58 protein-coding genes (2 of these 58 only partly in view) are annotated in these 55,000 nt (G+C 70.4%); 35 read left to right on the forward strand and 23 right to left on the reverse strand.

The features are described 5' to 3' along the window. Window positions 1-510 carry the 5' portion of an AMP-dependent synthetase/ligase gene (locus tag ACWDSJ_RS00250; protein ID WP_450029005.1) on the reverse strand. It extends 1,287 nt beyond the left edge of the window, so the window shows 510 of its 1,797 coding nt (coding positions 1-510); the start codon lies at window positions 508-510; its stop codon lies off the left edge, out of view. A gap of 232 nt (window positions 511-742) precedes the next feature. Between ACWDSJ_RS00250 and ACWDSJ_RS00255 the strand changes: the two genes are divergently transcribed. Both ACWDSJ_RS00255 and ACWDSJ_RS00260 read left to right on the forward strand, forming a co-directional pair. Next, window positions 743-1,120: an arsenate reductase family protein gene (locus ACWDSJ_RS00255; protein ID WP_450028514.1), complete on the forward strand. Its 378-nt coding sequence runs from the start codon at window positions 743-745 to the stop codon at window positions 1,118-1,120. A gap of 35 nt (window positions 1,121-1,155) precedes the next feature. Then, window positions 1,156-1,512, forward strand: coding sequence for a nuclear transport factor 2 family protein (locus ACWDSJ_RS00260; RefSeq protein ID WP_450028515.1), 357 nt, complete (start codon window positions 1,156-1,158; stop codon window positions 1,510-1,512). Window positions 1,513-1,639: 127 nt separating this feature from the next. On the opposite strand, the gene ACWDSJ_RS00265 is transcribed toward ACWDSJ_RS00260, so the two are convergent. Both ACWDSJ_RS00265 and ACWDSJ_RS00270 read right to left on the reverse strand, forming a co-directional pair. Further along, the gene (locus ACWDSJ_RS00265; RefSeq protein WP_450028516.1) at window positions 1,640-2,653 is read right to left on the reverse strand and encodes a DUF4873 domain-containing protein; all 1,014 of its coding nucleotides are present in this window, start codon (window positions 2,651-2,653) and stop codon (window positions 1,640-1,642) included. Next, window positions 2,650-3,570, reverse strand: coding sequence for an AurF N-oxygenase family protein (locus ACWDSJ_RS00270; RefSeq protein ID WP_450028517.1), 921 nt, complete (start codon window positions 3,568-3,570; stop codon window positions 2,650-2,652). The genes ACWDSJ_RS00265 and ACWDSJ_RS00270 overlap by 4 nt, the downstream gene beginning before the upstream one ends. A 78-nt stretch (window positions 3,571-3,648) precedes the next feature. Between ACWDSJ_RS00270 and ACWDSJ_RS00275 the strand changes: the two genes are divergently transcribed. Beyond that, window positions 3,649-4,380 carry a TetR/AcrR family transcriptional regulator gene (locus tag ACWDSJ_RS00275; RefSeq protein WP_387357232.1) on the forward strand — a complete coding sequence of 244 codons (732 nt, stop codon included), beginning with the start codon at window positions 3,649-3,651 and terminating at the stop codon, window positions 4,378-4,380. A 64-nt stretch (window positions 4,381-4,444) separates the two neighbouring features. Here ACWDSJ_RS00275 and ACWDSJ_RS00280 read toward each other — a convergent pair whose 3' ends face one another. Beyond that, a complete protein-coding gene (locus ACWDSJ_RS00280) occupies window positions 4,445-5,191 on the reverse strand; it encodes an AraC family transcriptional regulator (RefSeq protein WP_450028518.1) in 747 nt (248 codons plus the stop codon). A gap of 82 nt (window positions 5,192-5,273) precedes the next feature. Here ACWDSJ_RS00280 and ACWDSJ_RS00285 point away from each other — a divergent pair, with 82 nt between their 5' ends. Beyond that, on the forward strand, window positions 5,274-6,467 hold the full coding sequence (locus ACWDSJ_RS00285; RefSeq protein ID WP_450028519.1) for an MFS transporter: 1,194 nt from the start codon (window positions 5,274-5,276) through the stop codon (window positions 6,465-6,467). A 49-nt stretch (window positions 6,468-6,516) separates the two neighbouring features. Further along, window positions 6,517-7,638, forward strand: coding sequence for an alpha/beta hydrolase family protein (locus tag ACWDSJ_RS00290; RefSeq protein ID WP_450028520.1), 1,122 nt, complete (start codon window positions 6,517-6,519; stop codon window positions 7,636-7,638). A 3-nt stretch (window positions 7,639-7,641) separates the two neighbouring features. Here the strand turns inward: ACWDSJ_RS00290 and ACWDSJ_RS00295 are convergent, their stop codons facing one another. From ACWDSJ_RS00295 to ACWDSJ_RS00305, 3 genes are all read right to left on the reverse strand, one after another. Continuing rightward, window positions 7,642-8,337 (reverse strand): TIGR03943 family putative permease subunit, encoded by a 696-nt coding sequence (locus tag ACWDSJ_RS00295; RefSeq protein ID WP_450028521.1) that lies wholly within the window; start codon window positions 8,335-8,337, stop codon window positions 7,642-7,644. Further along, window positions 8,334-9,383, reverse strand: a complete 1,050-nt coding sequence (locus ACWDSJ_RS00300; protein ID WP_450028522.1) for a permease — start codon at window positions 9,381-9,383, stop codon at window positions 8,334-8,336. Before ACWDSJ_RS00300 ends, ACWDSJ_RS00295 begins: the two co-directional genes overlap by 4 nt. 128 nt (window positions 9,384-9,511) lie before the next feature. Beyond that, a complete protein-coding gene (locus ACWDSJ_RS00305) occupies window positions 9,512-10,735 on the reverse strand; it encodes a DUF418 domain-containing protein (protein ID WP_450028523.1) in 1,224 nt (407 codons plus the stop codon). A gap of 144 nt (window positions 10,736-10,879) precedes the next feature. On the opposite strand from ACWDSJ_RS00305, the gene dop reads away from it, so the two are divergent. From dop to ACWDSJ_RS00375, 14 genes are all read left to right on the forward strand, one after another. Then, window positions 10,880-12,379, forward strand: coding sequence for a depupylase/deamidase Dop (gene dop / locus ACWDSJ_RS00310; protein WP_450028524.1), 1,500 nt, complete (start codon window positions 10,880-10,882; stop codon window positions 12,377-12,379). Window positions 12,380-12,518: 139 nt separating this feature from the next. After that, the gene (locus ACWDSJ_RS00315; protein ID WP_387357275.1) at window positions 12,519-12,713 is read left to right on the forward strand and encodes a ubiquitin-like protein Pup; all 195 of its coding nucleotides are present in this window, start codon (window positions 12,519-12,521) and stop codon (window positions 12,711-12,713) included. After that, window positions 12,710-13,564: a proteasome subunit beta gene (prcB, locus tag ACWDSJ_RS00320; RefSeq protein WP_387357277.1), complete on the forward strand. Its 855-nt coding sequence runs from the start codon at window positions 12,710-12,712 to the stop codon at window positions 13,562-13,564. Before ACWDSJ_RS00315 ends, prcB begins: the two co-directional genes overlap by 4 nt. Beyond that, entirely contained in the window at window positions 13,561-14,322 is a 762-nt protein-coding gene (prcA, locus tag ACWDSJ_RS00325; protein ID WP_450028525.1) for a proteasome subunit alpha, read from the forward strand. The genes prcB and prcA overlap by 4 nt, the downstream gene beginning before the upstream one ends. Before the next feature lie 179 nt (window positions 14,323-14,501). Next, window positions 14,502-15,860, forward strand: a complete 1,359-nt coding sequence (pafA, locus tag ACWDSJ_RS00330; protein ID WP_387357281.1) for a Pup--protein ligase — start codon at window positions 14,502-14,504, stop codon at window positions 15,858-15,860. A gap of 41 nt (window positions 15,861-15,901) precedes the next feature. After that, window positions 15,902-16,141, forward strand: a complete 240-nt coding sequence (locus tag ACWDSJ_RS00335) for a FitA-like ribbon-helix-helix domain-containing protein (RefSeq protein ID WP_450028526.1) — start codon at window positions 15,902-15,904, stop codon at window positions 16,139-16,141. Next, a complete protein-coding gene (locus tag ACWDSJ_RS00340) occupies window positions 16,131-16,538 on the forward strand; it encodes a type II toxin-antitoxin system VapC family toxin (RefSeq protein WP_450028527.1) in 408 nt (135 codons plus the stop codon). The genes ACWDSJ_RS00335 and ACWDSJ_RS00340 overlap by 11 nt, the downstream gene beginning before the upstream one ends. A gap of 64 nt (window positions 16,539-16,602) precedes the next feature. Beyond that, window positions 16,603-17,598, forward strand: a complete 996-nt coding sequence (locus ACWDSJ_RS00345) for a helix-turn-helix transcriptional regulator (protein WP_387357286.1) — start codon at window positions 16,603-16,605, stop codon at window positions 17,596-17,598. Continuing rightward, complete coding sequence (locus tag ACWDSJ_RS00350) at window positions 17,595-18,590, forward strand: helix-turn-helix transcriptional regulator (protein WP_450028528.1); 996 nt, start codon at window positions 17,595-17,597, stop codon at window positions 18,588-18,590. Before ACWDSJ_RS00345 ends, ACWDSJ_RS00350 begins: the two co-directional genes overlap by 4 nt. Next, on the forward strand, window positions 18,587-19,603 hold the full coding sequence (locus ACWDSJ_RS00355; RefSeq protein ID WP_450028529.1) for a 2-dehydropantoate 2-reductase: 1,017 nt from the start codon (window positions 18,587-18,589) through the stop codon (window positions 19,601-19,603). The genes ACWDSJ_RS00350 and ACWDSJ_RS00355 overlap by 4 nt, the downstream gene beginning before the upstream one ends. A 64-nt stretch (window positions 19,604-19,667) precedes the next feature. Further along, window positions 19,668-19,931 carry a Sec-independent protein translocase subunit TatA gene (gene tatA, locus ACWDSJ_RS00360; RefSeq protein ID WP_387357292.1) on the forward strand — a complete coding sequence of 88 codons (264 nt, stop codon included), beginning with the start codon at window positions 19,668-19,670 and terminating at the stop codon, window positions 19,929-19,931. Between the two features lie 88 nt (window positions 19,932-20,019). After that, complete coding sequence (tatC, locus tag ACWDSJ_RS00365) at window positions 20,020-20,997, forward strand: twin-arginine translocase subunit TatC (RefSeq protein WP_450028530.1); 978 nt, start codon at window positions 20,020-20,022, stop codon at window positions 20,995-20,997. Window positions 20,998-21,000: 3 nt separating this feature from the next. Beyond that, window positions 21,001-23,694 carry a DEAD/DEAH box helicase gene (locus ACWDSJ_RS00370; protein ID WP_387357294.1) on the forward strand — a complete coding sequence of 898 codons (2,694 nt, stop codon included), beginning with the start codon at window positions 21,001-21,003 and terminating at the stop codon, window positions 23,692-23,694. Between the two features lie 137 nt (window positions 23,695-23,831). Further along, window positions 23,832-24,518, forward strand: a complete 687-nt coding sequence (locus ACWDSJ_RS00375) for a DUF4333 domain-containing protein (protein ID WP_450028531.1) — start codon at window positions 23,832-23,834, stop codon at window positions 24,516-24,518. Between the two features lie 55 nt (window positions 24,519-24,573). Here the strand turns inward: ACWDSJ_RS00375 and ACWDSJ_RS00380 are convergent, their stop codons facing one another. Beyond that, a complete protein-coding gene (locus ACWDSJ_RS00380; protein WP_450028532.1) occupies window positions 24,574-25,539 on the reverse strand; it encodes a 5'-3' exonuclease in 966 nt (321 codons plus the stop codon). 62 nt (window positions 25,540-25,601) lie between these two features. Between ACWDSJ_RS00380 and ACWDSJ_RS00385 the strand changes: the two genes are divergently transcribed. After that, window positions 25,602-26,729 carry a M24 family metallopeptidase gene (locus ACWDSJ_RS00385; RefSeq protein WP_450028533.1) on the forward strand — a complete coding sequence of 376 codons (1,128 nt, stop codon included), beginning with the start codon at window positions 25,602-25,604 and terminating at the stop codon, window positions 26,727-26,729. Between the two features lie 5 nt (window positions 26,730-26,734). Here the strand turns inward: ACWDSJ_RS00385 and ACWDSJ_RS00390 are convergent, their stop codons facing one another. Next, window positions 26,735-27,139 carry a PPOX class F420-dependent oxidoreductase gene (locus tag ACWDSJ_RS00390; RefSeq protein ID WP_450028534.1) on the reverse strand — a complete coding sequence of 135 codons (405 nt, stop codon included), beginning with the start codon at window positions 27,137-27,139 and terminating at the stop codon, window positions 26,735-26,737. A 52-nt stretch (window positions 27,140-27,191) separates the two neighbouring features. On the opposite strand from ACWDSJ_RS00390, the gene ACWDSJ_RS00395 reads away from it, so the two are divergent. Genes ACWDSJ_RS00395 through ACWDSJ_RS00410 form a run of 4 tightly spaced genes read left to right on the forward strand, consistent with a single transcriptional unit; the run spans window position 27,192 to window position 30,635 of the window. Next, window positions 27,192-27,953, forward strand: a complete 762-nt coding sequence (locus ACWDSJ_RS00395) for an SDR family NAD(P)-dependent oxidoreductase (RefSeq protein WP_450028535.1) — start codon at window positions 27,192-27,194, stop codon at window positions 27,951-27,953. Beyond that, window positions 27,950-29,185, forward strand: coding sequence for a precorrin-6y C5,15-methyltransferase (decarboxylating) subunit CbiE (gene cbiE / locus ACWDSJ_RS00400; protein ID WP_450028536.1), 1,236 nt, complete (start codon window positions 27,950-27,952; stop codon window positions 29,183-29,185). Before ACWDSJ_RS00395 ends, cbiE begins: the two co-directional genes overlap by 4 nt. A gap of 44 nt (window positions 29,186-29,229) precedes the next feature. Next, window positions 29,230-29,835, forward strand: a complete 606-nt coding sequence (locus tag ACWDSJ_RS00405) for a hypothetical protein (protein ID WP_450028537.1) — start codon at window positions 29,230-29,232, stop codon at window positions 29,833-29,835. Next, window positions 29,832-30,635: a cobalt-precorrin-6A reductase gene (locus ACWDSJ_RS00410; protein WP_450029006.1), complete on the forward strand. Its 804-nt coding sequence runs from the start codon at window positions 29,832-29,834 to the stop codon at window positions 30,633-30,635. Before ACWDSJ_RS00405 ends, ACWDSJ_RS00410 begins: the two co-directional genes overlap by 4 nt. Here the strand turns inward: ACWDSJ_RS00410 and ACWDSJ_RS00415 are convergent. The 4 genes from ACWDSJ_RS00415 to ACWDSJ_RS00430 form a co-directional block, all read right to left on the reverse strand. Beyond that, the gene (locus tag ACWDSJ_RS00415; protein WP_387357302.1) at window positions 30,560-31,105 is read right to left on the reverse strand and encodes a PadR family transcriptional regulator; all 546 of its coding nucleotides are present in this window, start codon (window positions 31,103-31,105) and stop codon (window positions 30,560-30,562) included. The genes ACWDSJ_RS00410 and ACWDSJ_RS00415 overlap by 76 nt on opposite strands. Before the next feature lie 105 nt (window positions 31,106-31,210). After that, window positions 31,211-32,893: a precorrin-2 C(20)-methyltransferase gene (locus ACWDSJ_RS00420; protein ID WP_450028538.1), complete on the reverse strand. Its 1,683-nt coding sequence runs from the start codon at window positions 32,891-32,893 to the stop codon at window positions 31,211-31,213. Further along, window positions 32,890-33,525: a precorrin-8X methylmutase gene (locus ACWDSJ_RS00425; RefSeq protein WP_450028539.1), complete on the reverse strand. Its 636-nt coding sequence runs from the start codon at window positions 33,523-33,525 to the stop codon at window positions 32,890-32,892. Before ACWDSJ_RS00425 ends, ACWDSJ_RS00420 begins: the two co-directional genes overlap by 4 nt. Before the next feature lie 38 nt (window positions 33,526-33,563). Further along, window positions 33,564-34,001, reverse strand: a complete 438-nt coding sequence (locus ACWDSJ_RS00430) for an Lrp/AsnC family transcriptional regulator (protein ID WP_387357305.1) — start codon at window positions 33,999-34,001, stop codon at window positions 33,564-33,566. A 151-nt stretch (window positions 34,002-34,152) separates the two neighbouring features. Between ACWDSJ_RS00430 and ddaH the strand changes: the two genes are divergently transcribed. Beyond that, a complete protein-coding gene (ddaH, locus tag ACWDSJ_RS00435; protein ID WP_450029007.1) occupies window positions 34,153-35,052 on the forward strand; it encodes a dimethylargininase in 900 nt (299 codons plus the stop codon). Here the strand turns inward: ddaH and ACWDSJ_RS00440 are convergent. The 3 genes from ACWDSJ_RS00440 to ACWDSJ_RS00450 form a co-directional block, all read right to left on the reverse strand. Beyond that, the gene (locus tag ACWDSJ_RS00440) at window positions 34,997-35,431 is read right to left on the reverse strand and encodes an SRPBCC family protein (RefSeq protein ID WP_450028540.1); all 435 of its coding nucleotides are present in this window, start codon (window positions 35,429-35,431) and stop codon (window positions 34,997-34,999) included. The genes ddaH and ACWDSJ_RS00440 overlap by 56 nt on opposite strands. A 54-nt stretch (window positions 35,432-35,485) precedes the next feature. After that, window positions 35,486-36,610, reverse strand: coding sequence for a precorrin-3B synthase (gene cobG / locus ACWDSJ_RS00445; protein ID WP_450028541.1), 1,125 nt, complete (start codon window positions 36,608-36,610; stop codon window positions 35,486-35,488). A gap of 73 nt (window positions 36,611-36,683) precedes the next feature. Next, window positions 36,684-36,920, reverse strand: a complete 237-nt coding sequence (locus ACWDSJ_RS00450) for a hypothetical protein (RefSeq protein ID WP_387357308.1) — start codon at window positions 36,918-36,920, stop codon at window positions 36,684-36,686. 670 nt (window positions 36,921-37,590) lie between these two features. On the opposite strand from ACWDSJ_RS00450, the gene ACWDSJ_RS00455 reads away from it, so the two are divergent. The 5 genes from ACWDSJ_RS00455 (at window position 37,591) to ACWDSJ_RS00475 (ending at window position 44,266) form a co-directional block, all read left to right on the forward strand. Then, window positions 37,591-41,235, forward strand: coding sequence for a cobaltochelatase subunit CobN (locus ACWDSJ_RS00455; RefSeq protein WP_450029008.1), 3,645 nt, complete (start codon window positions 37,591-37,593; stop codon window positions 41,233-41,235). A gap of 122 nt (window positions 41,236-41,357) precedes the next feature. Beyond that, complete coding sequence (locus ACWDSJ_RS00460; RefSeq protein WP_450028542.1) at window positions 41,358-41,855, forward strand: pyridoxamine 5'-phosphate oxidase family protein; 498 nt, start codon at window positions 41,358-41,360, stop codon at window positions 41,853-41,855. A 46-nt stretch (window positions 41,856-41,901) separates the two neighbouring features. Next, the gene (locus ACWDSJ_RS00465) at window positions 41,902-42,309 is read left to right on the forward strand and encodes a YciI family protein (protein ID WP_387357311.1); all 408 of its coding nucleotides are present in this window, start codon (window positions 41,902-41,904) and stop codon (window positions 42,307-42,309) included. Beyond that, window positions 42,306-43,448: an RNA polymerase sigma factor gene (locus tag ACWDSJ_RS00470; RefSeq protein ID WP_450028543.1), complete on the forward strand. Its 1,143-nt coding sequence runs from the start codon at window positions 42,306-42,308 to the stop codon at window positions 43,446-43,448. The genes ACWDSJ_RS00465 and ACWDSJ_RS00470 overlap by 4 nt, the downstream gene beginning before the upstream one ends. A 287-nt stretch (window positions 43,449-43,735) precedes the next feature. After that, a complete protein-coding gene (locus tag ACWDSJ_RS00475; RefSeq protein WP_450028544.1) occupies window positions 43,736-44,266 on the forward strand; it encodes a hypothetical protein in 531 nt (176 codons plus the stop codon). On the opposite strand, the gene ACWDSJ_RS00480 is transcribed toward ACWDSJ_RS00475, so the two are convergent. Beyond that, window positions 44,263-45,231: a helix-turn-helix transcriptional regulator gene (locus ACWDSJ_RS00480; RefSeq protein ID WP_450028545.1), complete on the reverse strand. Its 969-nt coding sequence runs from the start codon at window positions 45,229-45,231 to the stop codon at window positions 44,263-44,265. The two genes, ACWDSJ_RS00475 and ACWDSJ_RS00480, sit on opposite strands and share 4 nt — an antisense overlap. Window positions 45,232-45,293: 62 nt before the next feature. On the opposite strand from ACWDSJ_RS00480, the gene ACWDSJ_RS00485 reads away from it, so the two are divergent. Continuing rightward, the gene (locus ACWDSJ_RS00485) at window positions 45,294-46,448 is read left to right on the forward strand and encodes an epoxide hydrolase family protein (RefSeq protein WP_450028546.1); all 1,155 of its coding nucleotides are present in this window, start codon (window positions 45,294-45,296) and stop codon (window positions 46,446-46,448) included. Window positions 46,449-46,470: 22 nt separating this feature from the next. Here the strand turns inward: ACWDSJ_RS00485 and ACWDSJ_RS00490 are convergent, their stop codons facing one another. Beyond that, entirely contained in the window at window positions 46,471-46,851 is a 381-nt protein-coding gene (locus ACWDSJ_RS00490; RefSeq protein ID WP_387357316.1) for a PPOX class F420-dependent oxidoreductase, read from the reverse strand. Between the two features lie 40 nt (window positions 46,852-46,891). Then, complete coding sequence (gene map, locus ACWDSJ_RS00495; RefSeq protein ID WP_450028547.1) at window positions 46,892-47,659, reverse strand: type I methionyl aminopeptidase; 768 nt, start codon at window positions 47,657-47,659, stop codon at window positions 46,892-46,894. A 78-nt stretch (window positions 47,660-47,737) separates the two neighbouring features. On the opposite strand from map, the gene ACWDSJ_RS00500 reads away from it, so the two are divergent. After that, window positions 47,738-48,001, forward strand: a complete 264-nt coding sequence (locus tag ACWDSJ_RS00500; RefSeq protein WP_387357318.1) for a helix-turn-helix transcriptional regulator — start codon at window positions 47,738-47,740, stop codon at window positions 47,999-48,001. Between the two features lie 4 nt (window positions 48,002-48,005). Here ACWDSJ_RS00500 and ACWDSJ_RS00505 read toward each other — a convergent pair whose 3' ends face one another. Together ACWDSJ_RS00505 and ACWDSJ_RS00510 are read right to left on the reverse strand one after the other, a co-directional pair. Beyond that, the gene (locus ACWDSJ_RS00505) at window positions 48,006-48,965 is read right to left on the reverse strand and encodes a S1C family serine protease (protein WP_450028548.1); all 960 of its coding nucleotides are present in this window, start codon (window positions 48,963-48,965) and stop codon (window positions 48,006-48,008) included. 77 nt (window positions 48,966-49,042) lie between these two features. Beyond that, on the reverse strand, window positions 49,043-49,894 hold the full coding sequence (locus ACWDSJ_RS00510) for a helix-turn-helix transcriptional regulator (RefSeq protein ID WP_450028549.1): 852 nt from the start codon (window positions 49,892-49,894) through the stop codon (window positions 49,043-49,045). Between the two features lie 86 nt (window positions 49,895-49,980). Between ACWDSJ_RS00510 and ACWDSJ_RS00515 the strand changes: the two genes are divergently transcribed. Continuing rightward, complete coding sequence (locus ACWDSJ_RS00515) at window positions 49,981-50,886, forward strand: SDR family NAD(P)-dependent oxidoreductase (protein WP_450028550.1); 906 nt, start codon at window positions 49,981-49,983, stop codon at window positions 50,884-50,886. After that, entirely contained in the window at window positions 50,873-52,081 is a 1,209-nt protein-coding gene (locus ACWDSJ_RS00520) for a hypothetical protein (RefSeq protein WP_450028551.1), read from the forward strand. Before ACWDSJ_RS00515 ends, ACWDSJ_RS00520 begins: the two co-directional genes overlap by 14 nt. 1 nt (window position 52,082) lies before the next feature. On the opposite strand, the gene ACWDSJ_RS00525 is transcribed toward ACWDSJ_RS00520, so the two are convergent. Further along, on the reverse strand, window positions 52,083-52,892 hold the full coding sequence (locus ACWDSJ_RS00525; RefSeq protein WP_450028552.1) for an ESX secretion-associated protein EspG: 810 nt from the start codon (window positions 52,890-52,892) through the stop codon (window positions 52,083-52,085). A gap of 2 nt (window positions 52,893-52,894) precedes the next feature. Then, window positions 52,895-53,140 (reverse strand): hypothetical protein, encoded by a 246-nt coding sequence (locus ACWDSJ_RS00530; RefSeq protein WP_450028553.1) that lies wholly within the window; start codon window positions 53,138-53,140, stop codon window positions 52,895-52,897. A gap of 1,702 nt (window positions 53,141-54,842) precedes the next feature. Here ACWDSJ_RS00530 and ACWDSJ_RS00535 point away from each other — a divergent pair. Further along, window positions 54,843-55,000 carry the 5' portion of a hypothetical protein gene (locus ACWDSJ_RS00535; RefSeq protein WP_450028554.1) on the forward strand. Its footprint extends 64 nt past the window's final position, so only the first 158 of its 222 coding nucleotides appear in the window; its start codon is at window positions 54,843-54,845; its stop codon lies beyond the right edge, outside the window.

The following is a 55,000-nucleotide window of genomic DNA, read 5'->3' on the forward strand; positions in this document are numbered from 1 at the left end:
GATCGTCAGCACGTCGTCGGGATCGACCGCGCGCCAAGCGGATTCGAAATCGAAACCGGGGGCGTCGGCGGCCTCGATCTGGGCCAGCGGCACGGTGCCCGCGGGCGCGTCGTCGACACACACCACGCGCTCGACCCGATACCCCCGCGCCGCAGCCTCGTCCACCGCGGCGAGAACCTGTGCGGCGAAACGCTTTTCGCAGATCACCACGCGCGGTCGGGCATTGCCGAACTGGTAGGCCAGCAGCTCCACCGGATTGGTGTTGTAGACCGAGAACGGTGTCGCGCCGACGTGCAGGACCGCGGTGTCGCAGAGATGGAACTCGGGCCGGTTGGTGAGCATGAGCGCGACGGTGTCGCCGCGTCGCACGCCGTGCGCGGCGAGCCCGATCGCGATGGCGCGCACCCGATTTCCGTACTCGCGCCAGGTGATGCGCACGGAGTCGTCGCGGGTGCGCAGCGCGACGAGATCGGGACGACGGGCGACCGTGCGCTGGAATGCCTCGCACATGGTGCGCGGACGGGCCGCCGCCGTCGAAGAACTCACAACCTACCCCTGCGTGGCCGGGCCGAGTGCCCGCGGCGACCTCGGCGTCCCCTCCAGCAGACCCTGTCACGACCGTGATCACCAGATGCAATCGTGCGAACCGCACCGCTGCGAATTGTGCACACTGCCCAAACGACCGGCGCGACGGCCCGGCCCGAGTCGCGTTTGCCGCGGCCGCGCAGTGTAGCTTGCGGACATGACGTCGGAGCAGATGGAGATCTGGCACAACCCGCGCTGTTCCAAGAGCCGCGCGGCCAAGGCGGCCCTCGACGAGGCGGGCATCGCCTACACGGAGCGCCGCTACCTGGACAATCCGCCCAGTGTCGCGGAACTGCGCACGATCCTCGAACGGCTCGGGCTCGAACCGTGGGACATCACCCGCACCGCGGAGGACGAGGCGAAGGAACTGGGCGTGGCCGACTGGCCGCGCACCCCCGCCGAGCGGGACCGGTGGATCGAGGCGCTCGCCGCGCATCCCAAGCTGATCCAGCGCCCGATCGTGGCCACCGCCGCGGGCCGCGCCGTGCTCGCGCGCGACGAGCAGACGTTGCGCTCGGTGTTACCTCCCGCGTAATCGACTCCGCCCGCCGCGGCGAACATGCTTGTGCCATGAGCGAATACGAGAACATTGCCCAGCGGTACATCGACTCCTGGAACGAGCACGACGCCGACAAGCGCACGGCGCTGATTGCGGAGGTCTTCACCCCGGAGGCCACCTACACCGACCCGCTGGCCCAGGTCGCGGGGACGGCGGCCATCGATCGCGTGATCGCGGGCGCGCAGGAACAGTTCGCGGGCCTGGAGTTCCGGCTCGGACCGGTCGATGGGCACAACGACATCGCCCGCCTCACCTGGTTCCTCGGCGCGCCCGACGCCGAACCCCTGGTGATCGGGTTCGACGTGGTCACCCTGGCGGACGGCCGGATCGAGCGGGTCCTCGGCTTCCTGGACAAGGTGCCCGCCTGACCCTCGGCCGCCATCGGGACGGCGGGGCGGGATCGGCCCACGGGATGCCGGAATCCGGTGTCCCGGAGGGCGTCCGTACCCGAGCCGTACGCCCTCCGCCGTCCCGGCAGCGGCCGGGAAATTCGTCTCAGTGGCCGTGCGCCGCCGCGGGGAAGGGCGGTTCGCCCACCCCGACGATCCGCAGCTGGCCCCACGGATCGCGTTCCTGCAACCGCCCTTCGGTCGGGCTGCCGCCCGGCACCGTCAGGAACACCTGGGCGCGACCGGGATCCGGCAGGTCGCTATCCCCATCCACCCGTCCGTACCAGTGATACCGGCCGTCGATGGGATCGGCGTGGCCATTGAGGGTGACGGTCACCGGGATCTCTCCCCCCGGCACGTCGAGCAGCGCTGGGCCCGAATACTCGTGGGGCGCTTCACGATCCGCTGCGACCGTCAGATCGAAATGGTGTGGACGCGCCTGTCGCGGCGGCCGATGCCTGCCCCCGCGCACCAGCCGCGCGTACTCGTGCTGGCAGGCCGCGCGGGCCTCGATGCGAGTACTCGCGGTGTGCCGCAGCATCTCCACGGACGCGCGCACCGCCTCGGCCCGTTCCGCGATCGGCGGCCGGAAATTGCTTGCTCCGGGGGGTTCCGTGAAGAACAGATTCGGAAACCCGTGCAAGGCGATCCCGAGGAAAGCCAGTGCGCTCGAATCCCTTTCGAGCACCCGCCTGCCGACCCCTGTGACGCTGATCTCCGGCGACGGCGTGAGGACCAGCAGCCTCGTCCGAAGCACCCCGCCCTCGGCCGTGTGCACCATCCAGCGATCGGCATCCGCGTCGAACTCCGCCGAGATCACCCGCTCGGCAGCGGCGTGGACGCTCTCACTGGCGAGCCGGGATCCAGTGCGGGGATCGCCATCCGCTGGGGATGTCGGTCCCGCGGAGGTGTGGACGTCCCCACTCGATATCCGAGATCGCCTGCTGAAGCGGCGTTCCGCGAGCGTCTCGATTACCCGGGCTGCCCGGGACCGCCCGTGCGGGCCTGGTTCCGCGTCGGTGCCCAAAGTGGTGACGGTGAATCCCGCGCGGCACAGCTCGGCGCGGATCCGAAGGGCATCGGGATTCGTTGTGCTGATGAGGATTTCGCAGTCGGTCATGCCAGCAGCCCCCGGCGACGCCAGAGCCACTTTCCGGCCGGGCCGATGAGACCCTGCTTGTCGAGGAACGCACCAAGGTTCTCCGCGCCCGTGGCGAGGGCGCGGCGGGCGTGCGGATTGGCGCGGGCGGCGCGTTTGGCGGCGTGACCATCCAGACCGGCGCGGTCGTACATGTGCCGGTTGGTCATCAGGTGCACGAACAGCGGGGCGGCGACCGCGACACACAGTCGGGTGTAGGCCAATTCGGCCCTCGACATGGTGGGCACCCGGCGGGCGAGGGCGTCGCGGGCGAAGCCGATGTGGCGGGCCTCCTCGGTGACGTGGATGCGCATGGCGCGCGAGACCAGGGGCTGCAACTCGGGATCGTCGAGGGTCCTGCGTTGCAGGGCGTCGAAGATCTCCTCGCCCACCAGCGCGCCCACCCAGACCATGGAGCCGCGCAGCAGCAGTTGCAGCGACGAGATGACCAGGCGGCCAACGGGTTCGGGCCAGTACGGGCGGGCCTCGATGCGGTCGATGAGCTTGCCGAACATCATCATGTGGCGGCACTCGTCGCCCATCTCGGTGAGCGTGTAGTGCGAACGGCGGCTGGTCGGATCGCCGTTCATCAACTCCCGCAACAACAATCGGTTCAGCAGGTTCTCGAACCAGATTCCCACCGACAGCACGTTCGCCAGCTCCTGGCGCGACAGCTCGCGTCGTTGCCCGGGTGTCATCGACTCCCACAGCTCGGTGCCGTAGAGCGAGACGATCTCGGCGGGCAGGAACAGTTTGCCGGGATCCAGCGGCGCGTCCCAGTCCATGTCCACGATCGGGTCGTAGGACTTCTTCACCGATCCGTTCAGTAGCCGCTGCGCGAAGGATTCCTCGGCGAGCAGTGCGGCGTCGTTGCCCATGACGGCTCTCCTGATGCTCAAGTATGCGATACAAGCTGTAACAGTCAGATTAGTGAGACATGGTGTAACGGTCAATACCGGGCCGGGTATCGTTGCGAGGTGACCAAATCCAGCGACGATCCCGGCTCGCGGCTCGACGGCCGGAGCACGCGCTGGCACGGGCACAAGCAGCAGCGCCGCGCCGAGGTGATCGACGCCGCCGTGGCGGTGATCGAGGAGAACGGCGTCGAGGTGTCGGTGCAGCAGATCGCCGACCGCCTGCGGCTGCCGCGCCCGGTGGTGTACCGGCATTTCGACGGCCGCCCGGATCTGGACGAGCAGATCCGCCGCCGGATCCTGGACTCGTTGCTGTCGGAGCTGATGCCGACCCTGCGCGCGGACGGCACGCTCAAGGACGCGGTGCGCGGCGCGGTCGGCACCTATGTCGGCTGGGTGGATCGGCATCCGAACCTGCACCGCTTCCTCGCCGGGGCCGCGCCGGGCGGGGACGCGCTCGCCGGGGCGCGCGACCGGATCGGCGGACGACTGGCCGACCTGTTCGCGAAGTCGTTGGCGCGCTTCGGCATCGATCCCAACCGGGCCCGCCCCATGGCCTTCGGCATCATCGGCTTCGTGGACGGGGTCGTGAACAGCTGGCGCTCCGACCCCGCGACCGCCCTGTCCTCCGACCAGGTCGAGGGCATCCTGTCCTCGTCCGTACTGGCCCTGTTCGAGGGCAACGCCCGCAGCCTCGGCGTGCCCTTGCAACGCGACACACTGGTGGCGGACCTGCTGGCACACTCGGAAGCCGCTCGCCCGCAAGAGGTTTCGGGAACCGCCGGGACGTTGTGAGGCCGGGGCGCGCCCGAATCTCAGGAGCCACCGGGATGCTGTGAGGCCGGGGCGCGTTCGAATCTCAAGAGCCACCGGACCGTTGTGCGCCCGGGGTGTGGCCGAAGAAGCGGCGGTAGACGTCGATGAAGGCGCTGGGGGAGGACCAGCCGCAGGCGTGGGCGGTGGTGGTGACGGGGTGGCCCTCGGCGAGGAGTCGGGTGGCGTGATGGAGGCGTAGCTGGGTGCGCCAGCGGGGGTAGGTCATGCCGAGTTCGGTGCGGAACAGGCGGGTCAGGGTGCGCTCGGAGGCGCCGATCGCGCGGCCGAGGTCGGCGAGGGTCCAGGGGGTGGTGAGGTCGGCGTCGACGAGGGCGCAGGCGTCGCGCAGGCGGGGGTCGCGGGGAGCGGGCAGGCGCAGTGGTTGTTCGGGGCAGCGGCGGAGACGGTCGAGGAGGACCGCGCGCAGGCGGTCGAGTTCCGGGGTGGGGAGTGCGTCGGCGGTCGTGCAGGCGATGATCAGCTCTCGGACGAGCGGGGTGGCGGTCAGGACGAGCGGGGTGTCGCGGCCGGGGATCAGGGGCGCGGTGAAGCCGACGGTGTGGAATCGGGTGGGGCCGTGGAATTCGTGTTCGTGCCAGCATCCGGCCGGGATCCAGATGGCGCGGTCGCCGGGGGCGATCCAGCTGCCCGCGGCCGTGCGGACCTCGGTCGCGCCGGTGCTGGGGAAGATCACTTGGTGGTCGTCGTGCCGGTGCCGATCGATGCGGCCCGGTCCCGGCACCGTGCGGGTGTGGGTGGGCGCGATCGGTTCGTGGCGGGTTGTCGACACAATCTGGCATCTTATCGAAAGCCCGACAAGCGGTTCTCGCCTAGCGTGGGACGCGAAACACGCTGTGCGGGAAGGGAGTCCGATGATCGGGGTGGAGGCGGCCGCGCCGGTGACGCCGGTGTGGCGGCGGATGCGGTACTGGGTGGCGGCGCACGCCGTCGACGACTTCTATCAGGGACTCGTCTCGGCGAGCATCCCGTTCTTCGTGCTCGAACGCGGGTACAGCTATGTCGCCGCCTCGGGGCTCGCGCTGGCGGCCACACTGGGAAGCTCACTGCCGCAACCGTTTCTGGGCGTTCTCGCCGATCGATGGCGGCTGCTGTGGCTGGCCCCGGCGGGACTGGCGGTGGCGGGGATCGGCGCGGGACTCGCGGGGCTCGCGCCGGGGTACGCGGTGGTGTGGCTGCTGTTGCTGATCTCCGGGATCGGCGTGGCCGCCTTCCATCCCGCCGCCGGGCGGGACGCGCGCCGGGACGCGGGGGACAGCGCGACCGGGATGAGCCTGTTCGCGGCGGGCGGCAGCGTCGGCTTCTTCCTCGCCCCCGCGCTGGCCACGCCCGCGCTGGTGTCGTTCGGGGTGGGCGCGACCGCGATCTTCGTGCCCCCGGCCGTGCTCATGGGAATTCTGTTGTGGCGGTATCAGATTCGTCGGGGAGCCGGGGACGCCGGGACGCGGGTGCGGGCGGGGCGGGATCGGTGGTGGGCGTTCACGGCCTTGACGGCGGTGTCGGTGGTCCGGTCGATCGTGGCATTCGGGATGAATACGTTCATCGCCCTGTACTGGATCGATCACCTGGGCGCGTCGAGCACGCTCGGCAACGCCGCGCTGACGGCGTTCCTGGTCGGCGGGGTCGCGGGCACCCTGCTGGGCGGGCGGATCGCGGATCGAGCGGGGATGTTGCGCACGATCCGGCTGGGTTGCCTGGCGGCGGTGCCCGCGTTGGTGCTGCTGCGGGTGACGCCGGAGCCGCGGCTGGCCCTGCTGTCGGCGGCGATCGCCGGTGCGGCCGTGAACATTCCGTTCGCGGTCCTGGTCAAGCTGGGACAGGACTATCTGCCGGGGCGTCCCGGCACCGCGTCCGGCGTCACCCTCGGCCTGGCGGTGAGCGCGGGCGGATTGTCGGCCCCGCTGCTGGGTGTGCTGGCCGATCGGCACGGCCCGCAGGCGGTGCTCACGGTGTTGTGTCTCGTTCCGGTCGCGGCGATCGTGTTCGGTTCGTTGCTACCGGCCCCGCGCGAGCCGGGGGAGAATGAACGGGCGGTCGATCGATCGTGAGGCCATGATTGAGCGGGTCGGCGGGCCCCGGATCGGTCGGATGGTTGTCATGAGCGGGCAGTGGCTCCGGGCAGTGTGTGTCGCGGCGGGCGTCGTGCTCGCGACGACCGCGGTGGGTTCGGCCGAGCCGCCGGGCACGAACCCGGGCGAACCACTGCGCGTGGAACCACTGCCCGCGAGCGGGGACAGCGCCGAGCGCGGCTACGTGATCACCTACGCCACACCGGCATTGGACGGCCGGGCCACGACCGCGACGGGACTGCTGTACCTCCCGGAGGGCACCCCGCCCGCCGGGGGCTGGCCGATCATCGCCTGGGATCACGGGACAAGCGGGCTGTCGGCGCGCTGCGGGCCGCGCTCGCCGACCGGCGGCCCGGCCGATACGTCCGCGCTGCTGCGGCTCAACCGCGCGGGCTTCGCGGCGGTCGCGCCGGACTATCTGGGTCTGAGCCCGGAGTCGCCGGGCGTGCACCCGTATCTGAACGGCCGCACCGAGGCGACCGCGACGATCGATCTGGTGCGCGCGGCCCGGAACGCGTTCGGGGAGTTGTCGTCTCGCTGGGCGGTGCTCGGGGTGTCCCAGGGCGGCCACGCGGCCTTGAGCACCGGACATCTCGCCTCCGAGTACGCGCCCGAACTGGATTTCCGGGCCACCGCGGCATTGTCGCCGCCGTCCAATGTCGACAAGCTGCTCCCGATCGCGCGACCCGGCCTGCCCTCGCCGGAGATCTCGAATGGGCTGACCGGAACCGTCACCGCCCTGCTCGCCGCGATCGGGGCGAATCAGCCGGGGTTCGACATCCAGCCCTACCTCAGCGCCGAGGGGCGGCGGCTGGTGAGCGACATCGTCTCGTACTGTGTGCTGGATTGGCCTGCGGCCGTGGGGGATCGGAGCGTGTCCGATCTGCTGGCGCGTCCCCTCGACGATCCGGCCGCCGTCGCCGTGTTCGCCTCCTACCTGGGCGTGGCGACGAGCGGGTACCGGCAGCCGCTGTTCATCGGGCAGGGCACGGCCGACGCGACGGTGCCGCTGCCCATGACCCTCGCGCTGACGGCCGAATTGTCCGCCGCCGGAACGCCGTTCGAATTCGCCGTGTTCGACGCCGACCACCACACCATCGAGGGCGCGGGCTTCGACGCGGGACTGGCCTTCCTGAAGCGGTACCTGTGAGCCTCAGCCGTAGACCCGGGCCGGGGCGGGAACGGTCCGCAGCTCGAGCACGTCGAGGGTCGGGGTCATATTCGTCTCCGGCCGCGCCGAATCGGGAACGACCTTGCCGCGCACCGACACCCACGTATCGTCCGGTGGGCTGTCGAAATCGCCGCCCAGATGCACGGACATCGTCTGGGCGTCGGCCACGCAGCACGTGATGACGACGCGGGCCAGATCCACGCCCGTCTCCGTGTGCACGATGAAGCCGACCACGGTGATCTCCCGCCGGTCGAGTTCGCCGCTGGAGTCGTAGGCGGCGCGGTCGAGCAGATCCACCATCCGCACGGTCGGCGCGGGACCGGACGGCAGCGGCGGGAAGGCGAACTTGTCCCCCGAGTCGACGGCGGCCTGGGCGGTGGTGCCGGACCGCACCGAGGTCGCGCCCAGCGCGGGCGGGACGATGACCAGCAACGCCGCGATCGGGGCCAGCAGCAGCCACTGCGCGCGGCCGGGATGCTCGGAATCGGTTGCGGCCCAGCCCTTCCGGATGTCGCGGACGATGGCGACGACGGCCAGCGCGAGCAACACCACCCCGCTGAGGATCAGATACGGTTGCAGTCCCGGTTTCACATACCGCAGGTAGGTGCCGTCCAGCGCGATATCGAGCACCGCGCCGCCCAACAGCAGCAGCACGAGGTTCTGGGCCGCCCGGTTCATCGCACACCGCCCAGGAAGATCAGCCCCGCGACCGTCCCGCATACGATCGCCACCCCGAATGTCAACGGCGCGAACCGGATCGCGAACCGGCGGCCGAACGCGCCGGTCTGCATGGCGAACAGCTTCACATCCACCGCCGGACCCACCACGAGGAACACCAGTCGCGGCAGCAGCGGCAACCCCGACATGCTCGCCGCCACGAACGCGTCCGCCTCCGAGCACAAGGCCAGGACCACCGCCAGCAGGGCCAGCACCACGATCGACACGAGCGGCTGCCCGGACAGCTCCCGGTACCAGGTCGGCGGGACCAGGACGTGCAGCGCGGCCGCCGCCGCGGCCCCGATCACGAGAAACGCCGCCGATTGCAGGAAGTCGTGCCGGGCGGCCTCGGTGAACACCGTCCAGCGCGAGCGGCCGGGCGCCCAGTGCTCGTGGCCGTGCGGGCGCGGGGTGAACCACTCCGGGCGCCCGAACCGAGCCCACAGCCAGCCCACGACCAACGCCGTGGCCATCGATCCCGCGAACCGCCCGGCGACCATGCCCGGCTCGCCGGGAAACGCGACCGCGGTCGCCACCAGCACCACCGGATTCACCGCGGGCGCCGACAACAGGAAGGCGAACGCCGCCGCGCTCGGCGCGCCCTGATCCATCAGCCGCCGCGACACCGGCACCACGCCGCATTCGCATCCGGGCAGCGCCATCCCTGCCACCCCGGCCACCCCGATCGCGGCGGTCTCGTTGCGCGGCAACAACTTTCGCAGCAGTTCCGGTGACGCCCACGCGGCGATGGTCCCGCTGACCAGCACGCCCAGCACCAGGAACGGCACCGCCTGCACGAACACTCCGGTGAACACCGTCGCGGCCGTCTGCAAACGCGCCGACGAACCGACCCAGCCCGCCAGCGGTCCGGACCAGATCAGTCCCGCCGCCAGCAGCCCGACCAGAACGTAGGTGGAGAACAGTCGCGGAAGCCGGGGCGGCGCGGGCGGATTCGCGCTCGCGGGCGGCTCGGTGAGCGGCGGGCCGCTGACGTGCGGGATCGACATGGCACTACCCCCGGTGGACGAGTGTCGGACGGACCATGCGGGGCGCGACGGTGGGCCGCGAGTCCCGTCATATGATCGCACATCGGCGGGCGGGCCAGGAGTTCCGTCGGCGGGGCGGCGGGTCCGGCTCAGCGCGCGACCGACGAGGGCGCCGGAGCGTCGCGCCCCTCGCGGGCGAGCAGTCGATAACCCTTGTGCCACAACCATTCCACCGGCCCCCGCGCGAAACGGCGCAGCCATGCGTGCGCGAACACCATCATGAGCGCGCACACGAGCAGATAGATCCCGACCGTGAACGGGACCCGCTCGTTCGGCGACACGCGCGCGGCGAGCCCGAGACCCCAGCCGTAGCACAGCGCCGAGGTGACCAGGTTCTGGAGGATGTAGCAGCTCAACGCCACCCGGCCCACCTCGGCGAGGCGGCGGCCCGCCCATCCGGTCCGCGGCCGCCGCGCGTAGGTCTCGGCGATCAGCGCGAGCAGACCGAGCGCCACGATCGGCGCGGTGCCGTAGCGGGTGAGCAGCACCAGATCGCCGTCCCACAGGCCCAGCGCCAGATCCAGCGGGGCCGCCACGGCCAGGCCGAGGATCAGCAGGCGCCGCCGCAGGCGCGCGCCGCGCGGCTCGAACAATCCGGCCCGAAACAGCCGCGCCCCCACCAGGAACAGCGCGATCGACATCGGGAAGATGAAGGCCGGTTCCAGCCGGAACAGACCCGCGTTCGCCAGCCGGAACACGGCGAGATCCCAGAACGAACCGTCCGCGTACGGGTTCGGATCCAACGGTCGGCGCGGGGCCGGATCGCCTTGCGGCGCAAGGGTGATCGCGAGGGTGACGAGGGTGAGCACGGCCACGTGCACGGCCGCCGGGCCGAGCAGCCAACGGCGCTGGGCGCGTTCGCTCGTCGCGAGCAGGACGGCGACCACCGCGCCGGTCACGGCGTACCCCATCAGCACGTCGAATTCGGCGACGAATACGAAATTCACCAGACCGTCCAGGAACAGCAGCCCCGCCCGCCACGGATAACCTCCGGGCCAGGCGCGCCCAGCCCGCACCGCCGAACCCCGCTGGATGGCCAGCCCGATGCCGAACATGATCGTCAGCAGGCCCAGGAACTTGCCCTGGGCGAGTTGTTGCAGCACGCGTTCGATCCACAACCACGCGCCCTCGGGCCGATCCGCGCCCTCGAGATAGCCGATGAACCCGGCCGGGTGGGTGAGGATCCACACGTTGGTGCCCAGCGTGCCGAGGATCGCGATGCCCCGCGCGACATCGAGGGCGGGCAAGCGCGCGGCCGAACGCGGCGGGGCGGCAAGGGGATTCGGGTCGGCAGGGATTGCGGAATCGTGCACCCACCCATTCTCATACACTCGTATAGGCGGGCGCATCCCCATTTCGAGTGACATCCCCTACGACCTGCGGCCGACATCGCCGCCCGCGCACACGCCCACCCCGGGCGCGCCCGAGCGGGACGAACGTCGCATAGGCTCGAACACATGCAGCGCATCATCGGAATCGAGGTCGAGTACGGCATTTCCACGCCCTCCGAGCCCTCGGCCAACCCGATCCTCACCTCCACCCAGGCGGTGCTCGCCTACGCGGCGGCCGACGGAGTGCCCCGTGCCAAGCGCACGCGATGGGACTACGAGGTGGAATCGCCGCTGCGCGACGCGCGAGGATTCGATCTGGGCCGCCTCAACGGGCCCGCGCCCGTGATCGATGCCGACGAGGTCGGCGCGGCCAATATGATTCTCACCAACGGCGCCCGCCTCTACGTCGACCACGCCCACCCCGAATACTCCGCGCCCGAGGTCACCGACCCGCTGGACGCGGTCATCTGGGACAAGGCCGGGGAGCGCGTGATGGAGGCCGCGGCCCGCTACGCCTCCAGCGTGCCCGGCGCGCCGCGCATGCAGCTGTACAAGAACAACGTCGACGGCAAGGGTGCCTCCTACGGCACCCACGAGAACTATCTGATGAGCCGGGACACGCCGTTCAATCAGATCATCGTCGGGCTCACCCCGTTCTTCGTCTCCCGGCAGGTGGTGTGCGGTTCGGGGCGGGTCGGCATCGGCCAGTCCGGCGACCAGGCCGGCTTCCAGCTGTCGCAGCGCGCGGACTACATCGAGGTCGAGGTCGGGCTCGAGACCACGCTCAAGCGCGGCATCATCAACACCCGCGACGAACCGCACGCCGACGCCGACAAGTACCGCCGCCTGCACGTCATCGTCGGCGACGCGAATCTGTCGGAGTGGTCGACCTATCTGAAGGTCGGCTCGACCGCGCTGGTGCTCGACCTCATCGAGGCGGGGGAGGACCTGTCGGATCTGCAACTGGCCCGGCCGGTCACCGCGATCCATCAGATCAGCCACGATCCCACCCTGCGCGCCACGGTCGCGCTGGTCGACGGGCGCGAACTCACCGGCCTGGCGTTGCAGCGGCTGTACCTGGACCGGGTGGAGAAGTTCCACAGCCGCCAGGGCACCGACGACTCCCGGGTCACCGACGTCATGGAGAAGTGGGCGCACGTGCTCGACCTGCTCGAGCGCGATCCGATGGAATGCGCCCACCTGCTGGACTGGCCCGCCAAACTGCGCCTGCTCGAGGGCATGCGCAATCGCGAGGGGCTGGGCTGGGCCGCGCCGAAACTGCACCTGGTCGACCTCCAGTACTCCGACGTGCGCCTGGACAAGGGCCTGTACAACCGGCTCGTCGCGCGCGGGTCGATGCAGCGGCTGGTCAGCGAGCAGGAGGTGCTCGACGCGATGACCAATCCGCCCACCGACACCCGGGCCTACTTCCGCGGCGAGTGCCTGCGCCGGTTCGGCGCCGACATCGCCGCGGCCAGTTGGGATTCGGTGATCTTCGACCTCGGCGGCGATTCGCTGGTGCGCATCCCCACCCTCGAACCCCGCCGGGGCACGAAAACCCACGTCGGCAAGCTGCTCGACGGGGTGGACACGGCCGCGCAGCTGGTCGAGCAACTGACCACCTGAGCGGGCTGCCACGCGGTTGCGGCGGGGGTTCATTGCGGTGTAATCCGGCCCGTTGTCGTCGCCGCTGGGTAGTGTTGACGTACGAGCATCGGATTTTCTCCGATGCTCGCCGATATCAGTACAGAGGAGGTCGGCTGCTATGGCACAAGAGCAGACCAAGCGCGCCGGTGGTGGCGACGAGGACGACGACGCCGCCGGCGTCGATGCCGCGGGTCAGGAGCGTCGCGAGAAACTGGCGGAGGAAACCGACGACCTACTCGACGAGATCGATGATGTGCTCGAGGAGAACGCGGAGGACTTCGTGCGCGCGTACGTTCAGAAAGGCGGCCAGTGACATCAGGTGACCCCTTGCGGCTCCACGTGGGGTACGCCCTGTCCTCCTTCTCCGAATACCTGCGGGAACACGCCCCGGATCTGTTGTCCGGCAACGGATTCGGGCGCGTCGCCGATGTCCCGCGGGGTTCGTCGTCGCAGGACATCGCCCCGCACGGCACCACGATCGTCGCGGTGAGCTACCGCGGCGGCGTGCTGATCGCGGGCGACCGGCGTGCCACCCAGGGCAACCTGCTGGCCAGCCGCGACATGGAGAAGGTCTACATCACCGACACGTTCTCCGCGGCCGGCATCGCCGGTACCGCGGGCGTGGCGGTGGAGATGATCCGGCTGTTCGCCGTGGAGTTGGAGCATTACGAGAAGATCGAGGGCGTGTCGCTGACCTTCGACGGCAAGGCCAACAAGCTGTCGAAGATGGTGCGCGACAACCTGCCCGCCGCGTTGCAGGGCCTGGCCGTGGTGCCGATCCTGGTCGGTTACGACTTCGAGGCCACCGATCAGGACCGGGCCGGGCGCATCGTGTCCTACGACGTGGTCGGCGGGCGCAGCGAGGAGCGGTTCGGCTACACCGCGGTCGGCTCGGGTTCGATGTTCGCCAAGACGTCGTTGAAGAAGACCTACCAGCACGGTATCGATGAGGACCGCGCCCTGCGCATCGCCGTCGAGGCGCTGCTGGACGCCTCCGACGACGACACCGCGACCGGTGGGCCGGATCTGCTGCGCAACATCTTCCCGACCGCGGTCGTGATCAATGCCGAAGGGGCCGAAGAGGTTTCCGACGGCCGACTCGCCGAGATCGCGCGGACGATCGTCGACGAGCGCACGGCGGAGGAGAGGAGTGCCAAGGCATGACACTGCCGTACTACGCGTCGGCCGAGCAGATCATGCGCGACAAGACCGAGCTTGCGCGCAAGGGCATCGCGAGGGGCCGCAGTGTCGTGGTGTTGGTGTACGACAAGGGTGTGCTGTTCGTGGCCGAGAACCCCTCGGCGACGCTGCACAAGGTGAGTGAACTGTACGACCGGGTGGGGTTCGCCGCGGTCGGCAAGTACAACGAGTTCGAGAACCTGCGCCGGGGCGGCATTCTCCAGGCCGACCTGCGCGGGTATCAGTACGACCGGCGCGATGTGACCGGCCGGGCGCTGGCGAACATGTACGCCTCGACGCTGGGCACGATCTTCACCGATCAGCTCAAGCCGTTCGAGGTCGAGATCTGCATCGCCGAGGTGGCCTATCCCGAGCAGAACCCGAATTCGGTGCTGTTCCGGATCAACTTCGACGGATCCATCGTCGACGAGCGAGAGTACGTGGTGATGGGCGGCAACACCGAGCCCATCGTCACCGCGCTCAAGGGGTCCTACCGTCCGGGACTGGACCTGCAGGCCGCGATCGATGTGGCCGTGGCGGCCCTGCAGAAGGGCGCCCCGGAGGGCGCGGACAAGGACAAGCGCACCCTCGGCGTGCAGTCGCTCGAGGTGGCGACCCTCGAGCAAGCCCGGCCGCGCCGGGCCTTCCGCCGGATCAACGGACCCGCCCTCGAGGCGCTGCTGCCCAGCGGCGACTCCTCGGAGTCGGAGACCCCGTCGGCGGGAGATCCGTCCAACCCGTAGCGGATCCCGTCTACTCCGATTCCCCGCGTCCCGGTCGTCCCGGGCGCGGGGAATCGGCGTATTTCCGCTGTCCCCGCCCGGTCAGCGGGATGCTTCGCGGCGGAATCGTTGCGAAGACGTATGCATCGGCTTGCTCGCACAGCCACTTTCGGGCATGACATGGCTGTAATGTCGATAGGGTGCAGCGACGAATCATGGGGATCGAGACCGAATTCGGGGTGACGTGCACGTTCCACGGTCACCGTCGGTTGAGCCCTGACGAGGTGGCCCGGTATCTGTTCCGCCGGGTGGTTTCCTGGGGCCGTAGCTCGAACGTATTCCTCCGCAACGGCGCCCGGCTCTACCTCGACGTCGGTTCCCACCCGGAGTACGCCACGGCCGAATGCGACAGCCTGGTCCAGCTGGTCACCCACGATCGCGCGGGTGAGCGGGTGCTCGAGGAGCTGTTGATCGACGCCGAGCAGCGCCTGGCCGAGGAGGGCATCGGCGGGGACATCTACCTGTTCAAGAACAACACCGACTCCGCGGGCAACTCCTACGGCTGCCACGAGAACTTCCTCGTCGTGCGCGCGGGCGAGTTCTCCCGGATCTCCGATGTGCTGCTGCCGTTCCTGGTGACACGCCAGCTCATCTGCGGCGCGGGCAAGGTGCTGCAAACCCCTAAGGCCGCGACCTTCTGCCTGTCGCAGCGGGCCGAGCACATCTGGGAGGGCGTGTCGTCCGCGACCACCCGCTCCCGGCCGATCATCAACACCCGCGACGAGCCGCACGCCGACGCCGAGAAGTACCGCCGCCTGCATGTGATCGTCGGCGACTCGAACATGTCCGAGACCACCACCATGCTCAAGGTCGGCACGGCCGCGCTGGTGCTCGAGATGATCGAGGCGGGGGTGTCGTTCCGAGATTTCGCCCTGGACAACCCGATTCGGGCCATCCGCGAGGTGAGCCACGACCTCACCGGCCGTCGCCCGGTGCGGCTCGCCGGTGGCCGTCAGGCCAGCGCCCTCGACATCCAGCGCGAGTACTACGCCCGCGCGGTCGAGCATCTGCGCAACCGCGAGCGCGACCCGCAGGTCGACGCGGTGGTGGACCTGTGGGGCCGCACCCTCGACGCGGTCGAGGCGCAGGACTTCGCGAAGGTCGACACCGAGATCGACTGGGTCATCAAGCGCAAGCTGTTCCAGCGCTACCAGGACCGCTACGGCATGGACCTGTCCGATCCCAAGATCGCCCAGCTCGACCTGGCCTACCACGACATCAAGCGCGGCCGCGGCGTCTTCGACCTGCTGCAACGCAAGGGCCTGGCCAAGCGCGTCACCGAGGACGAGTCGGTCGACGCGGCCGTCACCACCCCACCCCAGACCACCCGCGCCAAACTCCGCGGCGACTTCATCACCGCCGCCCAGGAGGCCGGGCGCGACTTCACCGTCGACTGGGTGCATCTGAAGCTCAACGACCAGGCCCAGCGCACGGTGTTGTGCAAGGATCCGTTCCGGTCGGTGGACGAGCGGGTGGATCGGCTGATCGCCTCGATGTAGTTTGCGCGAAATTGGCGTCGCAATGACGCTATACTAGCGCTATGGCCACGATTCAGATTCGTGATGTTCCGGACGAGGACGCCGAGGTGTTGCGCCGCCGTGCCGATGCCCTGGGGATGTCGCTCCAGGCGTACATGCGGCAGGAGTTGATCGCGATGGCGCGCCGTCGCACGAAGGCGGAGGCGTTGGCGGCCGTGCGAGATGCCCTCGAGCGGGATACGGGTACCGGCGCTGACGGCGAGAGCATCCTGGCCGCTTTGCGGGACGCTCGTGGCGAGTAAGGAGTATGTCGTCGACGCATCGGCGATATCGACGGCCATTCTGCGTGCGGACGCCAAGGGCATCGCGGTCGCCCACCTGATCGAGTCGACGGTGAGTCATGCGCCGCATTTGCTCGATGCCGAAGTGGGCCAAGTACTTCGGCGCCATGAGTACCAGGGTCGAGTCGGCGAGGAGGTGCCGATCGTCGGGCTTCGGATGCTGGCATCGATGATCGACCATCGCTATGTCCATCACGGCTGGCTCGCGACCGAGGCATGGAAACTCCGTCATTCGGTCTCGTTCTACGATGCCCTCTATGTGGCCCTGGCCGCGCGGCTCGATGTTCCCCTGCTCACCGCCGACCAGAAGCTGAGCAAGGCACCCGGGCTACCCTGCCGGGTCGAATTGCTCGACTGACCCGTCCGAGACGAAACCCGGACCACCGCGCATCGATCCCCGCCTGCGCATTACTCTCTATCGGGTGGCGATATCCAAGGTCGAACGGCTGATGAATCTGGTCATCGCGCTGTTGTCGACCCGGCAGTTCCTGACCGCGGAGCGGATTCGGGACAGCGTCGCCGGTTACGAGGATTCGGTGAGCGACGAGGCGTTCAGCCGGATGTTCGAGCGGGACAAGAACGAACTGCGCGATCTGGGGATCCCGCTCGAGACCGGACCGGTGGGGCGGTACTCGGGCCAGGAGGGCTATCGCATCAACCGCGATGCCTACGAACTACCCGACATCGATCTGACCAGCGAGGAGGCCGCCGCGGTCGCGGTGGCGGTGCAGCTGTGGGAGTCGCCGGAGTTGGCGACCGCGGCCGAGGGCGCGCTGCTGAAGCTGCGCGCCGCGGGCGTGCACGTCGAACCCGACGCGGCCCTGGCGTCGGTGCCCGCCGTGCCCGCGCGCACCCGGGGCTCGGAGGCGGCGCTGGGCAAACTCCTGGCGGCCATCGACGCGGGGCGGGCCGTCCGATTCGAGCACCGGGTCTCGCACAGCGCGCCCTATCTCATGCGCGATGTCGAACCGTGGGGTGTGGTCACCCATCACGGCCGCTGGTACCTCGTCGGGCACGACCGCGACCGCGACGCCGTGCGCACCTTCCGGCTCTCGCGTATCGGTGAGGACGTGACCGCGTACGGCCCGGAGAACGCGGTCCGCAAACCCGACGGGGTGGACCTGCGCAAGATCGTCGGCGAGGTCACCGGCGCCGCGCCCGTGACCGGTTCGGCCACGGTCTGGGTCGCCGACGGCCGCGGGCAGGAGATCCGGCGTCTCGGCGCGATCGTCGAGGAGCGCGTGGTGGGCGGGCGGTCCGGCGCGATCGTCGAGGTGCCGGTGCGCTCGCGGGACTGGTTGGCGCGCTTGATCACCGGACTCGGTCCCGATGCCCTCGTGCTCGCCCCGGCCGAACTGCGCGCCGATGTCATCGACCGGCTGCGGTCGGTGCTCGAGCGCACGGAGGTCGGCGCGTGAGCACCCGCCTGGCAACCCGGCTGTCCCGGCTGCTGAACATGGTCCCCTACCTGCTCGCCCACCCGGGCATCAGCGCGGCCGAGGCCGCCGCCGATCTGGGCGTGACCACCAAACAGCTGATGAACGACCTGAACCAGCTGTGGATGTGCGGCCTGCCCGGTTACGGCCCCGGCGATCTGATCGACCTGTCGTTCTCCGAGGAGAGCATCGAGGTCACCTTCTCCGCGGGCATGGACCGACCGCTGCGACTCACCTCCACCGAGGCCACCGCCCTGCTGGTGGCGTTGCGCTCGATCGCCGCCTTGCCCGGCATGGTCGATCCGACCGCCGCCCAGTCCGCCACCGCCAAGATCGAGGCCGCCATCGCGGGCGACAAGGGACCGGACGGAACCGGCGCGAGCGCCCCGCTCGTCGAGGCGCCCGCCGTCACCACGGTCCGTTCGGCCCTGGCACACACCCGCGCGCTGCGGCTGGTGTACTACTCGTCCAGTCGCGACGTGGTCTCCGAGCGGGTGGTCGATCCGATCCGAATCGTGTTGGTGGACAACAACTCCTACCTCCAGGCGTGGTGTCGCCAGGCCGAGGGCGTGCGGTTGTTCCGGTTCGACCGCATCGAGGAGGCCACCGAACTCGACGAGCCCGCCCGGCCGCCCAGCCACGCCACCGACGAGACCGCGGGCCTGGACCTGTTCTCCGACGATCCGGCGGTTCCGTTGGCGCGCTTGCGGATTCGCTCCGACTACGCGTGGGTGCTGGACCAGTACCCGATGCACCGGGTGGCCGTGCATGCCGACGGCAGCGTCGAGGCCACCATGCGGTTCGCCACCCTGGACTGGATGGCTCGGCTGCTGCTCGGATTCGGTTCGGGCGTCACGGTTCTCGGCCCCGCCGAACTGGTGACCGCCGTGCGCGAACGGTCCGGGGCCGCCCTGGCCGCCTACGACGACGCCGGGTACGCCGAGACCGTGATCGAGGAGGTCGGTCCCGCTTGACCTTTCGCGTGACGGTGCTCGGCGCCGGGAGCGTCGGGCTGTTCGTGGGCGGCAAGCTGGCGGCCGCGGGCGCCGACGTCACCTTCGTGGGTCGGCCGCGCGTGCTCGGCGCGCTCGCCGACACCGGCCTGCGTCTCACCGATCTCGACGGCGGCGACGATCGGGTGGCGCCCAGCGCCTTCCACACCGCCACCGAACCCGGCAGCGCCGCCATCGCCGATCTGGTGCTCGTCACCGTGAAGTCCGCGCAGACCGCCGAGGCCGCGCGGCAACTGGCCGAGGTGGTCCGGCCCGATACGGTGGTGGTGAGCCTGCAGAACGGGATCGGCCACGACAGCACGATCCGCGAGATCCTGCCGTCCTGTGTGGTGCTCGCGGGCATGATCATGTTCAACGTGATCCAGCACGAGGGCGGCCACGTCCACCGCGGCACCGAGGGCGGCCTCGCCGTCGCCGACGATCCCGCGCTGCGCCGCTTCGCCCCGCTGTTCGGCCGGGCCGGGCTCGCCCTGGACCGGCACGCCGACCTGCGGCCGGTGCAGTGGGCCAAACTGCTGCTGAATCTGAACAACGCCGTCAACGCCCTGTCCGGCCGCGCCCTGCGTGAGGAGCTGTCCCAGCGCGACTACCGCCGCTGCCTGGCCCTGGCCCAGGCCGAGGCGCTGACCGTCATGCAGCGCGCCCGCATCCGACCCGCGCGGCTCACCCCGCTGCCGCCGGAGCTGATGACCCGCCTGCTCACCGTGCCCGATCCGCTGTTCCGCCGGGTCTCGGGCCGGGTGCTGGCGATCGATCCGATGGCCCGCTCGTCCATGGCCGACGATCTCGCGCTGGGTCGTAAGACCGAAATCGCTTGGCTCTGTGGCGAAATCGTGAACCTGGGCCGGATGGTCGGCGTCCCCACCCCGGTCAACGCGCGCCTGGTCGCGTTGATCACCGCCGCCGAGAGCGGCGACCCCCGCAGATGGTCCGGTCCGGAACTGCTGGCAGAGTTGCGTTCGGCGAAGGGCTGACGAGGGCGTTCGCCGAGACCAGGTCCGGTAGCATCGGAAATACCACAGTCTTTGGAGGTAATCCATGGGTTCATTCGGCCCGACGCACTGGCTCATCATTGCGTTGCTGTTCCTGCTGCTGTTCGGCGCCAAGCGGCTGCCGGACGCGGCCCGGGGCCTCGGGCGGTCGCTGCGCATCTTCAAGAGCGAGATGAACGAGATGCACAACGACGGCTCCCAGAGCGGTACTCCGGCGGCACAGACTCCCGCGCCCGCGCAGCAGGAGCTGCCCCCGGCGCAGCCCAATGCCGCGGCCCCGCAGGCCAAGCCGGAAACGCACAAGGCGTAGCAGGTCCGCGTTGCCCCCGGGATGAGAATTCTCGTCCCGGGTCGAATCATGTCCGGACGCTCAGGCGATCAGCGAGGCAGTCACTTCCATGCGCATTCCGTTCGACCCCCGGCGCAGCCGGCGCAGGACGAATCCCGACGGCACCATGTCGTTGGTCGAGCATCTGCAGGAACTGCGGTCCCGGCTGCTGAAGTCGTTGCTGGCGGTCGCGCTCACCACCGCGTTCGGCTTCTTCTGGTACGCGCACTCGTTCTTGGGCATCGAGAGCCTGGGTGAGATCCTGCGCGGACCGTACTGTTCGCTGCCGCCCGCGCATCGGGCTCAGCTCACCACCGACGGCGCCTGCCGCCTGCTGGCGACCGCGCCGTTCGAGCAGTTCATGCTGCGGTTCAAGGTCGGCCTGACCGCGGGCGTGGTGCTCGCCTGCCCGGTGTGGCTGTATCAGCTGTGGGCATTCATCACCCCGGGGCTGTACGCGAAGGAGCGCAAGTACGCGATCAGCTTCGTGACCGCGGGCGCGGCGCTGTTCGTCACCGGCGCGGTGCTGGCCTACTGGGTGGTCGCGCACGCGTTGAGCTTCCTCATGGGCATCGGCAGCAATGTCCAGATCACCGCGCTCAGCGGTACGCAGTACTTCGGCTTCATCATCCAGCTGCTGATCATCTTCGGGGTAAGTTTCGAGACCCCGCTGCTCGTGGTGGGGCTCAACATGATCGGCGTGCTGAGCTACGACAAGCTCAAGAAGTGGCGACGCGGCATGGTCTTCGGCCTGTTCGTCTTCGCGGCCGTCGTCACCCCGCAGGATCCGTTCTCCATGCTCGCGCTGGCGGCCGCGCTGACCGTGCTGTTCGAGATCGCTGTGCAGATCGCGCGGCTCAACGACCGCCGACGCGCCCGGCGCGGCGACGACTGGGGTGCGCTGAGCGACGACGAGGCGTCCCCGCTCGACGATTCGGCCGCGGCCGCCCCCGTCGGCGCGCCCGAACCGGTGCGCCCGGCCGAGTCGATCACCACCACGCCGGACAAAACTCCGCGCCCGGTGTCGGACTACTCCGATACTCTCTGACGAGTGGCACATCGGTCGCTTTCCGGCGAACTCGCGGCATTCGCCGCGGAACTGAGTTTTTCCCTCGATCCGTTCCAGCGGCAGGCGTGTGAGTCGCTGCAGGGCGGGCACAGCGTGCTGGTCTGCGCGCCGACCGGAGCGGGCAAGACCGTCGTCGGCGAATTCGCGGTGCATCTGGCGCGCGCGGCCGGGGGCAAATGCTTCTACACCACGCCCATCAAGGCGCTGTCCAATCAGAAGTACGCCGACCTGGTCGAACGTTACGGCCGCGGCGCGGTGGGCCTGCTCACCGGCGATCAGTCGCTCAATCCCGACGCCTCCGTCGTGGTCATGACCACCGAGGTGTTGCGCAATATGCTCTACGCGAGTTCGGATGCGCTGCAAGGGCTTTCGTACGTCGTCATGGACGAGGTGCACTATCTGGCCGACCGGTTCCGGGGCGCGGTGTGGGAGGAGGTCATCCTGCACCTGCCGCCCGAGGTGCGGCTGGTGAGCCTGTCGGCGACGGTCAGCAACGCCGAGGAGTTCGGCGCGTGGATGGAGACCGTGCGCGGCGACACCGCGGTCATCGTGGACGAGACCCGCCCGGTCCCGCTGTGGCAGCACGTCCTGGTCGGGCGGCGGCTGTTCGACCTGTTCGACACCCGGTCCAGCGACCAGAAGGTCCTCGTCGACGAGGATCTGGTGCGCTACATCAAGCAGCGCGAGGCCGCCGACCGCATGCACGACTGGGGCGGCCCGCGCGGTCGCGGCGGCCCGCGGCGCGATCCGCGGTCGCTGCCGCGCCCGGAGATGCTGGCCCTGCTCGACAAGGAGGGTCTGCTCCCGGCCATCACGTTCATCTTCAGCCGGGCCGGATGCGACGGCGCGCTCGCGCAGTGCGTGCGCTCGCGGCTGGATCTGAGCCGCCCCGAGGACTTCGACCTGGTCGAGGAGATCATCACCAAACACACCGGCGATCTGCCGCGCACCGACCTCGAGGTGCTCGGCTACTGGGAGTGGCGCGAGGGGCTGCACCGCGGCCTGGCCGCCCACCACGCCGGGATGCTGCCCGCCTTCCGGCACGCGGTGGAGGAGTTGTTCGTGCGCGGTCTGGTGCGGGCCGTATTCGCCACGGAGACACTGGCATTGGGCATCAACATGCCCGCCCGCACGGTGGTGCTGGAACGGCTGGTCAAGTTCAACGGCGAGTCGCACGCCGAACTCACCCCCGGCGAGTACACCCAGCTGACCGGGCGCGCGGGGCGGCGCGGCATCGATATCGAGGGACACGCGGTCGTGGTGTGGACCCCCGACGTGGACACCAGCGCGGTGGCCGGGCTCGCCTCCACCCGAACCTATCCGCTGCGCAGCTCGTTCCGGCCCGGCTACAACATGTCCATCAACCTCATCGATCGGATGGGCGCCGAGGAGTCGCGGGCCCTGCTCGAACGCTCCTTCGCCCAGTTCCAGGCCGACCGGTCGGTTGTGGGCCTGGTGCGGGGCATCGAACGCAACGAGGGCGCGTTGCGCAAACTCCGCTCGCAGATCGGCGACGACGGCTTCCTCGAGTACCTGTCGCTGCGCGAGCGCATCAAGACCCGCGAACGCGAACTGGAACGCCAGGGCCGGGCCGATCGGCGCGGCGCGGCGGTGGCCTCGCTGACCGCGCTGCGGCGCGGCGACGTGGTGGCCATCCCGAGCGGTCGCCGCCAGGGTCTCGCGGTCATCCTCGAACCCGACGCGACCCCCGGCGATCCGCGCCCGCTGGTGCTCACCGAGGACAAGTGGGCCGGGCGCGTCTCGGTGGCCGACTTCCCCACGCCCGCACAGGCTTTGGGCCACATGCGCCTGCCCCGGCACGTCGACCACCGCACCGCGCGCACCCGCCGCGATCTGGCCTCGGCGCTGCGCAGCACCGGGATCAGCGCCCCCGGCCGCCAGCGTCGCGGCGCCCGCAGCCGGGCCGCCGACGACCGCGAACTACAGAACCTGCGCCGCGCCATGCGCTCGCATCCCGCGCACACCCGGCCCGATCGCGAACAGCTGGCCCGCATCGGCGAACGCTACAACCGGTTGCAGCGCGAGACCGAGTCCATGCGCCAGCAGGTCGCGGCCACCACGAACTCGCTCGCCCGCACCTTCGACCGTATCGTCGGCCTGCTCGCCGAGCGCGGGTACGTCGACGACGGCGAGGTGACCGCCGACGGCCGCCGCCTCGCCCGCATCTACACCGAGGCCGATCTCGTTGTGGCCGAATGCCTTCGGCAGGGCCTGTGGCGCGGGCTGGGCCCGGCCGAACTGGCCGCGGTGGTCTCGGTGCTGGTCTACGAGTCGCGGCAGGAGACAGGCGGCTACCTCGGTCCCTCGGGCCCGACCGCCCCGATCCGCCGCGCGGTGGGCGCGACCGTCGACGTGTGGGGTCGGCTGCGCACCGACGAGGCCCGGCACAAGCTGCCGCCCACCCGCGAACCCGATCTCGGTTTCGTGACCGGCGTGCACAAGTGGGCGCGCGGCGACAGCCTCGCCGAATCCCTGCTCGCCAGCGGCGATCAGGGCAGTCCGCTGTCCGCGGGCGATTTCGTGCGCTGGTGCCGCCAGGTCGTCGACCTGCTCGATCAGATCCACGAAACCGCCGACGACACCGAGGTGGCCGCCACCGCGGCCAAGGCCGTGCGCGCGATCCGGCGAGGGGTGGTGGCCGTCGACGCCGCCTGATGTCTCGAACGCCGCCAATGCGAACACAGTGCAAGCGACTGTGATTGGATGATTCTCGTGTACCGACCGCGGTGAGGGACCGGTGACCCTACCCGGGGGGCGAGAGTGTGTACGACGAGCGCGAGTGGAGGCAGGCAATGAGCGGCCCGTACGGACCGAACGAGACCCCTGGTCCAGGGGAGGGACGCAACAACGATCCGACTCAGCAGTGGGGCGGTCAGCAGCCGTCCCCCGGATCGGCCGCCCCCACCCAGCACTGGGGACAGCAGCCGCCACAGCAACAGCAGTGGGGGCAGCCGCAGGGTTGGCAGCCCGTCCCGCCCCAGCAGCAACAGCAGTGGGGTCAGAGCCAGCCGTCGTGGCCGCAGCAGCCGCCGCCGCAGTCGGCGTGGGAGCCCACCCAGCAGCAGTGGGGTCAGCAGCCGCAACAGCCGCAGCAGCAATGGGGCCAGCCGCAACAGCAGTGGGGTCAACAGCAGCAGCCGTGGGATCAGCAGCAGCTGCAACCGGCCAAGAAGTCGCGCAAGGGGCTGTTCATCGGCCTGGGCGCGCTGGCGGTCGTGATCGTGGTGGCGATCGTGCTCGCCGTGGTCTTCCTCAGCAGCAGCAAGCTCGACAACAAGGCCGTGCAGGACGGGGTCCAGAAGGTCCTCAAGGACTCCTACGGCATCGACGACGTACAGGACGTCAACTGCCCCTCGGGTCAGAAGGTCGAGGTCGGCAAGACCTTCGACTGCACCCTCAAGGTCGGCGGCGAGGCCAAGAAGGTCACCGTCAAGATCACCAAGGACGACGGCACCTACGAGGTCGGCCGCCCGAGCTGATCGCGCTCGCATCCGGGCGTCGTGCCGCCGCACCCACGGCACGACGCTGAAACGCTCAGCGCGCGTTGGTTTCCAGCGCGGTGATCAGACGCTTGATCGGGCTCTCCGCGTTGTAGGCGGTGGCCAGGGTCTGGAGCCGTTCGGGATCCGCCGGTGTGGTGGGCAGCCGGTCGGGACCGGACAGGTCCACCTCCGCGTCGCACACCACGCGCACGACGGGCGCGGCCGCCGTCAGATAGTCCTCGGCCGCAACGATTTTCGCGCGCACGCCGCGGGCGAGGTCGGATTCGGGATCGCGCACCGCGGCCAGCAGCGCGTCCAGGCTGCCGTATCGGGAGATGAGCGAGGCCGCCGACTTCTCGCCGATGCCCGCGACGCCGGGCAGCCCGTCGGAGGCGTCGCCGCGCAGGGTCGCCATATCCGCGTAGGCGGGGCCCGCGTTCCGTTGCGGCACACCGTATTTCGCGGCCACCTCCGCCGGGCCGTAGAGCTCCGCCTTGGCCAGGCCGCGGCCCGCGTAGAACACCCGCACCGGGGGCGCGGGCTCGTCGCGCACGAGCTGGAGCAGATCCCGGTCCCCGCTCACCACGATCACCGGGTCGGTCCGCTCCCGGGTGGCGAGGGTGCCGATCACGTCGTCGGCCTCGAGCCCCGCGGCGCCCGCGGTCGCGATCCCGGCTGCGGCGAGCACCTCGAGGATCATGTCCACCTGCGGGGTCAGGGTGTCGGGCACGACCTCCGCGCCGGGTTCGGCGTCGGCGGAGTCGTCGAGTCGGTGCGCCTTGTAGGACGGCACCAGCTCCACCCGGTAGCTCGGCCGCCAATCCAGATCCAGGCACACCACCAGTCGGCCGGGCGCGTGCCGGGTGATGAGCGCCGCCACCATATCGGTGAAGCCGCGGACCACGTTGACCGGCCGCCCGTCGGGGGCGGTGATCTTCTCCGGGATGGCGTGAAAGGCCCGGAACCACAGACTGGCCCCGTCGAGCAGCAGCAACGGGGCGGCGGCAGGGGTGTTCATGGGAGCAGACGCTACCCGGAATCGGGACGAGCGGTCCGGCACGGGCTAGTAACGTCGGGGCCATGAGTGCGCACACGGAGTCACGATTCGGGGCCGAGGTCTACGGCAAACGGTTGGAGCGCGCGGCGGAGCTCACCCGCGCCGCGCACCTGGACGCGCTCCTGATCACACCCGGCCCCGACCTCCGCTACCTCATCGGCTCCCGCGCCCAGTCCTTCGAGCGGCTCACCTGCCTGGTGATCCCGGCGAGCGGCGAGACCCCCTCGGTGGTGATCCCGAAGATGGAACTGGCCTCGCTGGCGGGTTCGGCCGCGGGCGAACTCGGCCTGGGGATCCTGGACTGGACCGACGGCGTGGACCCGTACCGCGTCGTGAAGTCCGCCCTCAACGCCGGGGCGCGGGTCGCGGTCGACGACGCCATGCCCGCCCTGCACCTGCTGCCGATCGCCGACACCCTCACCGCGCTGCCGGTCTCGGCCACCGGCGTGCTGCGGCAGGTGCGAATGCGCAAGGACGACAGCGAGATCGACGCGTTGCGCCGCGCGGGCGCGGCCATCGACCGGGTGCACGCCCGCATGGGGGAGTGGCTGCGCCCGGGCCGCACCGAGGCCGAGGTGGCCGCCGACATCGCCGCCGCCATCGTCGAGGAGGGCCACACCGAGGCCGCCTTCGTCATCGTGGGCAGCGGCCCCAACGGCGCCGACCCGCACCACGAGGTGTCGCAGCGGCGCGTCGACACCGGTGACGTCGTGGTGGTCGACATCGGCGGCCCGGTCGATCCCGGCTACTACTCCGACTCCACCCGCACCTACGTCCTCGGCGACCCCGACCCCGAGATCGCCGAGCGCGTCGCCCAACTCGAACGCGCCCAGGCCGCCGCCGTGGCCGCCGTACGTCCCGGCGTGACCGCCGAAGCGGTCGACGCCGCGGCCCGGAACCCGTTGTCCGAGGCCGGTTTCGGCGACCACTTCATCCACCGGACCGGCCACGGCATCGGCCTGTCGGTCCACGAGGAGCCCTACATCGTCGCGGGCAACGACATCGTCCTCGAACCCGGCATGGCCTTCAGCGTCGAACCGGGCATCTACTTCCGCGGCGAATGGGGCGCCCGCATCGAGGACATCGTCGTGGTCACCGAGGACGGCTGCGAGTCGATGAACCACCGCCCGCACGGCCTCACCGTGCTCTAGGCCCGTCAGCGCAGCGTGCTGCCGATCAGCGTCCGCGTCACCCGGATCGCGATCACGACCCGGCGCGGATTCTCCCGCGGCACGCGGTAGCGCAGCGCGTAGCGGTTCTCGCCCTCGGCCACGGATTCGCGATCGGTCAGCACCTCGGCCGGACCCTCGAGGGTGAGCCAGCGCGGCCCGTCGACCTGGCTCACCGCCGCGTACCCGCGCTCGCGGGCATTGCGGGCCTTGACCGAATCGCCCATGGTGATGATCCGCGCGATGCCCGCCTCGGCGTCCCAGGTGAAACCCACCGCGACCACATGCGGCGTGCCGTCGGCCCGCAGCGTGGTGAGGGTGGCGAGATGCCGTTCGGTGACGAACTCGAGTGCGGGCGCGGGCAGTTCGATCCGGGAGCCGGTGTTCGTCATTCTCCAGACGGTAGCAATCGGCCGCGCGAGGCCCAATGGCAGACTGTCGCCCATGGGTGTGCGAGGACGCGAGGTCGACGCGGGGACGATCGTGCTGTTCGGCGGCCGCAGCGAGATGGGTCTCGAGGTGGCGCGGCGGCTGGCCCCGGGCCGGGTCGTGATCCTGGCCGCGCGCCGCAGCCACGATCTCGACGCCGAACAGGCGAGTGTCGAACACGCGGGCGCGACGGCCGTGCACTGCGTCGAGTTCGACGCCGACGATGTGGCGAGCCATCAGCCGCTGCTGGACAAGCTCGTCGCCGAATACGGCCGCATCGGCGTCGCGGTGCTGGCCTTCGGCGTGCTCGGCGATCAGGTTCGCGCCGAACAGGATCCGGCCGCGGCGCTGGCGATCCTGCGGACCGACTTCGTCGCCCAGGTCGGCGTGCTCACCGTCCTCGCGAATCTGATGCGCGCCCAGGGCGACGGGCAGATCGTGGTGTTCAGCTCGGTCGCGGGCGCGCGGGTGCGCCGCGCCAACTACGTTTACGGATCGGCCAAGGCCGGACTGGACGGTTTCGCCTGCGGGCTCTCGGATGCCTTGCACGGCAGCGGAGTTCACCTGCTGCTGGTGCGTCCCGGTTTCGTCATCGGCCGCATGACCGAGGGCATGGATCCCGCGCCGTTCTCCAGCACGCCCGATCAGGTCGCCGACGCCGTGGTGGCCGGGCTGCGCCGCCGTGCCGAGCGGATCTGGGTGCCCGGCATCCTGCGCTGGGTCTTCGTCGTCGCCCGCGCGGTGCCGCAATCGGTGTGGCGGCGGATGCCGCGATGACGCGGCCCCTGACCGTCGTCGGCATCGGGGCCGACGGCTGGGCGGGACTACCCGAGCCGAGCCGCCGCGCCGTGACCGAGGCCGAGGTCCTGATGGGCTCGCGGCGGCAACTCGAGTCGATTCCCGCCGACGCGACCCGCGCCGAGCGCATCGCCTGGCCGTCCCCGCTGCTGCCCGCCCTGCCGGATCTGCTTGCCGCGCATCGTGATTCGCGGGTCTGCGTGCTGGCCAGCGGCGATCCCATGTTCTACGGCATCGGCGCGACCCTGGCACGGCTGGTCGGACCCGAGGCGCTGCGGGTGCTGCCGCAACCGTCGTCGGCGTCGCTGGCGTGCGCGCGACTCGGCTGGGGCCTGGCCGACACCCTCGTGGTGAGCGTGGTGGGCCGCCCGCTGGCGACCGTCCTTCCCGAACTCGCCGACCGGCGGCGGCTGCTGGTCCTCAGTGCGGACGCCGAGACTCCCGGGCTGCTCGCGGACCTGCTGGCGCGCAACGGCTTCGGCGGATCGACGCTGACGGTGCTGGAACAACTCGGCGGCCACCGGGAACGAATGGTCTCGGGGACGGCCCGCGACTGGTCCGAACCGCCCGGCGACCCCCTGAACCTCGTCGCGCTCGACTGCGTCGCCGACCCGACTGCCGCACGCCTGACCCGCCTTCCGGGCCTGCCCGATTCCACCTACGGCGGCGACGGGCAGCTCACCAAGGCCGAGGTGCGCGCGCTGTCGCTGTCCGCCCTGGCCCCCGCCCCGGGCGAACTGCTGTGGGACGTCGGCGGCGGTTCGGGCAGCATCGCCATCGAGTGGTGCCGCACCCATCCGTCCTGCCGCGCAACCACATTCGAGCGTTCCGCGCCCCGCCGGGACCAGATCGCCGCCAACGCGGCGGCCCTCGGTGTCCCGGGCATCGAGATCCGCGGCGAGGTGCTCGCGGAACTCCGCGCCGACCTACCCCTACCCGACGCGATATTCCTCGGCGGCGGCCTCACCCAGCCCGGTCTGTTCGAAACCTGTTGGGCGCGGCTGCGTCCCGGCGGCCGACTGGTCGCCAATGCGGTGACCGTCGAGTCGGAGGCCCTGCTCCTGGGCTGGGCGGCGGAGTACGGAGGAGCGTTGCGCCGCATCCAGATCCACCGCGCCGAACCGCTCGGCGGCTTCACCGCGTGGCGTCCGCAGCTGCCGGTGTGCCAGTGGGCCGTGGAGAAAAGTGCCCGAAGCGCTTCCGAGGGGTAGGGTTTCTGCCCGTAATCCGATTGTTATCTGCCTCCGGAGTTCATATGAGAGTCACCACCTTCGCCGCGACCGCGCTCATCGCCGCCGCGGCCACCGGTATCGCCGCCGGCACCGCCTCCGCCGAGCCCGCCCCCGCGGCGCCCGCCCAGGTGCAGAGCGAGGCCGCGCCGTCGGTGCAGGGCACCGATCACGGCGTCGGATACGCCGCCACCCTGGTCGACGCGGGCAAGTCCGTGGTCACCACCGTCACCGGCGGTAAGTTCAGCCTCGACAGCGACGGGAAGTCGGTCACCCTGGCCGACAACGCGGGCCAGGTCGTCACCCGCTTTCCGCTGACCGTGCAGCCCAGCGGCGACAAGGTGAACATCGCGGCCGCCGTCGCCGCCGACGGCACCCAGCTCACGCTGACCCCGCAGGCGCACACCGTGACCGCCAAGGACATCTCCTCGCAGGAGTGGTTCTTCTCCGAATTGCAGCGCGCCTCGCTGGGCGCGGCCGTCGGCGCCGTCATCGGCGGTCTGATCGGCCTGATCCTCGGCGTGTTCCCGGTGATCCCGGGCGCCGCGCTCGGCGCGGTGATCGGCCTGCTGGTCGCGGGCGGCCAGCCGCTGATCGACTCGGCCTTCGCCTACTTCGGCGGCCAGCCCTGAGAATCCTGATCCTCGGCGGCACCCGCGAGGCGCGGGAGCTGGCCGGGGACGCCACCGGCGAGCGCGGACTCGAGATCGTGTCCTCGCTCGCCGGTCGGGTGCGCACACCGGTCTTGCCGTCGGGGGAGGTCCGCGTCGGCGGTTTCGGCGGCGTGGCGGGCCTGCGGAACTGGCTGTCCGACAACGGAGTCGAGGCCGTGGTGGACGCCACCCATCCGTTCGCCGCCACCATCTCCGCGCACGCGGCCGAGGCCACGGCGGCGCTCGGCGTGCCGCTGCTGTACCTGCGGCGGCCCGGCTACGCCGAACGATCCGGCGACCGCTGGATTCGGGTCCCCGACCTCGCCGCCGCCGCGGAAACCGTTGCGACACTGGGGGAGCGGGTGTTCCTCACCATCGGCCGCCAGGGCGTCGCCGCCTTCGCCCACCTGGCCGAGCCGTGGTTCCTCATCCGGGCCATCGATCCGCCCACCGGCGCACTGCCACCGCGTCACGAAATCATGCTGGCGCGTGGGCCGTTCGACCCGGACGCCGAACGCCGGTTGCTCGCCGACCGCCGCATCGATGTCGTGGTCACCAAGGACAGCGGCGGCGCGGACACCTCCGCCAAACTCGACGCCGCCCGCGAGCGCGGGATTCCCGTGTTGATGATCGACCGCCCGCCCCTGCCCGACGGCGCGACCGTCGTGCCCACGGTGGCGGCGGCCCTGGAATGGCTCCGCGCTCAGGCCCGTTCGGGCACCGACCGGCCGAGCAGTGTCGGCAACCGGTCGAACCACTCCAGCACCGCGCGCTCGTAACGAATCCCGAAGTCGAGAGTGGCTCGCTCGTACCGCGATTCGGGTTCGGGGTCCTCGGCCAGATACCGCATGAGCCGCTGCTGATGGATCTCGCGATTCGACGCGATGATCCGCTCCAGCCGCGCGGGCTCGACGAACCGCCCGAACGACAATGTCAGCAGCAACGGCACCCGAATCGTCTCCGCCCCCGGATCGCGGGCGATCCACTCCGCGAACTCCTCCCGGCCCGGTTCGGTGATGTGATACGGCGTACGGTCCCGGGCGCCCGTCTCGCCCTTGGTCACCAGACCCGCCCGATCCATCGTGGCCAGTTCCCGATACACCTGGCTCTGCGTGATGGTCCAGAAGTCGCCGATCCGCTCCTGGGCCAGATTCACCAGATCCCAGCCCGACATCGGGCCCTCGTGCAGGAACCCGAGCAGCGACGCCGCCGTCGAGTTCAGCCCCCGCTTGGATCCACCGTCGGTCACGGCCGCCCCTTCCAACGTCGACACTCCACAGTGGGATGTTACAGGTAGTTGGGTCTTCAACTATGAAGGGGTCCCGCCGCGTTGTCGAACCGGGGCGGAAACCCCCTACGTGGGTTGATAGCGCCGCGCTGTGAACACCCGCGTGCCGCCGGGCGTGTCGAAGCGGCTGGTGGTGGACGCGCCGACGATGACGAGCGTGCGCATGTCGACGTCGGCCGGATCGAGTTCGGCCAGCGTCACCACCCGCACCGATTCGGTCGGGCCGCCCACATCGCGCCCCAGCACCACCGGCGTATCGGGTTTGCGATGGTCGAGCAGCAGGTCCCGCATGGCCGCCACCTGCCAGGTGCGCTGCGAGGAGGCCGGGTTGTAGACGGCGATGGCCATATCGGCCGCCGCCACGGCCGCCAGTCGGCGCGCCACCGTCTGCCACGGCTTGAGCCGATCCGACAGCGAGATCATGGCGAAGTCGTGACCCAGCGGCGCGCCCACCCGGGAGGCCACCGCCGCGGCGGCCGTCACCCCCGGCAGCACCCGCACGGGCACCTCGCGCCACCGCGGATCCGCCGACTCCTCGACCACCGCCGCCGCCATGGCGAACACCCCCGGATCCCCCGACGACACCACCGCGACCCGGGCCCCGCGCCGCGCGAGGTCCAATGCCATTGCGGCCCGCTCGGATTCGACCCGGTTGTCGCTCGCGTGCCGCCGCTGTCCGTCCCGGATCGGCACCCGGTCGATGTAGGTGGTGTATCCGACGAGGTCCGTCGCCTCGGCCAGGGCTCGCGTCACCTCGGGGGTGGTCCAGTCCGCCGCGCCCGGTCCGAGTCCGACGATCACGACCTCGCCCACGGTGTGGGTCGTTGTGTCCGTGGAGGTTTCGGGCCGGACGGATGCCGCGGTCCGGGTGACGTCCGCGTCGGTCGCGCGCTCCGTCGCGGTGTCGAGCCCGGCCGGGACGACGTCCGGCCGGTGGACGGTCGCGTCGTACTCGGCGGCAGTACTCGCGTGGGGTCCGCGCTGACGGCCCTTCGCGTCGTCGATTTCTCGCGACAGGTGGATCGGTGTCGTCGGGCGAGGCCCGGGAACCAGGGCGATGGCGAAGTACGGGACCTCGGCGTCGTCGACGTCGGCCGCGCGCAGTACGCGCTGACGGCCGGTGCTGGCGCGCTCGACATAATACGCGTCGTCGAGCCGACCCGATTCCGTAAGGGCTTGGCGCACAGCCGGATACGTGCGCCCGAGTTTCATGATCGCGGCGGCCTCGGTGCCGGCGAGGCGGCGGGCGAGGTCGTCGGGGGCCATGGTGCCGGGCAGTACGGTCAGCACCTGATCGCCCTCGACCAGCGGCGTGCCCAGCGCGGCGGAGGCGGCGCTGACCGAGGTGATGCCGGGGATGATCTCGGCCTCGAAACGGTCCGCGAGCCGCCGATGCATGTGCATATAGGAGCTGTAGAACAGCGGATCGCCCGCGGCCAGCAGCGCCACCGAGCGCCCGGCCGCGAGATGGGCGGCCAGCCGCGCCGCCGACTCCTCGTAGAACTCCTCGATCGCGCCCTGATATCCGCCGGGATGACCGGTGGTCTCGGTGGTCACCGGATAGACCAGATGTTCCTCGAGCTGCCCCGGCCGCATATAGGGCGCGGCGATACCGCGGGAGATGCTGCGCCCGTGCCGCGCGCTGTGGAAGGCGATCACATCGGCCGCGCCGATGACGCGGGCCGCCTTCACCGTCACCAGTTCCGGATCCCCCGGGCCCAGGCCGATTCCCCAGAGTTTGCCGCTCATTCCTGTTCGCTCGCAATCGCGTTCAGCGCGGCGGCGGTGATGGCACTGCCGCCGCGCCGCCCGCGCACCGTCAAGAACTCGACCCCGCCGTACGCCGCGAGGGCCTGTTTGGATTCCGCCGCGCCGATGAAGCCGACCGGAATGCCCAGCACCGCAGCGGGTTTCGGCGCACCGGCGTCGAGCATGTCGAGCAGGTGGAACAGCGCCGTCGGCGCGTTGCCGATCGCGACGACCGCGCCCGCCAGCCGGTCCCGCCAAAGTTCCAGCGCCGCGGCCGATCTGGTGGTGTCCATTCGCCGCGCCAGCTCGGGCACCCGCGGATCGGCGAGCAGGCACAGCACCTCGTTGTCGGCGGGCAGGCGGCGGCGCGTCACCCCCGACGCGACCATGGTGGCGTCGCACAGGATCGGCGCGCCCGACCGCAGCGCCGCGCGCGCCCGCGCGACCACTCCGTCGCTGAACTCGACATCGCCCGCGAGGTCGACCTGCCCGCAGGCGTGGATCATGCGCACCACCACCTGCGCCACCTCGGCGGGGAACCGGGCCAGATCGGCCTCGGCCCGGATGGTCGCGAACGACCGCCGGTAGATCTCGGCCCCGTCGGTGAGGTAGCCGGTGCGCACGTCGGACATGGCGTCCACCCTAGAAGCGCCCCGCGGCCGGGCTCGAATCAGGTGCGGGGGCGCTCCAGAATCCGGGACATCACGATATTGCTGCGGGTGCGCCCGACGCTGGTGTTCTTGCGGATCCGCTCCACCGTCGACTCGATCTCGGCCATATCGGTGGCCATCACGTGCACCAGGGCGTCGGCCTCGCCCGCGATCGTCCACACCCCGACGACCTGCGGAATCGGTTCGAGACTGCGGCGCAGTTCGGCGGGGGAGATGTTGTCGCGGTAGTAGACCTCCACATAGGCCTCGGTGCGCCAGCCCAGCGCGGCCGGATTGACCAGCGCGGTGAAGCCGGTGATCTGCCCGCCCGCGACCATCTTGTCGACGCGACGCTTGACCGCGGGCGCGGACAGTCCGACCGCCGCGCCGATCTCCTGGAACGAGGCGCGGGCGTGCCGCAGGAGATGGGCGAGTATCCGCCGATCCAGGTCGTCCACGGGCCGCTCCCAATCTGTTTCGATGCGGCGCAATGAATCTTCGCCGAGAAGGGTGATCACGCAACGATTCGGTGTTCCTGACGCAACGCTACGCCACATACCGTCGTCTCAACCTGTTGCGCGCCGAACCGAGGGAGCCTCGTTGACCGTCGTGACCACGCTGCCCGCCCCCGCACCGGCCGACCTCCGCCGGTTCACGCCCCGCCGTTTCCTCATGTGCCGACCCGACCACTTCGAGGTCCGGTACGCGATCAATCCGTGGATGGACGTGAGCGCGCCCGTCGACCGCGCCCGCGCGCTCGACCAGTGGGAGACCCTGCGCCGAACCTTCGAACGCCACGGACACACCGTGCACGTCGTGGACGGTGAACTGGATCAGCCGGATATGGTCTTCGCCGCCAACGGCGGCCTGGTCATCGGCGACCGCGCCCTGTCGGCCCGCTTCGCCACCCCCGAACGCCGCGCCGAGGGCCCCGCCTACCACCACCGCCTGTCCCGCCTCGGCCTCACCGAGGTCGCCGCGGCGGCCGAGATCAACGAGGGCGAAGGCGATTTCGCCGTGGTGGGCCGACTCATCCTGGCGGGCACCGGTTTTCGCAGCTCACCCGCCGCCCACCGCGAGGTCGAACGCTTCTTCGGCCTCCCCGTCCTCACCCTCGATCTGGTGGACCCCCGCCTCTACCATCTCGACACGGCCCTCATGCCCCTCGGCGACACCATCGCCTACTACCCGCCCGCCTTCAGCCCCGCCAGCGCCGCCCTGCTGGCCCACCTCTTCCCCGACGCGATCATCGCCACCGACGCCGACGCGGAGGTCCTGGGCCTGAACGGCGTCTGCGACGGCCACCACGTCTTCCTCACCGACCGCGCCCCACACCTCGCCGCTCACCTCACCGAACGCGGCTTCCGCCCGGTCGGCGTCGACCTCTCCGAACTCCTCAAGGCGGGCGGCAGCGTGAAATGCTGCACGCTGGAACTGCATTTGCCGCCGAGCCTCAACGCAACCGTTCCGCCACCGCACGCAGCCCGGCGGCGAACACCTGCTCACTGACGAACCGGGCGAATTCCGCGGGATCCGCGCCCTCGACGGTGAAGTCGGCCCACCACTGCGCGAAGGTCGCACCCGTGTCGGTGACCGGCGTCAGCAGCACGCCCGCCACGTACTCGCGCATCGGCATGGACGATTCGATGATCGAGTACTCGTATTCGTGATTCGACGGCTCGAACTTCAGCAGCCGCTCCCGGACGAACCCGTCCGCCAGCGTGAGATATCGGACCGCGCCGACCTCACGCGGACCGGGACCGTCCTCGATGCGGCTCGCCACGATGGCCGGATGGAATGCGGCCAGCCCGTCGAAGTCGTCGAAGAACGCCCACACGCGATCGATCGGCGCGTCGAGCACGGAACTGGCGAACGCGGTGTGTGTCATGCGTCAACGGTATCGAAGTTGCCGGGCCGCCAAAGGCGTTGTCGCCGAACGCGATCAGATTTCCTCGTCCACCCGGTAACCCGTCGGGGTGGCGACGATATCGAGGACCTCGCCCCGGGGTCGGCCGCAGCGGCGTTCACAGCCGGACCAGTGCTGGCGGCTCACCACCTGTCCGGACTCGATGGCGGCCGCGGCGTCGGAGCGGACATCGGTGTGTGATTTCGCGCAGCCGGGCCGCCCGGCGCACGCGGTGACCAGCAGCCAGGGCGACTCGGCGTCGAAGATCAGTCCCATCGGGGCGAGGACGCGCACGACCTGCTCGGCCGCCCACTCGTCCAGATCGGGCAGCACCAGACCGCGCCACGGCGTGATGATCACCGGACGCTCCACGGCCGCGAGGAATTCGGCGGTGCGGGCGGGCAGCCGACCCAGGCGCACCCCCGCGCCCAGGGCGATCCGGTCGTCGTCCTGGGTGAACCAGCCGATCGGATTGTCTTGGCGCACGGCGATTTCCAGCGGTTCCGCCACCGCTTCCAGGCCGAGCGCCGCGAGGATTCGATCCGCGCCGTGCGGGATCTCGTGCAGCCGCCACCTGTCGCCGCGGAGTTCTTGGAACGTGCGCGCCGCCGCGATCAACGTCGGTATCGCCTGCCCGTACCGAAGCCGTACCCCGCTGTCGCGTCCACCCAGCAGCAGCGCGAACTCGTCGGCGTCGGTGGCGTGCACCCCGATGTCGCCGCCGAGGCCGCTCACATCCCCGCGCCCGTCGTCGAGGGTGAACAACACCCGTCCCGGCAGCCCGGCCAACGCGGGGGCTTCGCGAATCGCCTCGTCGAGACGGGGCACCAGATCCCGCACATCGGCCCAGCCGCCCACCCGCCCCGACAGCGGGGAGGCGACGATATTGCGGACCCGCTCGTGGGTCGGGCTGGGCAACAGATCCGCGGTCGCCAGCCGCGCGGCGAGCGCCTCCGCGTCGTGGATCCGCCGCAACTGCGCATTGCCCCGCGAGGTCAGTTCCAGCGCGCCGTCACCCAGATCGCTCGCGGCCGCCGCCAGCACCCGCAACTGATCCGGGCGCAGGATGCCGCCCGGTAGCCGGATGCGGGCCAACGGACCATCGGCGGCCTGATGCAGGCGCAGGACGCCGGGGCAGGAGTCGGGTTCGGAGCGGTTCATGACCACCCCAGACTACGGACACCCACCGACACGAACACGGCCCGGCAACCGACGGCTCGTCCGCTCGTTGTCGCTACACGTCGAAACGCCGATCCCGTCCCGCCCACGGCGGATCCGGAACATAGCTGTCCGACAACAGATGTGGCGTCTCGTGATGATCGACCCGATCCCGCCGCGCGGTCGACTCGAACACCAGCAGCCCCGTCACCGCCACCCCGGCGCACACCCCCGCGGCCGCCACCGCCAACCCTCTGTTGTTCCCCGCGGCGGCCGCCAGCGCCATGGCCAGCAATGCAACGGCAACCATCATGCACACAATTCCCGACCAGGCAGCGAATCGATTCCGCCTGGCCCACCCAGGTGAGTTCGGCATACCCACAGCGTACGCTCCGACCGGTCGGTCGAAAACACCCGAAACATCCCAAATCTCACCTACCCAGCCGCACCCTTTATTCGAATCCGCACCCCCTCCAGGCCCTGCAAGGGGTGCGGATTCGAACAAGGGGTGCGGCTGTGAAGAAGTCGTTGCGCGGGGTTCGCGCGGCATGCATCGTTGTCGGTGCGGGCAGCGGCCGGAAGCCGTGGCCCACCCGGGGGCGATGTAGCATCCGGGGGCTCGTCGACTACGAGGAAACCGGTGCAATTCCGGTGCGGTCGCGCCACTGTGACAGCCAGACCCTCTCGGCGAGCGCGAATCCGTGCTGGGCGCGTCACCCGAGGAAGGCCGAACCGTGATCCTGCTGCTGTCCACCTCCGACACCGACCTGTTGTCCGCCCGCGCCAGCGGCGCGGCCTATCGGCTCGCCAACCCCGCGCGATTGCTCCTCGACGACCTGCCCGCCCTGCTCGACGGTGTGGACCTGGTGATCGTGCGCATCCTCGGCGGCCGCCGCGCCTGGGAGGAGGGCCTGGACGCGGTGCGCGCCAGCGGTATTCCGCTGGTGGCCCTCGGCGGCGAGATGGCCCCCGACGCCGAGCTGATGGAGGCGTCGACCGTGCCCGGCGGCGTCGCCGCCGACGCCCACAACTACCTCGCCGCGGGCGGACCGGACAATCTGCGCCAACTGCACAACTTCCTCTCCGACACCGTCCTGCTCACCGGCCACGGCTTCGAACCGCCCGTCCACCTGCCCAACTGGGGCGAATTGCCGCGCGCCGCACGCGAATTCGACGATTCCGTGCCCACGGTCGCCGTGCTCTACTACCGGGCCCAGCACCTGGCGGGCAACACCGCCTATATCGACGCCCTGTGCGCGGCCATCGAGGACGCCGGGGCCCGCCCGCTGCCGCTGTACTGCGCCTCGCTGCGCACCGCCGAACCGGAACTGATCGAGACCCTGCGTGCCGCGGACGCGCTCGTCGTGACCGTGCTCGCCGCGGGCGGCAGCAAACCGGCCACCGCCGCGGCGGGAGGCGACGACGCCGCCTGGGACATCGGCGAACTCGCCGACCTGGACGTGCCCATCCTCCAAGCGCTCTGCCTGACCAGCGGCCGCGCCCAGTGGGCGGACAACGACGACGGCCTCACCCCGCTCGACGTGGCGACCCAGGTGGCCGTGCCCGAATTCGACGGCCGCATCATCACGGTCCCGTTCTCGTTCAAGGAGTTCGACGCCGACGGCCTGTCCACCTACGTCCCCGACCCCGAACGCGCGGCGCGCGTGGCGGGCATCGCGGTACGGCACGCCCGCCTGCGCCACATTCCCGTCGAACGGCGGCGCATCGCCCTGGTCTGGTCGGCCTATCCCACCAAACACGCCCGCATCGGCAACGCCGTCGGCCTGGACACCCCGGCCAGCGCGATCCGCCTGCTCACCGAAATGCGCACGGCCGGTTACGATCTCGGCGCCCCCGGCGAGATCCCGGGCCTCGAGGAGCGCGACGGCGACGCGCTGATCCACGCCATCATCGCCGCGGGCGGACAGGACCCGGACTGGCTCACCGCCGAACAGCTCGAGGGCAACCCGATCCGCATCGGCGCCCGCCGCTACGCCGCCTGGTTCGACACTCTGCCCGAGGAGCTGCGGGAGGCCGTGGTCGAGGCGTGGGGTCCGCCGCCCGGCGAACTCTACGTCGACCACTCCGCCGACCCGGCGGGCGAAATCGTCATCGCCGCACTGCGTTTCGGCAATGTCGTGCTCATGGTGCAGCCGCCCCGCGGCTTCGGGGAGAACCCGGTCGCGATCTACCACGATCCCGATCTGCCGCCGAGCCACCACTACCTGGCCGCCTACCGCTGGCTCGCCGATCCGGACGGGTTCGGCGCGGACGCCCTGGTGCATCTGGGCAAGCACGGCAATCTGGAATGGCTGCCGGGTAAGACGCTGGGCATGTCGGCGGCCTGCGCCACCGACGCCGCGCTGGGTGATCTGCCGCTGATCTACCCGTTCCTGGTCAACGATCCGGGTGAGGGCACCCAGGCCAAGCGCCGCGCCCACGCCACCCTGGTCGACCACCTCATCCCGCCGATGGCCCGCGCCGAGAGCTACGGCGACATCGCCCGGCTCGAGCAGCTGCTCGACGAGCACGCCAACATCTCCGCGCTCGACCCGGCCAAACTGCCCGCCATCCGCCAGCAGATCTGGACGCTGATGCGCGCCGCGAAGATGGACCACGATCTGGGCCTGACCGAGCGCCCCGACGAGGACTCCTTCGACGACATGCTGCTACACGTCGACGGCTGGCTGTGCGAGATCAAGGACGTGCAGATCCGCGACGGCCTGCACGTCCTCGGCCAGGCCCCGGTCGGCGAGGGCGAGCTGGATCTGGTCCTGGCGATGCTGCGCGCGCGACAGCTCTGGGGCGGCGAGATCGCCGTGCCCGGCCTACGAGAGGCATTGGGACTCAACGAATCCGGCACCGAATCACGCGACCGCGTCGACACCGTCGAGGCACACGCCCGCACCCTGCTGTCCGCGTTGCAGGCCGCCGACTGGTCACCCGACGCGGTCGACGAGATCCTCACCCGCCTCGTCACCGACCCCAGCACCCCCGACCTCGATCGCGTCCCCGCCCCCAGCATCCCTGACCCCAGCACCCCCCGCCCCAACGCCCCCGGCCCCGGCCGCGACTTCGACCACAGCGCCCCTGACCCCCGCGTCCTCGCCCCCGTCGCCCCCGCCCCCGACCGCGTCCCTGGCCCAGGTCGCGCCCCCGACCCCAGCGCCCCCGGCCCCGAGCGCGTCCTTGACCCCAGCGCCCTTGACCCCAGCGCCTCCGGCCCCAGCATCCTCGACCCCAGCGCCTCCGCCCCCGACCGCGTACCCGTCCCGGCGGACCGGCTGGACGCGCTGCGCGCGGTGCTGCGTTTCGCCGCTCTCGAGGTCGTGCCCCGGATGCGGGAGACGGGGGTGGAGATCGACCGGATCCTGCACGCCCTCGACGGCGGTTTCGTTCCGGCCGGGCCGAGCGGTTCGCCGCTGCGCGGGCTGATCAATGTGCTGCCGACCGGGCGCAACTTCTACTCCGTCGACCCCAAGGCCGTGCCCTCGCGGCTGGCGTGGGAGACCGGTCAGGCCATGGCCGACTCACTGCTGCAACGGTATCTGGCCGACCACGGTGAGTACCCGCGCTCGGTGGGTCTGTCGGTGTGGGGCACTTCGGCCATGCGGACCTCGGGAGACGACATCGCCGAGGTGCTCGCGCTGCTGGGCGTGCGACCGGTGTGGGACGAGGCCAGCCGCCGGGTGACCAGCATCGAGGCCGTCGATCTCGCCGAACTCGACCGGCCCCGCATCGACGTCACCGTCCGCATCTCCGGCTTCTTCCGCGACGCGTTCCCGCATGTGGTGACGCTGCTCGACGACGCGGTGCGCCTGGTCGCCGAGCTCGACGAGCCCGCCGAGGCGAATTACGTTCGCGCCCATGCCCGCGCCGATCTGGCCGAGCACGGCGACGCCCGGCGCGCCACCACCCGCATCTTCGGCTCCAAGCCCGGCACCTACGGGGCGGGCCTGCTGCAACTGATCGACTCCAAGAGCTGGCGCACCGACGACGACCTCGCGCAGGTGTACACGGCGTGGGGCGGCTACGCCTACGGCCGCGACCTCGACGGCGCCCCGGCCGCCGACGATATGCGCAGTGCCTACCGCCGGATCGCGGTGGCCGCCAAGAACACCGACACCCGCGAACACGACATCGCCGATTCCGACGACTACTTCCAGTACCACGGCGGCATGGTCGCGACCGTGCGCGCGCTCACGGGTAAGGATCCGGAGGCGTACATCGGCGACAGCACCCGCCCCGACGCCGTGCGCACCCGCACCCTGTCGGAGGAGACCACTCGCGTGTTCCGGGCCCGGGTGGTCAACCCGCGCTGGCTCGAGGCAATGCGCCGCCACGGGTACAAGGGCGCGTTCGAGATGGCCGCGACCGTCGACTATCTGTTCGGCTACGACGCCACCACCAATGTGGTCGCCGACTGGATGTACGAAAAGCTCTCGGAGAGTTACGTTTTCGACGAGGTGAACCGCAAGTTCATGGAGCAGTCGAATCCGTGGGCGCTGCACGGCATCGCCGAACGACTGCTCGAGGCCGCGCAGCGCGGGCTGTGGGAGCACCCGGAGGCCGAGACCCTGCGGCGGCTCCAGCAGGTGTATCTGGAGACCGAGGGCGAGCTGGAGTAGGCCGGAAAAAATATTCGAGAATTCGTGCGCGCGGATGTCGAGAACGTGTCGGCGGCTCCGTCCCAGGGGTACGAGCAGCCGATGACGGCGGCTCGACCACCTCGACACCAGGAGCGATACCCATGGAACAGCACGAGATCACCGAGATCCTGAACCGGCCGATCAGCCGGGAGTTGCTGGCCCGCGACCTGACCCGGCTGGCCTACGTCGCCACCGACGGCACGCCGCGCAGCATCCCGATCGCGTTCACCTGGAACGGTTCGCGGATCGTCCTGTGCACCACGAAAAACGCGCCGAAACTGCCCGCGCTGCGCCGCAATCCGATGGTCGCCCTCACCATCGACACCGAGGTCCACCCGCCGAAGATCCTGCTGCTGCGCGGGCGCGCCGAACTGGACGTGGTCGACGGCATCCCGGAGGAGTACCTCCAGATGAACGGCACCTACGAGATGACCCCCGAACAGCGCGTCGCCTGGGAGGCCGAGATCCGCTCGCTCTACGACGGCATGGTCCGGATCGTCATCACCCCGACCTGGGCGAAACTCATCGACTTCGAGACCACCCTGCCCAGCGCCGTCGAGGAACTGGTCCGGCAACGGGCCGAACGGCAGGACGCCTGAAACCCGCACGGACAGCACGACCCACAGACCGACGAGGAGAAGAACGATGGCGAAGTACTTGCTGCTAAAGCACTATCGAGGCGCCCCGGCCCCCGTCCACGACGTGCCGATGGACCAATGGACCCCCGAGGAGGTGGCCGCGCACATGCAGTACATGGCGGATTTCGCCACCCGCCTCGAGGCGACCGGCGAATTCGTCGAGAGTCAGGCGCTCTCCCAGGAGGGCACCTTCGTCCGCTCGGACGGCGAGGGCCGCCCGCCGGTCACCGACGGGCCGTTCGCCGAAACGAAGGATCTGATCGCGGGCTGGATGGTCATCGACGTCGACAGCTACGAGCGTGCCCTCGAATTGGCCGCCGAACTGTCCGCGGCCCCGGGGGCGGGCGGGAAACCGATCGGGGAGTGGCTCGAACTGCGGCCGTTCTTCGAGGCGATGCCCACGGTGACGGAGTGAACGAGGCGCTGCTGCGGGAGCTCGTGCCCGCGGTGATCGGCGTCCTCGTCCGGCGCGGAGCGGACTTCGCCTCGGCCGAGGACGCCGTGCAGGAAGCGCTGATCCGCGCCCTGGCCAGTTGGCCCGACGATCCGCCGCGCGATCCCAAGGGCTGGCTCGTCGCGGCCGCGTGGCACAAGTTCGTCGACGCCACCCGATCCGAGAACGCCCGGCGCGGAAGGGAACTCGCGACCGAGGCGGAGCCACCGCCCGGACCGGTGTCCGGCGGCGACGACTCGCTGTGGCTCTACTTCCTCTGCGCGCACCCCTCGCTGTCACCGAGTTCGGCGGTCGCGCTGACGCTGCGCGCCGTCGGTGGTCTGACCACCCGCCAGATCGCGGCCGCCTACCTCGTGCCCGAAGCGACCATGGCCCAACGCATCAGCCGAGCCAAACGCCGCCTGGCGGGCCTGCCGCTCGACCGCCCCGGCGACCTGCCGACGGTGCTGCGCGTGCTCTACCTCGTCTTCAACGAGGGCTACAGCGGCGACGTCGACCTGGCCGCCGAGGCGATCCGCCTCACCCGCCAACTGGCCGCGGCCACCGACGATCCCGAGGTCGCGGGCCTGCTCGCCCTCATGCTGCTCCACCACGCCCGCCGCGCCTCCCGACTCGCCCCCGGCGGCCGCCTGATCCCGCTGGCCGAACAGGACCGAACCCGTTGGGACACAGCGCTAATCGCGGAAGGCGTGACGATCCTGCAAGCCGCCCTGGCCCGCGACCGTCTCGGCGAATACCAGGCCCAGGCCGCCATCGCCGCCCTCCACGCCGATGCCCCGAGCACCGCCGAGACGGACTGGGTGCAGATCGTCGAATGGTACGACGAACTCCTGCGCCTCACCGACAGCCCGGTGGTCCGCCTCAATCGCGCGGTCGCGGTGGGGGAGGCCGACGGGGCGCAAGCAGGTCTGGCCGAATTGAGCAAGGTCACCCCTGACATCCCGCGCTACACCGCCGTCCACGCCTACCTCCTCGAACGCGCGGGCGACCTCCCCCGCGCCGCCGACTTGTACGTCCAGGCCGCCGAGGCGGCGACCAACGCGCCGGAACGAGTCCACCTCACCCGCGAGGCGGCCCGGGTACGACAACTCCTGCGGTGACCGACCGCGCGAGTTCCCCACTCCCGCAAGGTATCCGGGCGATCGTCCGGGCCGGTCGGGAACCGGTCCTACCGTATCCCGCCCGAACGTGGCGGCGGAGCTCTCGGTAAGACGACACGCCCTGATTCGCCGAGGCACCAACGTCGCCCCCGGCTTCGCTGCCCCTCGAAGCGCGGGCTTCGGCGGTCTCGCAAGCCGGAGGAGGATGAAGACGGAAGTCGCTGGGGCACAGGCCGATCGGCCCACCCGGCATCAGGCGCATCCTCTCTCCACGGCAGGTGAATGACATGACAATGGTGAAATACGCCGCCGCGGCGGCGTTATCGACAGCCGCACTGGCCGTCGCCGCCGCCACGGCCCACGGCGAAGCGGGAGTATCGGCGGTCCCCGTGCTCAGCGGCACCGATCACGGCGTCGGCTACACCGCCGCCGTGGCGCGGGATCGGTCGAGCGCCACGGTGACCCTCGACTCCGGCAGCTTCGTCGCGACCGCGGGCGGGCTGTCGGTGCGGGCGCCCGACGGCTCGATCATCGCCACGGTGCCGACCGCGGTGCGCACGGTCACCGGTCAGGACGTCCTGGTGACCCCGGAGGTCGACGCCGCCGCGACGACCCTGACGCTGCGCCCGGTCGGCGCGGCCGTGCCGGAAGTCGCCGCGCCGCAGTTCATCGCGGACACCCAGACCATCGTCGGCGGTGTCCTGCTCGGCTGCGCGATCGGGGCGCTGATCGGGTTGATCTTCGCGATCGTCGGCATCATTCCCGGCTGTGTGATCGGCGGGATCATCGGCGGCGTCGTGGCCGCGAACCAGCACTAACCCGCTCCGGACGCGAATCCCGCTGCGCGCCGGAACCTTTCGGCGACGCGGCGCAGGTGCTCGGCCAGCTCCGGCGAGTCGAGCACTTCGAAATCGGTGTCGAGCAGGCCGAGATAATGCGTCAGTGCGGCCGCCGAGTCCGAACCCACCTCGGCGATACACCGGTCCGGTCCGTCGGCCTGGACCGTGATGGCGGCGGGGAGTCTGTCGCGCATCGCCGCGGCGGAGGCGTGCACCCGCACCCGGGCTCGGAAACGCCATGTCGCGGTGTCGATGCCGCGTTCCAGATACCGGGCGACATCACCCTCGGGGGAGGGCCGCGGGGTGAACCGCGGTCCGGTCGGTGTGCGCGGGGTGAGCCGATCCGCCCGGAACGTCCGCCAATCGTCGCGTTCGACGTCCCAGGCCACCAGATACCAACGGCCGGAACGATGGACGAGCCGGTCGGGTTCGACGACCCGCGCCGTCGCGTGCCCGGAATGATCCCGATAGTCGAAACGCAACCGCTCCCGCCCGCGGATCGCGGCGGCGACCTCCGTGAGCACCCCGGCGTCCACCGTCGGCCCGACGCGGGGGATGTGCACGATCGCCGCCAGCACCGTGTCCATTCGATGACGCAGCCGCGACGGCATGAGGTGCAGCAGTTTCGTCAAGGCCCGCAGCGAGGTCTCCTCGACGCCGGTGACCGCCCCGCCCGCGGCTGTCCGCAGGGCCACCGCGACGGCTATCGCCTCCTCGTCATCGAGCAGGAGCGGCGGCAGTGCCGAACCCGCACCGAGTCGATACCCGCCCGCCACACCGGGCGTCGCCGTCACCGGATAACCCAGGGCGCGTAGCCGTTCCACATCGGTGCGGACAGTGCGGGTCGACACGCCCAGTCGCCGAGCCAGCTCGGGCCCAGGCCAGTCGGGGCGGGCCTGCAACAGCGACAGCAGCCGGAGCAGCCGCGCGGAGGTTTCCAACATCCTCCGAGATTGCCAGGAATCGCGGAAGAAAGTCTTCCGCGATCGTTCCTAGCGTGGCGGTCATGACGAACTCCTCCGACATCCGTCCCTTCCGCATCGAGATCCCGACGTCCGAGATCGACGATCTGCGCGAGCGACTCGCCCGCACCCGCTGGCCGGACCCGGTCCCGGGCACCGAAACCGATTGGGCGCGAGGCATTCCCGTGCACGCGGTCCGCGAGCTGGCCGAGTACTGGGCGAGCGGCTTCGACTGGCGCGCGAGGGAGGCCGAACTGAACGTCTTCCCGCAGTTCACGACCGATATCGACGGCCAGACCATCCACTTCCTGCACGTGCGCTCACCCGAACCCGACGCGCTGCCCTTGCTGATCACGCACGGCTACCCGAGTTCGTTCGTCGAATTCGTGGACCTGATCGGCCCGCTGAGCGATCCGCGCGCCCATGGCGGAAACCCTTCGGACGCTTTCCATCTCGTGATCCCGTCCCTACCGGGCTTCGGCTTCTCAACGCCGCTGTCGGCCCCCGGATGGGAGCTGGCGCGCACCACCGATGCCTTCGCGGAACTCATGCGGCGCCTGGGGTACGAGCGGTTCGCGGCACACGGCGGGGACGTGGGGGCCGGGGTGACCGGGCGGCTCGCCGCCCTGTTCCCCGATCGCGTGATCGGCACGCACGTCACCAGCGACCGCGGCTCACTCGGTTTGGCGGGCGAGCAGTTCCCCATTCCCGAGGGCCTCGACGAGAACGAACTCTCGGTCATCGCCGCCGCGCGGGAACACTGGTCGCAACGCAAGGGATATCTGGTCCTGCAAACGACCCAGCCCAATGGTCTCGCCGTCGGCCTGACCGATTCCCCGGTCCTGCAACTGGCCTGGATCGCGGAGAAGTTCACCACCTGGACCGGCACCGCGAACGCCATCGGCCGGGACCGGATCCTCGCGATTGTGAGCGTGTACTGGTTCACCCGGACCGGGGCCTCCGCGGCTCGATTCCTGTGGGAGGCAGCGCATTCCGGCCTCGCGTGGACCGTTCCGTCGGCGGTTCCGCAGGGCTGGGCCGTCTTCGACGCCGATCCGGTCCTGCGCAAGGTCATGGATCCCGGGCGGCGCGTCGAGCACTACCGCGAATATGCCGAGGGCGGGCACTTCCCGGCGTTGGAGGTCCCCGCCCTGCTGACCGCGGATCTGCGTGCCTTCTTCGGTCCGCTGCGGACCTGATCCGAAACCCGCGTCGCCGGGTTCACTCGGGCGCGATCTCGATCCCGATCGTCCCGCTCCGGCCGCGGCGCAGCACGCTGCCGCTCACCGTCAGCCATCCCATGATCCCGTACTTGCGTTTGATCAATCCCCGTACCCGCTCGGTACCGGCCTCGTCGAGCACCCGGCCCGTCCCGCGCACCACCTCGCCTCGCGGCTTCCCCGACACCGAACACGGCTGCAGGGTGACGGCCGGATTGTTCCGCACCCGCTTCACCTTCCAGCTGTCACTCGCGGTCCACACGTACAACTTGCCGTCGTCGAGCGCCGCCCACAGCGGCGTCCCGACCGGATTCCCGTTCTTACGGAACGTCGTGAGCAGCACGTACTTGGCGGTACCGGCCGCACCGAAGGGATTGTCCACTCGGGCAGCCTAACCCGTCCCTGTCCGGACGGGGATTCGCTCAGGCCGCGAGGGTCAGCACCGTCGGCCCGTCCTCGGTGACGGCGATGGTGTGTTCCGAATGCGCGGTGCGCGAGCCGTCGGCGGAACGAAGCGTCCAGCCGTCCGGATCGGTGAAGATGCGGTCGGTGGTGGCGGCGAACCACGGTTCGAGGGCGAGGGTGAGGCCGGGGACCAGACGGAAACCGCGGCCGGGCTTGCCGTTGTTGGGGACGTGCGGATCCTCGTGCATGGTGCGGCCCAGGCCGTGGCCGCCGAACTCGGTATTGATCGGATAACCGTACGAGCGGGCGACGCCGGCGATGGCCGCGGAGATGTCGCCGATCCGATTGCCCGGCACCGCCACGGCGATGGCGGCCGCGAGGGCCTCCTCGGTGGCGCGCACCAGGCGGCGATCCTCCTCCGACGCGGAACCGACGATGACCGTCACGGCGGAATCGGCCACCCAGCCATCGATCTCGACCGCCAGATCCATGCTCAGCACATCCCCGTCGCGCAGTGTGTAGTCGAACGGGAGACCGTGCAGCACAGCGTCATTGACCGACAGGCAGATCGTATTGCGGAACGGGCCGCGGCCGAAGGAGGGCGCGTAATCCCAGTAACACGACGTCGCCCCGCGCTCCTGGATGCGGCGGCGCACATGCTTCTCCAGATCGAGCAGATTCACCCCGACCTGGGCGCGCTCGCGCAGCTCGCTCAGGACATCGGCGACGAAACGCCCGGTGACCCGCATGCGCTCGATCTCCGCCGGACTCTTCAACTCGACCACGACCACCTCCGTTTTCGGTATTTAAATACCGACCATAGCGGTTGCGGTATTTGAATACCAACCCGTAGGCTGACCCGCATGGTCCGCCTTCCCCTCACCCCTACCCAGGTCGAGGCCGGTCGGCGACTCGGCACCTACCTCCGGGCCGCCCGCGCCGACCGCGACCCCGCCGATATCGCCCGCGCGGCGGGCATCTCCCCGGAGACGCTTCGCAAGATCGAGACCGGCCGCCTCCCGAGCCCCGCCTTCGGCACGGTCGTCGGCTTGAGCCGCGCCTTGGACATCCCGTTGCAGGAGTTGGCCGAGGTGTGGCAGTCCGCCGCGCTGGCCGAATCCGCCTGAGTCGTCACTCGCCCGTCAGTTCGGCGGGCGTGGCCACCACATCCACCATCGCCCCGTTCCGGAGCACCGTGACGGGCAGCTCGCGGCCGATGGCATCGGCGAACAGATGACGTTGAATGCCTTGCGCGTCACGGATTTCCGCGCGGTCGATGCTGAGCAGCAGATCGCCCCGGCGAAGTCCGGCCCGGTCGGCCGGACCGTCGCGCACGACGTCCACGATGCGCAGGGCGGCGCGCTGTCCCGTGCGTGCGGCGACGGCGTCGGGTAGGGGAGCGGGCACCCCGACGATGCCGAGATAGCCCCGGCGGACCCGGCCCTCGCTGAGGAGCGTCGTGATGATGCGCCGGGTGGTGGCATTGATCGGTATCGCCAGTCCCAGCCCGATTCCGGCGACCGCGGTATTGATCCCGACCACTCGGCCCGACGAATCCGCCAGCGCCCCACCGGAATTCCCCGGGTTGAGCGCCGCGTCGGTCTGGATGACGTCCTCGATCACCCGCGTCGTGCGCCGCGTCCCCACCGGCACCGACCGCCCCAGCGCGCTCACCACCCCCGCGGTCACCGACCCCGCCAGCCCGAGCGGACTCCCGACCGCGACCACCAACTGACCCACCACGAGCCCGTCCGCGTCCCCCAACACCACCGCGTCCGGCGCCCCGCCCCGCGCCCGCACCACCGCCAGATCCGACAGCGGATCCACCCCCACGACATCGAACCGCCCCTCGTTCCCATCCGCGAACACCACACTCCCGGCGTTCGCGCCCCCCACCACGTGCGCGTTCGTCAACAGGAACCCGTCATCGGTGAACACCACCGCCGACCCGCCCCCGCGCCGCACCTGAACGCTCGCGACATGCGGCGTCACCGCCCGGGCCACCGACACCACGACCCGCGAATAGGCATCCAGCGCAACGGAATTCGCGTCCAACGCGTCCGCCTCGCTCGAGATCGCGTCCTCAGCCACGGCGATCACCACCTACCGATTACAGAATTACACCGTTTACTCCAGCATCCCCCGTCCTCCCGTCCCTGCCACCGTGTTCACCACCAGCGCAATACCGTTCCGAACCGTGTCGATCCGACGACGCGCAGCAAGTCGAGCTTGCTCGCGGCGTCGGTTCCCGGGCGAGCGCTGTACACCATGACTCGGAGATCCGAATCCAGCGTGGTGAGCACGTCGCAGTCCAGCGTGACGAGGCCGACCGTGGGGCTATCGATCGTCTTGGGCTGCGATCCGCGCGGCGCGAGAGCGAATGTGTCGTAGTGCTCGGCGAATTCGGGACTCTTGTCGCGGAGATCCCGGACCAGCTCGGCGAGGGCGAGGTCGTCCGGGTACACGGCGCTGGCGCGCCGAAGGTCGGCGGCGAGTTCCCCGCCGAGCCGCCGGTGGTCCTCCTCGGTGTGGACGACGCGATTCGGCAGTCCTCGGAAGTGGCGCCAGACCAGGTTCCGCTCCCGAATCGCTTGTGGCTCATCGAGTTCGAACAAGGAGATCCACAGCGCGTTCGCCACGACCAGGTCCCAGCTCGCGGTGAAGACGGCCACGGGCGTATGAGCGAGACTGTCCACGATTCGCGCGACACCCGGGCCGATGTGGCGCGGGACGCAACCTGACGTCGGCGTCTGCGTACCCGCCGCGCGCCAGAGCAGGTCACGTTCGGCATCGGACAATCTCAACGCCCGGGCCAAAGCCCCCAGCACCTGCGGGGAAGGATGTCGCGCGCGCCCCTGCTCGAGTCGGACGAGGTAGTCGACCGAGATCCCCGCGAGCGAGGCCAGTTCCTCGCGCCGCAGGCCCGGTGTGCGCCGCAGACCATCGGTGGGCATCCCCACCTCGGCCGGTGTCACTCGCTCGCGCCAGAAGCGCAGCGCGCGCGACAGTTCCGGGCTCATGTCCCCACTGTCGCACCCGTGGCGGTGCCACCGCGTGGTACTCGTAGTACCTGGAACGACCCGGGCGCCGCGCGGACGCTGAGGGTATGTCGAACAGAGTCGCAGTGGTCACCGGGGCGAGCGGAGGGATCGGCGAGCAGATCGCGCGCGGTTTGGCCGAGGTCGGCGACACGGTCATCATGGTCGCGCGCGACCGGGAACGGCTGAGCCGGGCGGCGGAGCGGGTCGGGCATGTCGTCCCTGGAGCCAGCCTCGAGATCGATCCGGTCGACCTCGCCGACCTGGCCCAGGTGCGCGCGTTGGCCCGGCGACTGATCCCGCGCCGACCGAGTGTGGTGGTCAGCAATGCCGCGGTGATCGCACCACTCGGCGATCGCACCCCGTCCGGTCTGCACCGCACCCTCGTGGTGAACCACCTGGCGCCGTACCTCCTGCTGCGCCTGCTGGCAGCCGACCGGTCGGACCGCGCGCGGCGATTCGTCGTCGTGGGCGGATCACCGCGCGGACTCGCCCGGGTGCCGGTCGACCTCGACGACCTGAATGCCGAGAACCACCGCGGGCTCGGCTGGCCGCCGAGCGTCCGGCCGTTCACGGCCTACGGCCGGACCAAGAATATGAACGTGATGTTCGTCTACGCGATGGCACAACGCCTCGCGGGCACCGCCACGACGATCAACGGAGCCCACCCGGGCGTCATCCGAGGAACCGGCCTGGGCCGACACGATCGGGGCGTCCTGAGGCTTTTCGGCTCGGCGCTGACCCTGTTCACGCCCGGCAGCGAGGCGGGCGCGCGGACTCCGCTCCGGCTCGCGACCGACCCCGCGGTCGAGGGCGTCAACGGTTCGTTCTTCGTCGATCGCACGGCCACCGGCACCGCGGCGCACACCACCGATCCCGTCCGGATCGAAGCGCTGTGGCGCGCGAGCGCGCGCCTCGTCGGCATGACCGCCGAGGACTCGACCGGAACGAGGAATTACCATGACGCCCAATAGAACTGACCGCTCTCGGCGATCGGCCCTGCCCAGGCGACTGGCGACCGCGGCACTGGTCATCGCATGGTCGGTTCCGGCGTTGACCATCCACGCCGCCGCGATCGCCGACCCGGCGACCGCGGATCTCCCATTCGACGAACCGACCTCCTACGACACCTCGCCCACGCCGCCGGACGCCGCGGCCCGGGTGGCCACACCGGCTGACACGGCACCGGACCGGTTGAACGGCGACGTCGTCGCCTCGTGGTGGATGCTGAAGGACCCCGCCGACCCGAGGCACTCGCTGTTCGTGGTCGATACCGAGACCCTCTGGCCCGCGCCCCGCCGCATCGGACAGAGCAACCCGTTCGTCTGGGCCATCGTGGACGAGGCCAACGCGACCACGCCGCAATTCCCGTTCGGCAACGGGTCGCTGGCGCTGAAAGACGTTGGCCCGGGCGGTATTTGGCCGGAGTGGGCGCGGGTCGACAGCGAACCCGGAATACGGTCAGCCAGTTTCGCCATCGATTACGCTCCCACGTCGAACAGCTGGCACGTAATGGCCCGGTCCCCTCTAGTCTCGGCCGACTTCACCGCGGACCATCCCGTGCCCGGATCCTTCTATCGGGTTCCCGTCGACGGGGACGGCACCGAACCCACGGATGTCGACGCCGTGATCAACAGTCGGGTGACCGGCAGCGTCACGATGAACGGCCGCACCATCGATGTCACCGGCTGGCGCGGCGAATATTGGCGAATGAGCCTGTTCCCCAGCCTGATCGGCAGTCAGCTCGATCCGCGCACGTCGTGGCGCGGGTGGGAATGGACCGATGTCATGGAGCCCGACGGCGGGTCCAGTCAGTTCTACGGATTCATCGACCCGAACGGACGCTACAGCGGGGTCCTGGTCGACGCTCGCCCCACCGGCACCCGGATCTGCTCGAAAACGACGGTGGAATTCGGGGACTACGCGCCCGGCAGGTCGATGTACGGGGACCATACGCCACCGATGCGGCAATACGCGGTCCCCGGCCGTATCACCGTGACGTGCGCTCCCGGCGAGAGATTCCGCATGACCAAGACGTTCTATCCCGACAGCCGAGACTACGCGGACGTCGGCATCGTGGACTTCGCGGAGCTGCCCGTGCACACGGTTCCCGGCTCCTTCGGCAGCTATGAACACGAGCGGTACGCCACCTATCGCACAGGGCATTGAATCAGGGATGGCGGGTGACCGGCGTGGGGAGGGAGGCGGGGAAAGTTGTTGTGTCCTCGATGTATTCGCGGTACTCGGTGAGGGCGTGGTCGAGGAGGCGGGTGAGGGCGGCTTGGAGGGTGGGGGGTTCGGCGGGGCGGACGGTGAGGGTGCGGGTGCCGGTTTCGAGGTAGCGGCCGTCGTTCTCTATGTCGTACCAGCGGACCGTGCCGACCTTGCGGGGTTGGCGGTTGCCGACGTGGCGGGGGCCGCGGAAGACGGTGATGACGCCCGCTCCGGTGGCGGGGCGGCGGACCAGGCGGCGGTAGCGCTGGAGGGGGGTGGAGTCGCCGGGGTAGTGCAGGGTGGGCTGGTTCTCGGGGTAGAGGTCGGCGGCTACGAAGGCCTCGGCGGGGAGGGTGCCGGGCGGGGTCGGGGGAAGGTGGCCGAGGAGGCGGGCGGGGAGTTGTTCGGCGGTGGTGATGGTGAGTTCGATGCGGGGGTCGCGGGTGAACTGGACGGCGAGGGCGGCGTGGCGGTCGTGGCGGGCGGCGGCGACGCGGAGCGGGCCGAATTCGTCGGAGACGCCGTGTATTTCGGCCCACGCCTCCGGGGCCGTGAGGACGGTGAACGCCCGCCGCAGCAGGTCGGCCTCGTTCCAGCCGAGGCGGCCGTGCTCGGAGTACTCCGCGCGCACCCGAGCCCAGAACTCGTCGCGCTCGTTGACGTGGCTGAACCTGGACAGATAGTCGAGCGGATAGAGCATGCGATCGTTGGCCGGGCCGTACCAGAGCGCCGCGAACTCCTCCATATCGAACGACCAGGTTGCCATCGCTACTCGCCGATCGTCGGTGGGACGTTCTGATCCTTACCCGGATCCGCCCCCGAGGTCTCCCGTCGTCCCTCGTACTTCCGGCCCATCCGATCCCGATCCCCCGTGAACCGCACCCGAATCCGCGGCATCCGATGCTCATCGGAATGTGCGGGCGGAACGTCATCGGCGGCATGCACCGCCGCGGCCCCGATCACCCCCGCCGCCGCCGGCCCGGCCTCCGGCATGATGTCGACGGGCTCCTCCACCCCGACCGCCTCCCCAGTCGGCGGAGGCTCGGGCGTATTCACCAGCGGCGCAGGGGGAACCGGCTTCGGCGGTGCGGGCGGCGGGGTGCCGGGGCGCGCCGAATCCGGCAAGCCGTGGGGCGCGGGCGGCGGAGTGCCGGGCCGCGCCGGATCGGGCGAACCGTGGGGTGCGGGCGGAAGATTCGGCCGCGTCGAATCGGCCCCGTGGTCCGCCCCGGGCGACTGTCCGGGTACGCCACCCTGATTCGGTGGTACCTGGGCGTGCGGCGCGGCCCCGCCCGGTGCCGGAGATCCACCCCCGGCCGGGGGCGCCCCACCATCCGGAACCGGCAGCGACGGAACATGCGGCACCACACCCCCTTGTGGCACCGGCACGAAAGGCGCATGACGCGGAGCCGAAAGCCCCGGTCCCGCAGGCGCATTCGTCTGCGGAGCCGACCCGCCACCTCCCGAACTCGGCGCACCGGGCGACCCCGATGATCCGCTCGCCCCGCCCTGCACCGAGGAACCCGAGGGAGCGGGCGCACTCGGAGCCGGACCACTCTGGGGACCCGGCGTGATGGGCGTCTGCGGGGCAGAAGGACTCGGCGCGGGCGCGACAGGCGTTTGCGGCCCCGATGGAACCGGGGTGGGCGCGACCGAATTGCCCTGCGGCCCAGGCGAAACCGGTGAACTGGGCGTATGGGAAGACAGGCCCGGCCCGGGGGCGGGTGTATTGCCCTGTGGCGCAGGCACATCCGGTGCGGCGGGCGAGTGCGGCACCACGGGGCTCGCTGGGCTCGGCGCGGGAGCGAACGTGTTGGCCCCGGGCGCAGGCACATTCGGTGTCGAGGGTGTCTGCGGGATCGAGGGGCTCGGCGCGGGGGCGAAGGTACTGCTCCCGGGCGCGCTCGGTGTCGCGGGTGTGTGCGGTAGCGACGGATTCGGGGTGGGGGCGAATGTATTGGCCCCGGGCGAATTCGGTGTCGCGGGTGTCTGCGGCAACGACGGATTCGGTGTGCCCAGGGTGGGGGCATTGCTCCCGGGCGAATTCGGTGTGGCGGGTGTGTGGGGTAGTGACGGATTCGGTGTGCCTGGGGTGGGCGCACTGCCCCCGGGCGCATTCGGTGTGGCGGGTGTGTGGGGTAGCGACGGATTCGGTGTGCTCGGGGCGGGAGCGAAGGTGTTCGGCCCGGGCGCATTCGGTGCTGTGGGTGTGTGCGGTAGTGCGGGGTTCGGTGTGGTCGGGGTGGGAGTGAACGTGCTGCCTCCCGGCGCGGGCGCGCTCGGTGGCGAGGAGGGGCCAGGGGTGCTCGGCGCTGGAGCGGGGAGGCCGTGGGACGTGGGTGCGTTCGGGGTGAGAGGGGTGGGGGTGTTCGGGGGCGGAGTGGCGGTGTTTGGTTGGGGTGCGGGGGCGTTGTGGTCGGTGACCGGAAGGGCGGGGGCCGAGGAGGGGAGGGTGGCGGCCGGGGCGACGTTGTCTGTGGCCGTGAGGGTTTCGGGAGGAAGCGGGGCGGTCGTGCTCTGGGGGAGGGGAGAGATGTGGGGCTGGGAAGGGGCTGGTTCTTGGGCAGGGGGTGCCGTGGCCGACACCAGGGTGCCGTGGGTCTCGTCGGCAGGAGGGGACCACAAGCCGTCGCTGTGCGATCCGCCGGGCTTGTCCGACGGCGTGTAGGACGCCGGGAGGACCGGTGCCGAATCGCCGTGCGGCAGTTGACCCGTCATGTACGAGGCGGTCGTGATCGATCCGTGCGCCGGAATGTCCGAGCCGGTCGACGCGGAATCGGCCCCGTTCCGCGGAATCCCGGACACGGACCCGGCCGTCACCGGCGAATCCTCGCCCACCCCACTCCCCAACAGCGAACTGACCGAATCCCCCGT

It is taken from the genome of Nocardia sp. NPDC003482, from assembly GCF_053588115.1.

What these genes read in the sequence shown, in the direction of transcription:
- ACWDSJ_RS00480 (WP_450028545.1), bottom strand. Translation starts at nt 45,231, where the DNA reads ATGTTGGAAACCTCCGCGCGGCTGCTCCGGCTGCTGTCGCTGTTGCAG.
- ACWDSJ_RS00395 (WP_450028535.1), top strand. Translation starts at nt 27,192, where the DNA reads ATGGGTGTGCGAGGACGCGAGGTCGACGCGGGGACGATCGTGCTGTTC.
- ACWDSJ_RS00460 (WP_450028542.1), top strand. Translation starts at nt 41,358, where the DNA reads ATGGAACAGCACGAGATCACCGAGATCCTGAACCGGCCGATCAGCCGG.
- ACWDSJ_RS00520 (WP_450028551.1), top strand. Translation starts at nt 50,873, where the DNA reads ATGACGCCCAATAGAACTGACCGCTCTCGGCGATCGGCCCTGCCCAGG.
- ACWDSJ_RS00255 (WP_450028514.1), top strand. Translation starts at nt 743, where the DNA reads ATGACGTCGGAGCAGATGGAGATCTGGCACAACCCGCGCTGTTCCAAG.
- ACWDSJ_RS00485 (WP_450028546.1), top strand. Translation starts at nt 45,294, where the DNA reads ATGACGAACTCCTCCGACATCCGTCCCTTCCGCATCGAGATCCCGACG.
- ACWDSJ_RS00295 (WP_450028521.1), bottom strand. Translation starts at nt 8,337, where the DNA reads ATGAACCGGGCGGCCCAGAACCTCGTGCTGCTGCTGTTGGGCGGCGCG.
- ACWDSJ_RS00265 (WP_450028516.1), bottom strand. Translation starts at nt 2,653, where the DNA reads ATGACCGACTGCGAAATCCTCATCAGCACAACGAATCCCGATGCCCTT.
- ACWDSJ_RS00285 (WP_450028519.1), top strand. Translation starts at nt 5,274, where the DNA reads ATGATCGGGGTGGAGGCGGCCGCGCCGGTGACGCCGGTGTGGCGGCGG.
- ACWDSJ_RS00390 (WP_450028534.1), bottom strand. Translation starts at nt 27,139, where the DNA reads ATGACGAACACCGGCTCCCGGATCGAACTGCCCGCGCCCGCACTCGAG.
- ACWDSJ_RS00475 (WP_450028544.1), top strand. Translation starts at nt 43,736, where the DNA reads ATGACAATGGTGAAATACGCCGCCGCGGCGGCGTTATCGACAGCCGCA.
- ACWDSJ_RS00290 (WP_450028520.1), top strand. Translation starts at nt 6,517, where the DNA reads ATGAGCGGGCAGTGGCTCCGGGCAGTGTGTGTCGCGGCGGGCGTCGTG.
- ACWDSJ_RS00525 (WP_450028552.1), bottom strand. Translation starts at nt 52,892, where the DNA reads ATGGCAACCTGGTCGTTCGATATGGAGGAGTTCGCGGCGCTCTGGTAC.
- tatA (WP_387357292.1), top strand. Translation starts at nt 19,668, where the DNA reads ATGGGTTCATTCGGCCCGACGCACTGGCTCATCATTGCGTTGCTGTTC.
- ACWDSJ_RS00440 (WP_450028540.1), bottom strand. Translation starts at nt 35,431, where the DNA reads ATGACACACACCGCGTTCGCCAGTTCCGTGCTCGACGCGCCGATCGAT.
- ACWDSJ_RS00510 (WP_450028549.1), bottom strand. Translation starts at nt 49,894, where the DNA reads ATGAGCCCGGAACTGTCGCGCGCGCTGCGCTTCTGGCGCGAGCGAGTG.
- cbiE (WP_450028536.1), top strand. Translation starts at nt 27,950, where the DNA reads ATGACGCGGCCCCTGACCGTCGTCGGCATCGGGGCCGACGGCTGGGCG.
- ACWDSJ_RS00260 (WP_450028515.1), top strand. Translation starts at nt 1,156, where the DNA reads ATGAGCGAATACGAGAACATTGCCCAGCGGTACATCGACTCCTGGAAC.
- ACWDSJ_RS00335 (WP_450028526.1), top strand. Translation starts at nt 15,902, where the DNA reads ATGGCCACGATTCAGATTCGTGATGTTCCGGACGAGGACGCCGAGGTG.
- ACWDSJ_RS00420 (WP_450028538.1), bottom strand. Translation starts at nt 32,893, where the DNA reads ATGAGCGGCAAACTCTGGGGAATCGGCCTGGGCCCGGGGGATCCGGAA.
- ACWDSJ_RS00500 (WP_387357318.1), top strand. Translation starts at nt 47,738, where the DNA reads ATGGTCCGCCTTCCCCTCACCCCTACCCAGGTCGAGGCCGGTCGGCGA.
- cobG (WP_450028541.1), bottom strand. Translation starts at nt 36,610, where the DNA reads ATGAACCGCTCCGAACCCGACTCCTGCCCCGGCGTCCTGCGCCTGCAT.
- ACWDSJ_RS00455 (WP_450029008.1), top strand. Translation starts at nt 37,591, where the DNA reads ATGGAGGCGTCGACCGTGCCCGGCGGCGTCGCCGCCGACGCCCACAAC.
- dop (WP_450028524.1), top strand. Translation starts at nt 10,880, where the DNA reads ATGCAGCGCATCATCGGAATCGAGGTCGAGTACGGCATTTCCACGCCC.
- ACWDSJ_RS00385 (WP_450028533.1), top strand. Translation starts at nt 25,602, where the DNA reads ATGAGTGCGCACACGGAGTCACGATTCGGGGCCGAGGTCTACGGCAAA.
- ACWDSJ_RS00515 (WP_450028550.1), top strand. Translation starts at nt 49,981, where the DNA reads ATGTCGAACAGAGTCGCAGTGGTCACCGGGGCGAGCGGAGGGATCGGC.
- ACWDSJ_RS00405 (WP_450028537.1), top strand. Translation starts at nt 29,230, where the DNA reads ATGAGAGTCACCACCTTCGCCGCGACCGCGCTCATCGCCGCCGCGGCC.
- ACWDSJ_RS00465 (WP_387357311.1), top strand. Translation starts at nt 41,902, where the DNA reads ATGGCGAAGTACTTGCTGCTAAAGCACTATCGAGGCGCCCCGGCCCCC.
- tatC (WP_450028530.1), top strand. Translation starts at nt 20,020, where the DNA reads ATGCGCATTCCGTTCGACCCCCGGCGCAGCCGGCGCAGGACGAATCCC.
- ACWDSJ_RS00315 (WP_387357275.1), top strand. Translation starts at nt 12,519, where the DNA reads ATGGCACAAGAGCAGACCAAGCGCGCCGGTGGTGGCGACGAGGACGAC.
- ACWDSJ_RS00375 (WP_450028531.1), top strand. Translation starts at nt 23,832, where the DNA reads ATGAGCGGCCCGTACGGACCGAACGAGACCCCTGGTCCAGGGGAGGGA.
- ACWDSJ_RS00300 (WP_450028522.1), bottom strand. Translation starts at nt 9,383, where the DNA reads ATGTCGATCCCGCACGTCAGCGGCCCGCCGCTCACCGAGCCGCCCGCG.
- ACWDSJ_RS00450 (WP_387357308.1), bottom strand. Translation starts at nt 36,920, where the DNA reads ATGATGGTTGCCGTTGCATTGCTGGCCATGGCGCTGGCGGCCGCCGCG.
- ACWDSJ_RS00380 (WP_450028532.1), bottom strand. Translation starts at nt 25,539, where the DNA reads ATGAACACCCCTGCCGCCGCCCCGTTGCTGCTGCTCGACGGGGCCAGT.
- ACWDSJ_RS00425 (WP_450028539.1), bottom strand. Translation starts at nt 33,525, where the DNA reads ATGTCCGACGTGCGCACCGGCTACCTCACCGACGGGGCCGAGATCTAC.
- prcA (WP_450028525.1), top strand. Translation starts at nt 13,561, where the DNA reads ATGACACTGCCGTACTACGCGTCGGCCGAGCAGATCATGCGCGACAAG.